The 56279-nt window shown below is 62.8% G+C and carries 53 protein-coding genes, 1 pseudogene and 1 riboswitch (2 of these 55 only partly in view); of the genes and pseudogenes, 27 read left to right on the top strand and 27 right to left on the bottom strand.

Annotated features, from left to right (window positions below; all coding sequences use genetic code 11):
- A protein-coding gene (gene betT / locus RYH70_RS19510) for a choline BCCT transporter BetT (RefSeq protein WP_022995133.1) crosses the window boundary here: on the top strand, nucleotides 1-1420 show its 3' portion. 647 nt of this gene lie to the left of the window's left edge; only the last 1420 of its 2067 coding nucleotides appear in the window; its start codon lies beyond the left edge, outside the window; it ends in the stop codon at nucleotides 1418-1420.
- A gap of 23 nt (nucleotides 1421-1443) precedes the next feature.
- Nucleotides 1444-3153 (top strand): choline dehydrogenase, encoded by a 1710-nt coding sequence (betA, locus tag RYH70_RS19505; protein ID WP_317009548.1) that lies wholly within the window; start codon nucleotides 1444-1446, stop codon nucleotides 3151-3153.
- Here betA and betB read toward each other — a convergent pair.
- The gene (betB, locus tag RYH70_RS19500; protein ID WP_026948300.1) at nucleotides 3147-4610 is read right to left on the bottom strand and encodes a betaine-aldehyde dehydrogenase; all 1464 of its coding nucleotides are present in this window, start codon (nucleotides 4608-4610) and stop codon (nucleotides 3147-3149) included. The two genes, betA and betB, sit on opposite strands and share 7 nt — an antisense overlap.
- Before the next feature lie 59 nt (nucleotides 4611-4669).
- Nucleotides 4670-5314, bottom strand: a complete 645-nt coding sequence (locus tag RYH70_RS19495; protein ID WP_031228278.1) for a DUF523 domain-containing protein — start codon at nucleotides 5312-5314, stop codon at nucleotides 4670-4672.
- Nucleotides 5315-5350: 36 nt separating this feature from the next.
- On the opposite strand from RYH70_RS19495, the gene RYH70_RS19490 reads away from it, so the two are divergent.
- Together RYH70_RS19490 and RYH70_RS19485 are read left to right on the top strand one after the other, a co-directional pair.
- Nucleotides 5351-6319 (top strand): D-2-hydroxyacid dehydrogenase, encoded by a 969-nt coding sequence (locus RYH70_RS19490; RefSeq protein WP_063141122.1) that lies wholly within the window; start codon nucleotides 5351-5353, stop codon nucleotides 6317-6319.
- 3 nt (nucleotides 6320-6322) lie between these two features.
- A complete protein-coding gene (locus RYH70_RS19485; RefSeq protein ID WP_284455390.1) occupies nucleotides 6323-6748 on the top strand; it encodes a secondary thiamine-phosphate synthase enzyme YjbQ in 426 nt (141 codons plus the stop codon).
- A 125-nt stretch (nucleotides 6749-6873) separates the two neighbouring features.
- Here the strand turns inward: RYH70_RS19485 and RYH70_RS19480 are convergent, their stop codons facing one another.
- The 3 genes from RYH70_RS19480 to RYH70_RS19470 form a co-directional block, all read right to left on the bottom strand.
- The gene (locus RYH70_RS19480; RefSeq protein WP_317009547.1) at nucleotides 6874-7593 is read right to left on the bottom strand and encodes a DUF2057 domain-containing protein; all 720 of its coding nucleotides are present in this window, start codon (nucleotides 7591-7593) and stop codon (nucleotides 6874-6876) included.
- A gap of 104 nt (nucleotides 7594-7697) precedes the next feature.
- The gene (locus RYH70_RS19475) at nucleotides 7698-8033 is read right to left on the bottom strand and encodes a DUF4870 family protein (RefSeq protein WP_014996473.1); all 336 of its coding nucleotides are present in this window, start codon (nucleotides 8031-8033) and stop codon (nucleotides 7698-7700) included.
- Between the two features lie 70 nt (nucleotides 8034-8103).
- The gene (locus RYH70_RS19470; protein ID WP_022994788.1) at nucleotides 8104-8745 is read right to left on the bottom strand and encodes an MBL fold metallo-hydrolase; all 642 of its coding nucleotides are present in this window, start codon (nucleotides 8743-8745) and stop codon (nucleotides 8104-8106) included.
- A 60-nt stretch (nucleotides 8746-8805) separates the two neighbouring features.
- On the opposite strand from RYH70_RS19470, the gene RYH70_RS19465 reads away from it, so the two are divergent.
- Nucleotides 8806-9561 carry an SDR family oxidoreductase gene (locus RYH70_RS19465; RefSeq protein WP_317009546.1) on the top strand — a complete coding sequence of 252 codons (756 nt, stop codon included), beginning with the start codon at nucleotides 8806-8808 and terminating at the stop codon, nucleotides 9559-9561.
- 2 nt (nucleotides 9562-9563) lie between these two features.
- Here RYH70_RS19465 and RYH70_RS19460 read toward each other — a convergent pair whose 3' ends face one another.
- Nucleotides 9564-10751, bottom strand: coding sequence for a CaiB/BaiF CoA transferase family protein (locus RYH70_RS19460; RefSeq protein WP_317009545.1), 1188 nt, complete (start codon nucleotides 10749-10751; stop codon nucleotides 9564-9566).
- 86 nt (nucleotides 10752-10837) lie between these two features.
- Here RYH70_RS19460 and RYH70_RS19455 point away from each other — a divergent pair, with 86 nt between their 5' ends.
- The 4 genes from RYH70_RS19455 to RYH70_RS19440 all read left to right on the top strand — a co-directional run bounded on the left by RYH70_RS19455 (nucleotide 10838) and on the right by RYH70_RS19440 (nucleotide 13698).
- Nucleotides 10838-11485, top strand: a complete 648-nt coding sequence (locus RYH70_RS19455; protein ID WP_022994791.1) for a TetR/AcrR family transcriptional regulator — start codon at nucleotides 10838-10840, stop codon at nucleotides 11483-11485.
- 144 nt (nucleotides 11486-11629) lie between these two features.
- A complete protein-coding gene (locus RYH70_RS19450; RefSeq protein ID WP_022994792.1) occupies nucleotides 11630-12625 on the top strand; it encodes an NAD(P)H-dependent flavin oxidoreductase in 996 nt (331 codons plus the stop codon).
- 5 nt (nucleotides 12626-12630) lie between these two features.
- Complete coding sequence (cobU, locus tag RYH70_RS19445; RefSeq protein WP_317009544.1) at nucleotides 12631-13149, top strand: bifunctional adenosylcobinamide kinase/adenosylcobinamide-phosphate guanylyltransferase; 519 nt, start codon at nucleotides 12631-12633, stop codon at nucleotides 13147-13149.
- Nucleotides 13150-13347: 198 nt separating this feature from the next.
- Nucleotides 13348-13698, top strand: a complete 351-nt coding sequence (locus tag RYH70_RS19440; protein WP_022994794.1) for a c-type cytochrome — start codon at nucleotides 13348-13350, stop codon at nucleotides 13696-13698.
- A 415-nt stretch (nucleotides 13699-14113) separates the two neighbouring features.
- Here the strand turns inward: RYH70_RS19440 and RYH70_RS19435 are convergent, their stop codons facing one another.
- Complete coding sequence (locus tag RYH70_RS19435; protein ID WP_317009543.1) at nucleotides 14114-16246, bottom strand: metallophosphoesterase; 2133 nt, start codon at nucleotides 16244-16246, stop codon at nucleotides 14114-14116.
- A complete protein-coding gene (locus RYH70_RS19430) occupies nucleotides 16243-17997 on the bottom strand; it encodes an alkaline phosphatase D family protein (RefSeq protein ID WP_317009542.1) in 1755 nt (584 codons plus the stop codon). The genes RYH70_RS19435 and RYH70_RS19430 overlap by 4 nt, the downstream gene beginning before the upstream one ends.
- Before the next feature lie 277 nt (nucleotides 17998-18274).
- Here RYH70_RS19430 and RYH70_RS19425 point away from each other — a divergent pair, with 277 nt between their 5' ends.
- The 4 genes from RYH70_RS19425 to RYH70_RS19410 all read left to right on the top strand — a co-directional run bounded on the left by RYH70_RS19425 (nucleotide 18275) and on the right by RYH70_RS19410 (nucleotide 21793).
- On the top strand, nucleotides 18275-18955 hold the full coding sequence (locus RYH70_RS19425; RefSeq protein WP_022994797.1) for a response regulator transcription factor: 681 nt from the start codon (nucleotides 18275-18277) through the stop codon (nucleotides 18953-18955).
- Nucleotides 18948-20225, top strand: coding sequence for a sensor histidine kinase (locus tag RYH70_RS19420; protein ID WP_317009541.1), 1278 nt, complete (start codon nucleotides 18948-18950; stop codon nucleotides 20223-20225). Before RYH70_RS19425 ends, RYH70_RS19420 begins: the two co-directional genes overlap by 8 nt.
- Before the next feature lie 105 nt (nucleotides 20226-20330).
- The gene (locus RYH70_RS19415; RefSeq protein WP_317009540.1) at nucleotides 20331-21059 is read left to right on the top strand and encodes a class I SAM-dependent methyltransferase; all 729 of its coding nucleotides are present in this window, start codon (nucleotides 20331-20333) and stop codon (nucleotides 21057-21059) included.
- Nucleotides 21056-21793 carry a lipopolysaccharide kinase InaA family protein gene (locus tag RYH70_RS19410; protein ID WP_284455396.1) on the top strand — a complete coding sequence of 246 codons (738 nt, stop codon included), beginning with the start codon at nucleotides 21056-21058 and terminating at the stop codon, nucleotides 21791-21793. Before RYH70_RS19415 ends, RYH70_RS19410 begins: the two co-directional genes overlap by 4 nt.
- Here the strand turns inward: RYH70_RS19410 and RYH70_RS19405 are convergent.
- The 4 genes from RYH70_RS19405 to RYH70_RS19390 all read right to left on the bottom strand — a co-directional run bounded on the left by RYH70_RS19405 (nucleotide 21700) and on the right by RYH70_RS19390 (nucleotide 25245).
- The gene (locus RYH70_RS19405; protein WP_026948289.1) at nucleotides 21700-22446 is read right to left on the bottom strand and encodes an adenosylcobinamide-GDP ribazoletransferase; all 747 of its coding nucleotides are present in this window, start codon (nucleotides 22444-22446) and stop codon (nucleotides 21700-21702) included. The two genes, RYH70_RS19410 and RYH70_RS19405, sit on opposite strands and share 94 nt — an antisense overlap.
- Nucleotides 22443-23057, bottom strand: a complete 615-nt coding sequence (locus tag RYH70_RS19400) for a histidine phosphatase family protein (RefSeq protein ID WP_026948288.1) — start codon at nucleotides 23055-23057, stop codon at nucleotides 22443-22445. Before RYH70_RS19400 ends, RYH70_RS19405 begins: the two co-directional genes overlap by 4 nt.
- Before the next feature lie 2 nt (nucleotides 23058-23059).
- A complete protein-coding gene (gene cobT / locus RYH70_RS19395) occupies nucleotides 23060-24121 on the bottom strand; it encodes a nicotinate-nucleotide--dimethylbenzimidazole phosphoribosyltransferase (RefSeq protein ID WP_317009539.1) in 1062 nt (353 codons plus the stop codon).
- A gap of 179 nt (nucleotides 24122-24300) precedes the next feature.
- Nucleotides 24301-25245: a transposase gene (locus RYH70_RS19390; protein ID WP_317009538.1), complete on the bottom strand. Its 945-nt coding sequence runs from the start codon at nucleotides 25243-25245 to the stop codon at nucleotides 24301-24303.
- A gap of 350 nt (nucleotides 25246-25595) precedes the next feature.
- On the opposite strand from RYH70_RS19390, the gene cbiB reads away from it, so the two are divergent.
- The 12 genes and pseudogenes from cbiB (at nucleotide 25596) to RYH70_RS19330 (ending at nucleotide 40101) form a co-directional block, all read left to right on the top strand.
- Entirely contained in the window at nucleotides 25596-26519 is a 924-nt protein-coding gene (gene cbiB / locus RYH70_RS19385) for an adenosylcobinamide-phosphate synthase CbiB (RefSeq protein WP_317009537.1), read from the top strand.
- Entirely contained in the window at nucleotides 26516-27553 is a 1038-nt protein-coding gene (cobD, locus tag RYH70_RS19380) for a threonine-phosphate decarboxylase CobD (protein ID WP_317009536.1), read from the top strand. The genes cbiB and cobD overlap by 4 nt, the downstream gene beginning before the upstream one ends.
- A riboswitch (cobalamin riboswitch) is annotated at nucleotides 27554-28015 on the top strand.
- Between the two features lie 158 nt (nucleotides 28016-28173).
- Nucleotides 28174-30051: a TonB-dependent receptor domain-containing protein gene (locus RYH70_RS19375; protein WP_317009535.1), complete on the top strand. Its 1878-nt coding sequence runs from the start codon at nucleotides 28174-28176 to the stop codon at nucleotides 30049-30051.
- 42 nt (nucleotides 30052-30093) lie between these two features.
- Entirely contained in the window at nucleotides 30094-30963 is an 870-nt protein-coding gene (locus tag RYH70_RS19370) for a cobalamin-binding protein (protein ID WP_026948283.1), read from the top strand.
- On the top strand, nucleotides 30950-31942 hold the full coding sequence (locus RYH70_RS19365; RefSeq protein WP_022994808.1) for a FecCD family ABC transporter permease: 993 nt from the start codon (nucleotides 30950-30952) through the stop codon (nucleotides 31940-31942). The genes RYH70_RS19370 and RYH70_RS19365 overlap by 14 nt, the downstream gene beginning before the upstream one ends.
- Nucleotides 31939-32454 (top strand): annotated as a pseudogene (locus tag RYH70_RS19360) (ABC transporter ATP-binding protein); the annotation flags it as partial. The gene RYH70_RS19365 and the pseudogene RYH70_RS19360, both read left to right, overlap by 4 nt.
- A 277-nt stretch (nucleotides 32455-32731) precedes the next feature.
- Nucleotides 32732-34054, top strand: coding sequence for a cobyrinate a,c-diamide synthase (locus RYH70_RS19355; protein WP_055100435.1), 1323 nt, complete (start codon nucleotides 32732-32734; stop codon nucleotides 34052-34054).
- Nucleotides 34047-34658 (top strand): cob(I)yrinic acid a,c-diamide adenosyltransferase, encoded by a 612-nt coding sequence (gene cobO / locus RYH70_RS19350; RefSeq protein WP_022994811.1) that lies wholly within the window; start codon nucleotides 34047-34049, stop codon nucleotides 34656-34658. Before RYH70_RS19355 ends, cobO begins: the two co-directional genes overlap by 8 nt.
- A 76-nt stretch (nucleotides 34659-34734) precedes the next feature.
- Nucleotides 34735-36171, top strand: coding sequence for a cobyric acid synthase (locus RYH70_RS19345; RefSeq protein WP_116027909.1), 1437 nt, complete (start codon nucleotides 34735-34737; stop codon nucleotides 36169-36171).
- 255 nt (nucleotides 36172-36426) lie between these two features.
- Complete coding sequence (locus tag RYH70_RS19340; RefSeq protein WP_022994813.1) at nucleotides 36427-38553, top strand: TonB-dependent receptor; 2127 nt, start codon at nucleotides 36427-36429, stop codon at nucleotides 38551-38553.
- Nucleotides 38554-38724: 171 nt separating this feature from the next.
- Complete coding sequence (locus RYH70_RS19335; RefSeq protein ID WP_031228234.1) at nucleotides 38725-39174, top strand: Rrf2 family transcriptional regulator; 450 nt, start codon at nucleotides 38725-38727, stop codon at nucleotides 39172-39174.
- A gap of 27 nt (nucleotides 39175-39201) precedes the next feature.
- Complete coding sequence (locus tag RYH70_RS19330; RefSeq protein ID WP_284455398.1) at nucleotides 39202-40101, top strand: NAD(P)/FAD-dependent oxidoreductase; 900 nt, start codon at nucleotides 39202-39204, stop codon at nucleotides 40099-40101.
- Nucleotides 40102-40215: 114 nt separating this feature from the next.
- Here the strand turns inward: RYH70_RS19330 and RYH70_RS19325 are convergent, their stop codons facing one another.
- From RYH70_RS19325 to RYH70_RS19280, 10 genes are all read right to left on the bottom strand, one after another.
- A complete protein-coding gene (locus RYH70_RS19325; protein WP_284455399.1) occupies nucleotides 40216-40989 on the bottom strand; it encodes a ferredoxin--NADP reductase in 774 nt (257 codons plus the stop codon).
- A 100-nt stretch (nucleotides 40990-41089) separates the two neighbouring features.
- Complete coding sequence (locus RYH70_RS19320) at nucleotides 41090-41425, bottom strand: DUF971 domain-containing protein (RefSeq protein WP_317009534.1); 336 nt, start codon at nucleotides 41423-41425, stop codon at nucleotides 41090-41092.
- A 64-nt stretch (nucleotides 41426-41489) separates the two neighbouring features.
- Nucleotides 41490-41813 (bottom strand): ferredoxin FdxA, encoded by a 324-nt coding sequence (gene fdxA / locus RYH70_RS19315; protein WP_317009533.1) that lies wholly within the window; start codon nucleotides 41811-41813, stop codon nucleotides 41490-41492.
- Between the two features lie 30 nt (nucleotides 41814-41843).
- On the bottom strand, nucleotides 41844-42800 hold the full coding sequence (locus RYH70_RS19310; protein ID WP_317009532.1) for a HEAT repeat domain-containing protein: 957 nt from the start codon (nucleotides 42798-42800) through the stop codon (nucleotides 41844-41846).
- Between the two features lie 7 nt (nucleotides 42801-42807).
- A complete protein-coding gene (locus RYH70_RS19305) occupies nucleotides 42808-43041 on the bottom strand; it encodes a 4Fe-4S dicluster domain-containing protein (RefSeq protein WP_014996441.1) in 234 nt (77 codons plus the stop codon).
- A 19-nt stretch (nucleotides 43042-43060) separates the two neighbouring features.
- Nucleotides 43061-44794: a fumarate reductase/succinate dehydrogenase flavoprotein subunit gene (locus tag RYH70_RS19300; protein ID WP_317009531.1), complete on the bottom strand. Its 1734-nt coding sequence runs from the start codon at nucleotides 44792-44794 to the stop codon at nucleotides 43061-43063.
- Between the two features lie 8 nt (nucleotides 44795-44802).
- Nucleotides 44803-45549: a GntR family transcriptional regulator gene (locus RYH70_RS19295; protein WP_014996439.1), complete on the bottom strand. Its 747-nt coding sequence runs from the start codon at nucleotides 45547-45549 to the stop codon at nucleotides 44803-44805.
- A gap of 69 nt (nucleotides 45550-45618) precedes the next feature.
- Nucleotides 45619-46560, bottom strand: coding sequence for an ABC transporter ATP-binding protein (locus tag RYH70_RS19290; protein ID WP_233917354.1), 942 nt, complete (start codon nucleotides 46558-46560; stop codon nucleotides 45619-45621).
- Nucleotides 46557-47447: an ABC transporter permease gene (locus RYH70_RS19285; RefSeq protein ID WP_233917356.1), complete on the bottom strand. Its 891-nt coding sequence runs from the start codon at nucleotides 47445-47447 to the stop codon at nucleotides 46557-46559. The genes RYH70_RS19290 and RYH70_RS19285 overlap by 4 nt, the downstream gene beginning before the upstream one ends.
- Before the next feature lie 24 nt (nucleotides 47448-47471).
- The gene (locus RYH70_RS19280; RefSeq protein ID WP_163122106.1) at nucleotides 47472-48854 is read right to left on the bottom strand and encodes an ABC transporter substrate-binding protein; all 1383 of its coding nucleotides are present in this window, start codon (nucleotides 48852-48854) and stop codon (nucleotides 47472-47474) included.
- Between the two features lie 466 nt (nucleotides 48855-49320).
- Between RYH70_RS19280 and apbC the strand changes: the two genes are divergently transcribed.
- Nucleotides 49321-50412 carry an iron-sulfur cluster carrier protein ApbC gene (gene apbC, locus RYH70_RS19275; RefSeq protein ID WP_163122103.1) on the top strand — a complete coding sequence of 364 codons (1092 nt, stop codon included), beginning with the start codon at nucleotides 49321-49323 and terminating at the stop codon, nucleotides 50410-50412.
- A gap of 109 nt (nucleotides 50413-50521) precedes the next feature.
- Here apbC and RYH70_RS19270 read toward each other — a convergent pair whose 3' ends face one another.
- From RYH70_RS19270 to RYH70_RS19250, 5 genes are all read right to left on the bottom strand, one after another.
- Nucleotides 50522-51697 carry a YbfB/YjiJ family MFS transporter gene (locus RYH70_RS19270; protein WP_055100438.1) on the bottom strand — a complete coding sequence of 392 codons (1176 nt, stop codon included), beginning with the start codon at nucleotides 51695-51697 and terminating at the stop codon, nucleotides 50522-50524.
- A gap of 114 nt (nucleotides 51698-51811) precedes the next feature.
- Nucleotides 51812-52450, bottom strand: coding sequence for a response regulator transcription factor (locus RYH70_RS19265; protein ID WP_022994817.1), 639 nt, complete (start codon nucleotides 52448-52450; stop codon nucleotides 51812-51814).
- A gap of 11 nt (nucleotides 52451-52461) precedes the next feature.
- Nucleotides 52462-54033, bottom strand: coding sequence for an ATP-binding protein (locus tag RYH70_RS19260; protein WP_233917359.1), 1572 nt, complete (start codon nucleotides 54031-54033; stop codon nucleotides 52462-52464).
- A 59-nt stretch (nucleotides 54034-54092) separates the two neighbouring features.
- Complete coding sequence (locus tag RYH70_RS19255) at nucleotides 54093-54641, bottom strand: hydrolase (RefSeq protein ID WP_014996431.1); 549 nt, start codon at nucleotides 54639-54641, stop codon at nucleotides 54093-54095.
- A gap of 30 nt (nucleotides 54642-54671) precedes the next feature.
- On the bottom strand, nucleotides 54672-55106 hold the full coding sequence (locus RYH70_RS19250; RefSeq protein WP_014996430.1) for a MaoC family dehydratase: 435 nt from the start codon (nucleotides 55104-55106) through the stop codon (nucleotides 54672-54674).
- 211 nt (nucleotides 55107-55317) lie between these two features.
- On the opposite strand from RYH70_RS19250, the gene RYH70_RS19245 reads away from it, so the two are divergent.
- A protein-coding gene (locus RYH70_RS19245; protein ID WP_097057626.1) for a malonyl-CoA decarboxylase crosses the window boundary here: on the top strand, nucleotides 55318-56279 show its 5' portion. It continues 412 nt past the right edge of the window; 962 of the gene's 1374 nt are visible here — the first part of the coding sequence; its start codon is at nucleotides 55318-55320; the stop codon falls past the right edge of the window.

Genomic DNA, 56279 nt, shown 5'->3' with positions numbered 1-56279 from the left:
GGGGATCGGCATCATTCAGCTTAACTACGGGCTGAATCACATGTTCGGTATACCGGAAGGGGTCGCCACTCAGGCGGCGCTGGCGGTGGTGATTGTCTTGTTCGCCGCCATTTCCGCGGCCTCGGGGGTGGAAAAAGGCATTCGCCGTTTGTCCGAGTTCAACATGTTGCTGGCGGTATTGCTGATGATCTTTGTGCTGGTCACCGGCAAGACCATGTTTTTGCTGAACGCCATGGTAACCAATGTCGGTGATTACTTCGCCAATTTCGTCGCCATGTCTTTCGATACCTACGCCTTCGATCAGCCGGTGGACTGGCTCAACACCTGGACCCTGTTCTTCTGGGCCTGGTGGATCGCCTGGGGACCGTTCGTGGGGTTGTTCCTGGCGCGCATTTCCCGTGGCCGCACCATCCGGACCTTTGTCGCGGGCACTCTGATCCTGCCGTTGACGTTCATGATGGCGTGGATGTCGATCATGGGGAACAGTGCCATAGATATGGTCATGAACGGCGCCAATGACTTCGCGCAATCCGCGGTAAGCAACCCGGGTTCCGCAATTTATTTGTTCCTGCAGAACCTGCCCTGGCAGCAGATCACCACGGTGGTGATGACAATGCTGGCCATCGTCTTTTTCATCACCTCCGGCGACTCCGGCTCTCTGGTGCTTTCCAATTTGACCTGTTACATCCGTGACCCCAACGATGATGCGCCGGCCTGGATGCGTATCGTCTGGGCGGCGGTGATTGGAGTGATTACCTTGGCCCTGCTGGTGACCGGTGGCCTGGGAGCGCTGCAAAGCGCGGTGGTGGTAATGGGACTGCCGTTCGCCTTCGTGCTGTTTCTGATGATGATCGGTCTGTATAAAGCACTGAAACTGGAAAGCGTGAAATCCGCCAGTATGCGCGACGCCCTGGCCGGTCATCTTTCCGCGCGGATCGGTTCACGCACCGGGCACAGCACCTGGAGCCACCGACTGGCCCGGGCCATCAGTTTCCCCAGTCAAAAACAGGTGGACCAGTTCCTGGAACGCACCGTGCGCCCAGCGTTCGAGGCAGTGGAAAGCGAATTGGCCGAAAAGGGCTATCCGGTGGCCGTGGTGACCAGCGACGAGGCGCCTCGTCATATGGAGCTCAACGTGGATCTGGGTGGCGAACAGAACTTCACCTATCAGTTGTGGCCGCGACGTTGCGCCATGCCGTCATTCACTATTCGCGCGCAGCCATCCCGATCGGTTTACTACCGGTTGGAAGTCCATTTGCGTGAAGGCGGCGTTGGGTACGACGTCATGGGGTATACCCGTGAGCAACTGATCGAGGACATTGTCGATCATTTCGAAAGCCATCTGCAATTTCTGCACCTCAGTCGTGAAATGGGCGCCAATACGTTGCCGGAACCCGGCACCGATGGCGGTTCTCAATGACTCGCTGATACCGGGAGGTAGCCATGAACGAGGTAACGTTTGATCGCGAAGCGGATTATGTGATCGTCGGCGCCGGGTCCGCCGGCGCGGTGCTGGCCAACCGTCTCAGCGAGGACAGCCGGCATCAGGTGCTGGTGCTGGAATTCGGTGGCAAGGACAATTCCATCTTCATCCGCATGCCCACCGCCTTTTCCATCCCGATGAACATGAAACGCTACGACTGGGGGTTCCATTCGGAGCCGGAGCCGGGGTTGAAAGGGCGGCGTATTCATCAGGCCCGTGGCAAGGTGCTGGGCGGCTCGTCGTCCATCAATGGTCTGGTGTATGTGCGTGGCTGCGCCGGCGATTTCGAGGAATGGTCGGACCTGGGCGCGGAAGGCTGGGACTATCAAAACGTTCTGCCCTATTTCCGGCGGGCGGAAGGGTGTGTCTATGGCGCCGATGAGTACCGCGGCGACGAGGGGCCCCTGACCACCTGCAACGGCAACAACATGAAGAACCCGCTGTATCGGGCTTTCATCGAAGCGGGCAGGCAGGCTGGATACGGCTATACCGAAGACTATAACGGGTATCGCCAGGAAGGCTTCGGCCGCATGGACATGACGGTGCGTGACGGTATTCGCTGTTCCACCGCGGTGGCTTATCTCAAGCCGGCCATGGCGCGAGCCAATCTGGATGTGGAAACCCATGCGCTGACCACCAGGGTGATTCTGGAAGGGCGTAAGGCCATTGGCGTGGAGTACCGGCAGGGTGGCACCACCCGCCGGGTGAGGGCTCGCAAGGAAGTAATTCTCTCCGCCAGCAGTTTCAACTCGCCGAAGCTGCTGATGCTGTCCGGTATCGGCCCGGCGGCGCAGTTGCAGGCGCAGGGGATTCCGGTGGTGCATGATCTGCCCGGTGTTGGACAGAATTTGCAGGATCATCTGGAAGTCTGGGTGCAGCAGGAGTGCACGAAAAAAATTACCCTCAACGCCTGGCTCAATCCGTTGGCCAAGGCCTGGATTGGCGCCAACTGGCTGTTCCTGCGGCGTGGTCTTGGCACTTCCAATCAGTTTGAGTCCAACGGCTACATTCGCAGCCGTGCCGGTCTGCAATATCCGGATATTCAGTATCATTTTCTCGCCGGTGCCATCGCCTACGACGGTTCAAGCGCGGTGAAAGGACATGGCTTCCAGGTGCATTTGGGGGCCAATAAGCCGAAAAGCCGGGGCGAAGTCACTTTGATGTCGGCGGATCCGGAAGCGCCGCCGCGCATTCAATTCAACTATTTCGCCGAGGAAGAAGACAAGGCAGCGTTTCGAGCCGGCTTGCATTTTACCCGTGAAATTTTCAATCAGCCGGCCTTTGATCCTTATCGTGGCCGCGAATTGATGCCAGGACCGGATGTAAACAGCGACGATGAAATCGACGACTGGCTGGCGCAAAGCGCGGAGACCGCCTATCACCCGGCGGGTTCGTGCCGCATGGGCACCGATCCCATGGCCGTGGTCGATCCGCGGTGCCGGGTGCATGGTATGGAGAATCTGCGGGTGGTGGATTCGTCGATCATGCCCACGGTCACCAACGGCAATCTCAACGCGCCCACCATCATGATTGGTGAAAAAGCGGCGGATCTTATCCTGGGGCGCAGCCTTCCCACCGCCAGGGTGCCGGTGTATTTCGATGAGGATTGGCGGGATCGACAGCGCGCCGGCATGGCCGAGCGCCCCGGCGAGGCCGGCGGCGATCAGTAAGGCGAGTCCACCGGAGCCTGGGCCACGAACACGGTTTTCAACCGGGTGTAGTGATCGAAGGCCCGGCGGCTGTTTTCCTTGCCGATGCCGGATTGTTTGATGCCACCGAACGGCATTTCGATGGGGGTCACGTTGTAGTGATTGATCCAGACGATCCCGGCCTGCAGTGCATCGGCCATGCGATGGCCACGGCTCAAATCGGCGGTGAACACACCACCGGCCAGACCGAAAACGGTGTCGTTGGCGCGCCGGATCACCTCGTCCTCGTCATCGAAGGTCAGCAGTGACATCACCGGGCCGAAAATTTCCTCGCGTACGATGGTCATACTGTCGTCGAGGCCGTCGAAAATGGTGGGCTCAACGAAATGGCCGTTTTCCAGACCGGGCACGGTGACCCGGCCTCCGCCGATCAGCAGCTGCCCCCCTTCGCGCTTACCGGTCTCGATATACTCGAGCACCGTCCGCATGTGGGCTTCGCTGATCAGCGGGCCGACATGGGTGTCGACGTCCAGTGGATCGCCGACTTTCAAGGCACGGGTGCGCGCCAGCAGTTTTTCCACGAAGGCGTCTTTCACCGAGCGGTGCACGAACACCCGGGTACCGTTGGTGCAGATCTGGCCCTGGGTGTAGAAGTTGCCGAGCAGGGCGCCGGAGACCGCGTTGTCCAGGTCGGCGTCCTCGAACACGATTAGCGGTGATTTGCCGCCCAGCTCCAGAGTAACGGCTTTCAGCGTGCCGGCGGCATCGCGCATCACCGCCTTGCCGGTGCCCACTTCTCCGGTGAGCGAGATTTTTGCGATATCGGGGTGCCGGCTCAGTGCCTGGCCGGTTTCGGCCAAGCCTTGCACCACATTGAACACGCCATCGGGCAGGCCCGCTTCCTTGAACAGCTCCGCCAGTCGCAGCGCCGACAGCGGCGTCAGCTCCGCTGGTTTGAAGATCATGGCGTTCCCGGCGGCCAGGGCTGGTGCCGATTTCCAGGCGGCGATCTGTAACGGGTAGTTCCAGGCGCCAATACCCGCGCAAATACCCAGTGGTTCCGGGCGGGTGTAGAAGAAGCCGCCTTCCACCTGCTGATACTCCCCCTGCAGGGAGGATGCCTGGCCGGCGAAGTACTCCAGGCAATCGGCGGCGGAATCCACATCCGCTTCCGGCGTTTCCGCCAGCGGCTTGCCGGCGTCCAGGGATTCCAGACGCGCCAGTTCGTCGCGGTGTTCGCGCAGCAGAGCGGCGGCGCGGTGCAGCACGCGGCCACGGGCGGCGCCGCTCTGGCTGCGCCATTGCTCAAGGCCGGCCTTGGCGGCGTCCACGGCGTCATCCACATCGTCCGCGCCGGCCAGAGCCACGCGACAGATTATTTCGCCGGTGGCGGGATTGTGGGTGTCGAAGAATTCCCCGCTGCGGGCCGGCCGATAGGCGCCGTTGATCCAGAGTTGTCGGTCGCTGTGCTGTGTCATGGGGAGGCCTCGCTTGACGAAAGGGGATCTTGAAAGAGTGGCGGCGCTGGCCGCCGATCTCAAGAAAAACGCTGTAAATACCGTTGTAGCGGCTGTCGCAGGTCCCGGGCAAGGTGTTGTGTCCGCTGTCGCAGATCGGCGAGAGACCTTCCCTGGCGCCAGTGATGATGGCAGTGGACCTGCAGCAGGAAACTGGCGAGCGCGCCCTCGCCATCCAAATCGCTGTCGTTGCACAGCGGCAAGGCCGGCAGGCGGGCATGAAGCCGGGCGGCGAAAGCGCCGCTGGTGACACCGACTTCCGCGCCGCTCTCGTTGTGCAGTGGTGTGGTGCCAAAGCCACAACTGGGCGAGCGCGACTTCAGCACCATGCCATCCAGTGCCGGCGCCAGACTGTCGGCGTACTCCGCCAGCGCATCACTGAAATCATCGTTCGGCGTGGCCAGGCCGCGCACGCGCTGCGCCTCGCCCACAAGTACCACCTGGATCGGAGGGCGGGGCACCGGTAGGCCGATGGCGGTTTCCGGACACAGCGGCACCAGGGTAACCCGGGCCGCCAGGGTGTTGGCCACGCCGGCATGGTATTTGTGGCCGCCGTCGTAGCGCACCGGCTGGCCCAGCAGGCAGGCGCTGGCCGCCACCCGTGGCCGCTCCGGGCGTCCCGGGGAAGGCTCGAAGCCCATTTCTCTGAGCAATTCCGTTAGCATAGTGGGCCCGTCCGGTTTCACAACGAAGGATCTCCCATGCAAGGCGTATTTCTCGACATCGAAACCATCAAGCCCTCCGAACTGGATTTGTCGGCGCTGCGGGCCGCGCTGTCCGGCTGGACCTTCCATGACCGCACCGCCCCGGAGCAGGTGGCCGAACGTCTCGCCGGCGCCGCCGTGGCGGTGACCAACAAGGTGGTCATCGACCGGGCCACCATGGACGCGTGTCCGGACCTCAAGTTTATCGGTATCTCCGCCACCGGCACCAATAACGTGGATCTGGGCGCCGCGCGGGAAAAAGGCATCGTGGTCAGCAATGTGGTGGGCTACTCCACCGCCACCGTGGCACAGCATGCGGTGGCGCTGATGCTGGGCCTCGCCACGCAATGGCATCGATACGACCGGGATGCCCAACAGGGCCGCTGGAGCGAATCCACCATGTTCTGTCGCATGGACTACCCGGTGGTGGACCTGGCAGGCCGTACCCTCGGCATTATCGGCTACGGCGCTTTGGGACGGCAGGTGGCGGCCATCGCCCGGGCAATGGGAATGGACGTGCTGGTGGCCGCGTCACTGCGCCCCGGCGCGGGCCCGGCGCCGGACCGGGTGCCGCTGCCGGAGTTTCTCCGTCGCGCCGACGTTATCAGTCTGCATTGTCCACTCACCGAAGACACCCAGGGACTGGTTAATGATGATTTCCTGGCCGCCATGCGCCCCGGCGCTTTCCTGATCAATACCGCCCGTGGGCCATTGGTGGACGAAGCGGCACTGGAGCGGTCATTGCGGGCCGGGCATCTGGGCGGTGCCGCCCTCGACGTGCTCAGCCAGGAGCCGCCACCGGCGGATCACCCTCTGCTCGGTGGCGATGTGCCGAATCTGATCGTCACCCCTCACAGCGCCTGGGTCAGCACCGAATGCCGTCAGCGTATGGTCGACCAGGTCGTGGAGAACATCCATGCCTGGCGGAACGGACAGCCGGTCAATGTCGTCAACCAGGAAGGATGAGCCATGTGGTACCAGCAGACGATCACCCTGAAGCCCCGTGCCCGGGGCTTTCACCTGATCACCCGTGAAGTGGTCGAGGCACTGCCGGAGTTGGGGCGTTACCGGGTGGGGCTGCTGCATTTGTTCATCCAGCACACCTCCGCGTCCCTGGCCGTCAACGAAAACGCGGACCCGGATGTGCGCGGAGATCTGGAGCGCCATTTCAATGTGATGGTGCCGCAGGACGCGCCGCACTACGAGCACACCCTGGAAGGGCCGGACGACATGCCCGCGCACATCAAGAGCGTGCTGATCGGGCCGTCCCTGTCATTGCCGCTCCATGATGGGACCCTGGCCCTGGGAACCTGGCAGGGGATTTATCTGTGCGAGCACCGTGATCACGGCGGCGCGCGCAGAATAGTGGCGACCTTGCAGGGCGAAGCGGGATAGGGGAAGACGTTGCTAATACGCCGCCCGGGCCACTTCCACAGCAACTTCGAAGAACACTGTGGGAGCGGCCCTGGCCGCGAATCAGCGCCAGCGCCGCGTGAGTGCGGGCTGCCGGCGGTTAAAGCTTACTTGGAAATCCACTGCAGGAACTCGCGACGCTCTTCCGGCGTGGCCTGGTTCCATTGGGCTTTCAAGGTGTCCACGTAGCTGCCGGCCGGTGCCGCCGCTGGTGCCGCGGAGGAAGACGGCGCGGGAGCCGGCGCGGAGGCCGCTTCCTTGGGCGCAATCACGGCGGCGGGCTTGGGCGCTACCGCTTCGCTGGTGGAGGATTCCACCTCGGTGCCGGTGAGGGGCGCCAGAATGCTGCGCTTGAGCACCAGGCCGCTGGGTTGGGTCGGGGTCTTTTCACCGGTGGCGGTGTTTTCCACCCAGCCGGAGAAGTTGTCCGCCAGTTCCCGGGCCTCGCGGGCGTTTTCCGGTTGGTCATAGTTCATGGCGTAGTACTGGCCGGCCTTGCCGTTGACCGGAAACACCACCGGATCGGATTTCATCACTTCGTGGCTTTCCGAGTTCAGGTCCCACAGTTCCTTGTAGTAGGCCACAATTTCATAGGTGCCGGGGGCCAGCTTCAGATCCTTGTGGGAAGTGTTGAAGAAGGTGTTGGCACCTTTTACTTCCTGGCCATTGATGGTGACGACTTCCATCTGGGTCGGGACCCGCACCGTCAATACCTGGGTGTCCGGCTTTTTCGGGCCATCATAAAGCTGCACCACCGGATTGCGGGCACAAGCGGTGAGTGCCAGGGTGGCGAAGATCAGGATCAGAAGGGAACGCGGAGAAGGCATGGTGAACTCCCGATAAAACAGGCCCGACAGTGTGCCGATGGCCGGTGAAGGTTTTATGACAATATTCATGGCAGTGTGTGCCACGACGGCAACAGCGGGGCGGGTCAAAAGCCCCAGGTTTCCAGATTGGCCGGTGGCTGGCCGCGGTTCAGCTTGTCCAGGCCGCGCAGACCTCGTATTACCCACCACACCACCGTGATGGTCAACAATACCCAGCCGATCAGCGCCAGCGTGGTCAGCCCGGAGATGAAGTAATACAACAGGCCGATCCAGAATGTCCGGTACTGGAAGCGGAAATGGGCGCGAACCGGATCGTCGGTCTGCGGCGCATACAGGTGCGCGATCACCACCGCCACCAGCGCGGTAAGGCCGCCGGTAAGAATGCCGAGAAGAAGCAAAACATAGGCCAGTTTACACAGCTGGGTATGATTATCCGGCATTGAGGGTCTCCTGAGCGGCCGGGCGGGAACCGAACAGCACCTTACCCCGGCCTCCGCTGCAAATGAAGCATTAGCCGCGATGATCGGCAACGAAAGGATTGTGCTGGCGCTCGTGGCCGATGGTGGACATTGGTCCGTGCCCGGGGATGAACGCCACGTCGTCGCCCAGGGTGAACAGCTTGGTCTGGATGGCGTCGATCAGGGTCTGGTAGTCGCCCCGGGGGAAGTCGGTGCGCCCGATGGAGCCGTTGAACAGCACGTCGCCGACCACCGCCAGTCCGGCTTCCGGCTGGAAGAACACTACGTGCCCGGGAGTATGGCCGGGGCAGTGCAATACCTTGAGTTCCGTCGCGCCGACAGTGACGGTATCGCCGTGTTCCAGCCAGCGGGCGGGAGTGAAGGGGCGAGCGGGTGGAAAACCCATCATCTGTGACTGTTGCGGCAGCATGTCGATCCAGAACTGGTCATCACGGTGGGGCCCTTCGATCGGTACGCCCAGTTCCTCCGCCAGGTCCGCGACACCGCCCACATGGTCCAGATGAGCGTGGGTCACCAGGATCTTTTCCACCTCGCCGCCGAGCTGCTCGAGAGCCTGGTGAATGCGGGGCAGATCGCCGCCGGGGTCGACGATGGCGACCTTGCCGGTGTCCTCGCAAACCAGGAAAGAACAGTTCTGTTCATAGGGGGTAACGGGCAGAATGGCGTATTTCATGGCGGATCGGCTTTGAAAAACGGGGCCGACAGTATAACCCGAACAGAAAGGAGAGCAGTGATGAGTTCATCTCCCGTAGCCATTGTGACCGGAGCTGGTACCGGCATCGGACGCGCGGTGATGCTGGCGCTGGTGAGCGCCGGATATCGCGTGGGTGCCGCCGGCCGTAATGGCGAGCGTCTGCGACAGGTGCTGGCGGACGCCGGGCTGGGACCGGATCAGGCGCTGGCCATCGCCACCGATATCACCGACCCGGATTCGGTGAAGGCCTTGTTCACCGAGGTGAAGGAACGTTACGGCCGGCTCGATTTGTTGTTCAACAACGCTGGTATCGGCGCTCCGCCGGTGCCGCTGGAAGAGCTGCCGGTGAAGCACTGGCGGGCGGTGGTGGACACCAATCTGACCGGGGCTTTCCTGTGCACTCAGGAAGCGTTCCGCATCATGAAGGAGCAGGACCCGCGGGGCGGGCGCATCATCAATAACGGCTCGATCTCCGCCACCTCGCCGCGACCGCGTTCGGCCCCCTACACCGCCACCAAGCACGCCATGACCGGGCTGACCAAATCCACCTCGCTGGATGGCCGCGCTTACAACATCGCCTGTGGTCAGATCGACATCGGCAACGCCGCCACCGAAATGACCGAGCCGATGCGGCGCGGCATCCCCCAGGCCAACGGCGACACCCTGGTGGAGCCGATGATGGACGTGTCCCATGTGGCTGATGCGGTGGTGCACATGGCGCGACTGCCGCTGGACGCCAATGTGCAGTTCATGACCATCATGGCCACCAAAATGCCGTTTATCGGGCGGGGTTGACCCTAGCCGGCCTGTTCCGCCCGCTCCAGTTCGGCGAGGATTTCCTCGTTGTGCTCGCCGAGACGCGGCGGCGGCCGGCGCAGGCTGCCCGGGGTGCGCGACAGATTCACCGGAGCCGCCGCCAGTAACGCGTCCTTGTCCAGTCCGGGAATGGTCATGGGCTGCAGCATGCCGGTGGCCTGGACCTGGGGATGGGCCAGGGATTGCGCCGGGGACAGCACCGGCGCCGAGGGGATGCGCGCCTCCGCCAGCGCGTCCAGCGCCTCGTCGAGGGTGCGTTCCGCGCACCAGGCCGCGATACGCTCACACAGTTCCTCGCCGTGGGCGCCGCGCCCCTCATCGTCCTGGAAGCGGGGATCTTCCAGCCATTGCGGCTCATCGATCAATGTCGCCAGCCGGCGGAACAGGGGATTGCCCACCGCCTGCAACACCAGCCAGCCGTCACGGGTCTCGAACAGATCGCCGGGGTTGGTGAAGATACCCCGGTTGCCCGCCGGTTGGCGGTTGCTGGCAACCAGATGCTGTTCCACCAGGGGCTGGGCGTGGGCGGACAGCGCGGTATTCAGCAGGGCCCCTGTGACCTCCTGGCCGCGTCCGCTGAGATTGCGTTCCATCAGTGCCAGCAGGGTGCCGAAAGCCGCATGGGTGGCGGTGGCGTGGTCCACCCAGTTCACCTGGGTGCGGCGGGGTTTGCCGTCCTCGCCGCTCAGGTACACGCCGCCGCACATTACCTGGCCGATACTGTCGAAGCCGGGGCGGGTGCTCCAGGGGCCTTCCTGCCCATAAGCGCTGAGATTGACCAGAATAATGTCCGGTTTGATGGCGCTGAGCGTGGCGTAATCCAGGCCCATCTTGCGCAGGGTGGTGGGGGGCAGATTGGCCACCACCACATCGGTGTTGGCCAGCAGCCGGCGCACGATGGCGCGGCCCTCATCGCTGGTTACGTCCAGGGCCAGCGAGCGTTTATTGCGGTTCATCTGCAGGTACAAGGCACCGGTGCCGTCGTCGGTCACCGGCATCAGGAAACGGTCTTCCGCGCCCTCCGGGCGTTCCACCCGGATCACATCGGCGCCGAACTCCGCCAACAGTGCCGCGCAAAACGGGCCGGCGATGAAACGGCCGAAATCCAGAACACGGACACCGGTCAGCGGTCCCGCGTTGCCGCCAGCGGGCGGTGTTGTTGTACTCATGATCTCTCCCGATGTCTGTCTTTGTTATGATTTACACTATAAATCCATAAACGATCATCGCGCCATGGCGGCGACGGGAGCAATGGGTGCCGAAGAAACCGAAGACCAATCAGGAAGTGGCGGTGTTTCGCAAGCGGGTATGCGATGTCGCTACCCGTTTGTTCATCGAGCATGGGCCGGAGAACGTGACCATGCGGCAGATCGCCGCCGAACTGGGCGTCAGTGCGATGACCCCGTACCGCTACTTCCGGGACAAGGATGAAATTCTTGCCGCCGTGCGTGCCGCCGCCTACAACAAGTTCGCCTCGTCCCTTTCACGGGCGGTGAACCGGGCCCCGGATGTCCGTGCCAAGGCCCGCGCCGTGGGCGACGCCTATGTCCGTTTCGCCAAGCGCTATCCCGCCGCGTACCAGATGATGTTCGACTTCTCCATGCAGGACGAGGAGCGCTATCCGGAACTGGTCAAAGCCAATGCCCGTGCCCATGAAACCATGATCGGCTATGTGCAATTAATGATTGATGCCGGCCTGCTGCAAGGGGACGCGGATCTGATCGGGTATATGTTCTGGGCCACCATGCACGGCATCGTGGTGCTGGAGATGGCCGGCCGTCTGGACCGGGAAATCGACGCCGATACCCTGCGTGAGAAGTGCATGCGTACACTGTACGCGGGCATGCTGGCATCGCCGCCCTCACTGGAGCCGGGGCCTCCGGCGCACGAAGATCAGGCTTGATCTTTAAAGATATACGGTGTAAATCTTATCGCCATCCCGGAGCGATGCGCTTCCGAGCAGACCATTGAATTTACAATGTAAATAAATTTTCAATGTCAATATGAGACCGGCCGCCGACGGGCGCCGGAATGAAGAGGATTTCCCATGGCACTTCCCGCTTCCATCGCCGACCGGCTGCGTTTGCCGGTACTGTGTTCGCCGCTGTTCATCATCTCCAACCCGGATCTGGTTATCGCCCAGTGCAAATCCGGCGTGATCGGTTCCTTCCCCTCCCTGAACGCCCGTCCGCTGTCACAGCTGGACGAGTGGCTGCACCGGATCACCGAGGAACTGGCGGCCTGGGATCGTGATCATCCGGATCAGCCCGCCGCGCCCTTCGCGGTCAACCAGATCGTGCACAAGACCAATGATCGTCTGGAGCAGGACCTGGAGCTGTGCGAGAAGTACAAGGTGCCGCTGGTGATTACTTCCCTGGGCGCCCGCGAGGACCTTAATCAGCACGTGCACAGCTGGGGCGGCATCACCCTGCACGACGTCATCAATGATCGCTTCGGCCGCAAGGCCATCGAGAAGGGCGCGGACGGCCTCATCGCGGTGGCCGCCGGTGCCGGCGGTCACGCCGGCAAGTTGTCGCCGTTCGCTCTGGTTCAGGAATTACGCCAGTGGTTCGATGGTCCGATCGGGCTGTCCGGCTCCATCGCCAATGGCCGTTCCATTCTCGCCGCCCAGGCCATGGGCGCGGACCTGGCCTACATCGGCTCCATGTTCATCGCCAGCGAGGAAGCCAACGCGGCGGAAGGCTACAAGCAGATGATCGTCGACAGCTCCGCCAACGATATCGTCTACAGCAACCTGTTCACCGGCGTGCATGGCAACTACCTGGCGCCGTCGATCCGCAATGCCGGCCTTGATCCGGAGGACCTGCCGGAAAGCGATCCGTCGAAAATGAACTTCGGTTCCGGCGGCAACAGCAAGGCCAAGGCCTGGAAAGATATCTGGGGCTGCGGCCAGGGCATCGGCACGGTGGACAAGGTGACCTCCGCGGCCGAACACGTGGACCGTCTGGCGCGGGAATACGAAGCCGCCAAGGCCGAGCTCAACGGCAAGGTCGCCTCTCCGGCGCTGCGCGCCGCGAGCTGATCCCGATGACGCATACCCTGATCCTCGGCGGTATCCGTTCCGGCAAAAGCGCGGAAGCGGAGCGGGCGGCGGCGAACAGCGGCCGCCCGGTGACCTACGTGGCCACCGCCACCGCCGGGGACGGGGAAATGCGGGATCGTATCGAACGGCATCGCCACCGCCGCCCGGACCATTGGGGGCTGGTGGAAGAACCGCTGGCGCTGGGCCGGGTGCTGCGCGAGCAGGCGCCGGTATCGCCGTGTCTGCTGATCGACTGCATGAGCCTTTGGCTGAGCAACCTGCTGCACGCCGGCGAGGAACGCTACCAGAAGGAGCGCGACGATTTCCTTGAGACCCTGGTCGAGTATCCTGGCCCGGTGGTGATCGTCAGCAATGAAGTGGGGCTCGGCATTATTGGCATGGACCCGCTCACCCGCCGCTTCGGCGATGAACTCGGCTGGCTCAATCAGGCCCTGGCGCAACGTTGCCAGAATGTACGGCTGGTGGTGGCCGGACTGTCCCTGGACCTGAAATCCGCCACCTGAAATCCGCTACCCGATCCGGCTGATCCGGAACGCCTCTCCCCCTTTGACCCAAGCGTCGCCCGGCGCTCATCCGGTTGTCATGTTTGTGCCGGACAGCAACGCTATACTTATCGCTACGCGACCCAGGCGTTACTTAAAAAAGCCATAATCCTTTCCCCGTCTGGGGCGAGTCCGGGAACATACCGCCAAGAGTTGATCATGTTGATGCGATCCTTTTATATCATGACATTGCCGTTGGTGCTGGCGGCGTGCACGGATGCCGACAGTACTTCTTCCGACGTAAAAAAAGCAGTTCGCGACGGCGCATCCATCTATCAACAATACTGTGTGGTTTGTCATTCCAGCGGGGCCGGCGGAGCGCCGATAGTGGCCAAGAAAAACCGCTTGCACTGGTCCCACGAAGTGGAAGAGGAAGGCTTTGACGCTATCGTGCGCGAGGCCATCAACGGCGTTAACGCGATGCCGCCACGGGGCGGGTGCGTGGATTGCAGCGACGAGGAAATTCGCGCCACCGTGATTCATATGTTGCAGTTGAGCGGCGCCAAATAAGATTCATTGCGGAATAGCGAGAGAGTCTCGATCGGGGGCACGGGTCTGTACGGAGGTCTTCCGGGATCGCCGTGAATACGTCCCTGTAGGCTCCCTGTTTGACGTCCCTGTCAAACAGGGTCCCGGAAGACCTCCGTACAGACCCGCTTCGAGTGAACCGCAGCGTTCCGGGCCCGAACTACGAGGAACCTTTCAGCACAGAGAAGATTGCTCCCCATTCTTTCATGGTGGTTTGGTGGTGGTCGGAAGAACTTCTTCGCTTGCCGGTTACCTCGAAGCGGGGCCGTGTTATACCTTTGCGGGACCCTGTCGAACAGGGACGTTCGACCGGGAGCCTACATGGACGTATTCACGGCGTTTCCGCAAAGGTATAACACGGCTCCGCTGTCCTTACTGTGGAACAGAAAAGCTTTCCCTAACCAAACAAACCGGACAACAGATCCCGCAATAATCCGGTGATCGGCGACAGCAGGTTGCGGAGAAAATCCAAAGGCCCTTCCAGCACCGTATCCAGTATCGTGGTGATCTCCCGCACCAGGGTGGACAGTACCGAGGAAAGGAAATCCCCGGGCAGGGCGGGATAGTCTTCGGCTCCGGGAATCTTGTTGAGCCATAGCACATCGTTGACCAGGTGCTCCAGGGTTTGCTGGACCGTTCCCACCAGTTCGTCACCGCCGGCACTGACGTCCAGGGCCACCAGCTGTTCCAGAGTGTTGGCCAGTCCCAGGGTGACCGTGGACAGCACCGAAGTGAGACCGGCGAACACCGGAACCTCTTCGGGCATGACTTCTTCAATGCCGTCGAGGATGTTATGCAGGTTGCGGGACAGCTCCACCAGAGGACCGGCGATGAAGGCGATGTCGTCCACCGTGCTGCCTTCTCCCGGCTCGGTTTCGCCGCTGCCGATCCCCGCGGCCAGGGCCTGGAAGGCACCGCCCAGTTGATCGAACGGCGCCGGCAGGCTGCTGGTGTCGATGGCTTGCAGTTGCTCGGCCGCGGCCAGCACCGCCTCCACCGACTGGGTGATTTCACTGCTGTCACCGTTGACGATGGCGGCGGTGGCCGCATCCAGGGCGTTCAACAGAATGTCCATACCGGCGATCAGTTGATCCAGTGTTTGCCGCATGTTCGGTGGCAAGTCCGCGCCGGCTTCGGTGAAACCCGACACCAGGGCCTCGCGCAACTCTTTCAGCGGGCCGGTGAAGGTGGCGTCGAAGTCCTCCGGTAGAGGCAATGGCAAGGCGCCGTCACCGATGGGCTGACCGGTAAAGTCATTGCCGGGAGTAAGGCCGGTTTTCGCTTGCTTGTCATAGCAGTGCGTGAACGCCGGGGTCAGCTCATCGCTGCCGTCGATGACGCCAAGCCCTTCCGCGTCTTTATCCACCACATAGACTTCCAGGCACAAAGATGCCGGAGTCTGGTTTTCCTCATCCGCCTCGGTGGCCTGCAGCCACATGAAACCGTATTCGTCGCCTTGCTGGAACAGTGCTTCGTTGCGTTGCGGATCATCAATGGAGCGATGTTTGCCGGCGGCGCCGCTGACCATGAATTCGGTTCGGCCGCAGGAGGACGGCACGCCTGACAGGACCTGTAGATCATGATCGTGACCGGCCAGGAAAAAGTCGGCCTGATCGCACACCGCCTCTTCCATGAACGCCTTCCAGCGGGTCCCGGCCAGCACTGGCAAAATTTGATGCGGCACGCCGTCGTAATTACCGGCATTGCCATGGGAACCATTGGAAAGATAAGGGTGATGCGCCATGGCGATCTTGAATACCGCATTGGAACCGGCCAGTGCGTTCACCGCCCAGTTGCGCTGGTCCACGCCATAGGTGTGGTAAGCGTAGGCGATGTCCGGGTCAGCGAAGCCGCCGGCGATGGGGTTGGAATCCAGGGCGAAGAAATCCACCAGCGGGCGGCCGTCACGGGTGGTTGGAGCCGGCGTGTGCCGGTAGTACCGATCCGGCATTTTCCAACGGTTGGACAGCCGGCCATCGAAGTAATGGTAGTCGACCTGGAATTCGCCGCGGGCATTGCCGGCACCATCACCGCCGACATAACCGGTGTTGTCGTGGTTGCCCAGTACCATGTAGAACGGCAACTGGATCGGCTCGAAGGGTTTTTCGAATTTTTCCTCGAACTGGGGGTCGTCGACGCTGGTGACTCCGGATTCATAGATGTTGTCGCCCAGCCCCAGGGCGAGATGGCAGCCGGCGGCCGGGGAAGCTTCGTCCATGCCGCCTTTATGATCGCAGACGGCGGCAATGGCTTCCCCCACCGCATACTGGCCCGATGAGCCGCTACCGGAATCGCCGATCACGATGAAGCGCAGCGCCGCCAGGGGCTCGGGATCCGGTTCGGGATCCGGCCCCCCATTGCCGCCATCGCCGTCGCCGCCGTCACCACCATTGCCGCCATCGCCATCACCCGGCACGTTGGGATCGGGGTTGGCGCCGTCGCCGGAATCACTGCCGGAAGAGCCTCCTCCTCCGCAGGCGGTCAGAGTCAGAGCCGCCAGCAGGGGCAGCAGTGTCCATAGGGGCTTCATGATAGTACCTCTTCCTGGTTGTGCTCGACGGGAGGATGGAACAGGGCGGTGCGCAACGTTCGGGGGCGGGATAGCGGCAGGTCTTCCTTGATGCGGCTGCTGCCGCTTTCCACCGCCACGACCTTGGTCAGCCGATCATTGATCTGACCGCGCAGGTCATAGGCCTCGATGCTGTTGACATAATGGAACTCGGCCTGGGCGCGGCTGCGGGTCACATCCACCAGGATAAAGCCGTGGGTTTTCAACTCGGTGTAGCGAATGTGCGGATTGACCACCGGAAGCGCGACAGAGGCCAGCTCCGCCAGGCCGTCGGGGAAGCCGGGGCTGGTTACCGACGGCGCCACGAATTCCGCCGCCAGTGGGCGGGCAAACAGATCCCCCACCAGCACGGCGGGATTGCGGTACAACTCGTTGGCCCAGGAGGTGTGAATGTCCCCGGTGAGCACGACCACGTTATCGATCCGGTTGTCCTCGATATGTTTGAGAATGGTGTCGCGGTCGGCGGTATAGCCATCCCACTGATCCATGTTGACGGCCAGCAGCTGGCCCTTCATGTCCGGGGTCAGGCCGGGGATTTCGAGAATATTGAGTTGCGCGAACATGACCTGCTGGCCGATGAAACGCCAGTGTCCCCGTGCGTTGTCGAGCCCGGCGAGCAGGAAGTCCATTTGCGCCTCGCTGATCAGGCGGCGATCCGGGTCATTGCGGTTCGGATCCAGTGAGCCGGCCACCGCCGGCAAGGGTTCGTCACGGCTTTCCAGCCGGGTATCCAGCAGGGTCAGATCGAGCAAATCGCCGAAGTGGAAGCGGCGATAGATGATGTCCGTGTTACCGGGCTCGCGGGGACGGATCGGCATCCATTCGAAATACACTTCACGGGCGGCACTTTTGCGCTGCTGCCAGACACCTTCGGTGAGAGGGTCGTGGTTCTCGGCGCCACCGTGCCAGCTGTCGTTGGCGGACTCATGGTCGTCCCAGATCGCGATCATGGGGAACTGTTGGTGCAGCGCCTGCAGGTCCTCATCGGTTTTGTACTGGGCATGGCGGCGCCGGTAATCCTCCCGGGTGACGATTTCATGAGGCGGATCGGGGACGCGCTCGGGAAAGTCGCCGTACTCGCCGGCGCCGTATTCGTAGATGTAATCCCCCAGATGCAACACGAAATCCAGGTCGCCCAGGTCCGCCACCGCTTTGTAGACCGAGAAATAGCCATTGGGGAAGTTGGAGCAGGACACCACCGCGAAGCGGGCCCGATCAGTAGCCTTCCAGGACTCCGGGAAGGTGCGGGTGCGGCCGATCGGGGAGCGCTGCTGCCCCACCTCGAACTGGTAGTAATACCAGCGGCCGGGCAGCAGTCCGGTGGCATCCACCTTGACGCAATAGTCGCCATCGGCGCTGGCCACGGCCTGGTATTGAGCCACCACCGCGGTCATGGCGGGATCCGTGGCGACGGTGGCGGTGACCGTTACCACGGCGTCTTCCTCGGGAGTGACCCGGGTCCACAGGATCACTTGCGTGGAGAGCGGGTCGCCGGATGCCACGCCATGCAGAAAACGGACGTTGGGCGGCACCGGGGGTTCTGGCTCCGGTGATGGGGGCGTCGGTGTGTCGGGGTCCGTGGGCTGATTGGGTGTGCCGGGATTGCCGGCGGGCACGCCACCGTCACCACCGCTGCCACCGCCACAGCCGGCCAATGCCAAAGTGCTGCCTGCCCCGAGCGCTCGTACCAGAGCGCGACGCCTGTGATCCATGCTGATCCCCGCTGAAAGACGGTCAATAAACGCCCCAAGAGTAAGCAGGGAATTGCACCGGCGCCGTGGCTCTTGCGTTTAGTACCGTAGTGCCATGTATCGGTTTGTAAGGGCCCAGTTAAAGGTGACGAGGGGATGAAAAATGGATGAAGAATCGCGGACACGGAGCGGGTCCGGTGGAACGTAATCGGGGGCCGGAAGGTCTTCTTTCTGAGTGTTTGCCACTCAGGCCGCCGTTCGCGCGGCGTCAGTGTGCCCCGAAGTGTCGGAGAGAGATGTGCGTATTCTGGTCATCGAGGATAACCCGGATATTCTGGCCAACGTCATGGATTACCTTCAATTGAAGGGGTTTACGGTGGATTGTGCCCGGGACGGGGTCAGCGGATTGCACCTGGCGGTAACCCAGTCGTTCGATCTGATTCTGTTGGATATCATGCTGCCCGGCATGGACGGCTATCAGCTGTGCGAACGGCTGCGTCAGGACGCTTGCGTGACCACGCCGATCATCATGCTGACGGCGCGCGACGCCCTGGATGATCGTGTCCGGGGGTTGCGTACCGGCGCGGACGATTATCTGATCAAACCGTTCGCGCTGTCGGAACTGGTGGCCCGTATCGAAGCGGTGTTGCGCCGCTGTCATGGTGAGCTGAAGCGGCACCTGCAAGTGGCGGACCTGCATTACGATCTGGATACCCTGGAAGTCACCCGCGCCGATCAGACTTTACGTCTGAACCCGTTGGCGTTGAAGCTGCTCGCGATCCTGATGCGGAAAAGCCCGGCGGTGGTGCGCCGGGAAGCGCTGGAGGAAGCGTTGTGGGGGGAGGATCCTCCGGACAGCGATAGCTTGCGCAGCCATATCCATCAATTGCGTCAGGCCGTGGACAAACCCTTCGAGCGGGCGCTTCTTCATACCGTTCATGGTATCGGCTATCGACTCTCGGACCGCGCCGATGTCTAGCCGGCAGCCGTTCGTCCGGCGTTTGGTGATTGCTTTTACGTTGATGACACTGGTGGTCAGCGGACTGTTCTCCTTCGGCATTTTCTTCTCCGTTCATTTTGTCGAGCAGCATCTGATGTCGGAGGAAATGGATCGCAAAATGGATTCGATTCTTTCCGATGACGCGCCGGCACACTCTTCGTCGCGGCTGGACGTGAAGACCCGTTTCTACAGTGATGCCGGCGCGGGTCTGCCGGTGGCGCCCTGGATGATGACGCTGACTGCCGGCTTTCACGAGTTGGAGCGCGGCGGTGAAGCCTATTACGCCTATGTGCGTGATGAAGGTGGGCAGCGTTATTTGCTGTTGCAGGAGCAGCAGGAGTTCGAAGCCCGTGAGCAGGCATTATTCCAGGTGGTCGCGGTTGGCTTCATGCTCAGCGTGGTGGCCGCCTGCCTGCTTGGTTGGTTGCTGGCAAGAAAAGTGATGGCCCCTTTGGTGCGGCTGGCCTGGCAGGTGCGGCAGGAAGACCGCTTGCTTTCCCATTCGCCGCCCCTGGCGCTGCATTACGCGGACGATGAAATCGGACATCTGGCGGCGGCCTTTGACGCCACGCTGCGGCGCTTGCATGAATCCCTTGAGCGCGAGCGTCTGTTCACCGGGGATGTCAGTCACGAACTGCGCACGCCGCTGATGGTGATCGCCGGCAGCTGTGAATTGCTGGCGGCCCGGCCACTGGCGGAGCGGGAACGGGAACAGGTGGAACGTATCGCCCGTTCGGTGAAGGAAATGCATGGTCTGGTGGACACCTTCCTGATGCTGGCGCGTAATGATCCAAAGGACTCGGCCTTCGCCGCCGACGCCACTCTTGAGCAGGTGGTGGAAGAACAATGTGCCCGCTGGGCGCCTCAGATGCGTGCCAAGGGTCTGGATTTTCAAGTGCGATACCCGCATGGCGGGGGCTGCACCTCCAAGGCCTATAACCAGACTTTACTGGGAGCGGTTCTGGGCAACCTGCTGCGCAATGCCTGCCACTACACCGAAAACGGCGGCGTCATACTGACGCTGTCGGCGCATGGCTTCAAAGTGGAGGATAGCGGGTCCGGTATTCCCGAAGCGGAGCAGGTGACGGTTTTTCAGCCGTTCGTGCGGGGAAGCAGCGCCCGGGGTGAAGGCATGGGGCTCGGTCTTTCGCTGGTGAAACGCATCTGTGCCAGTCAGGGTTGGCGTATCTCGGTCGCCTCCCTGCCAGCGGGCGGCTGTTGTTTTCATGTGTCGTTGTCGTCGCCCTGATTTTTTCGAAAAATGCCTACTTAACGAAATTTTGACATCTCTTTGACGAGTGTTTCAGGCGGGCTTTTCTACTGTTATGGCTGATATTCCCAATGGAGTAGAGCCATGTCGGATTCCCGGCCGGTGGAACTGGAATTTTCCAGGAAGTACGACCTGCAACACGCCGAACACTATCTGAAAAAACACCAGGATGGCTGGTCTCGCCGGCTGTCCAACTGGCGCGATCAACAGCTCGCGCGGCGCGCTCTGAAACAGGCCGGCGGGCCCAGGTTGGTGCTGGACCTGCCCTGCGGCGCGGGTCGTTTCTGGGCGACTCTGGCCGAGCATCCGGGCCGGGAGATCCTGGCTGCTGACTACTCCGCCGACATGCTGGATGTGGCCCGCCGCTATCAGGGCAGTGAAAGCCAGGGAAGGGTGCGGACCTTGCAAACGTCGGCGTTCTCCATCGACCTCGATGACGCCAGTGTGGATTGCGTGTTCTGCATGCGCTTGCTCCATCATGTCGCCGACGTGGAAAACCGAACGACGATATTGCGCGAGTTTCACCGGGTCAGCCGCGATACGGTGATCCTGTCATTGTGGGTGGATGGCAACTACAAAGCGTGGCGCCGCCGCCGTCTGGAACAACGTCGCGAGCAGGGTCGCAACTACGATCGCAACTACAGCCGCAGCCATGGCCGCAACCGTTTCATCATCGCCCGGGAGCAAGTGGAGCGGGAATTCCATGACGCCGGCTTCGCCATAGTCGGTCACCAGGACTTTCTGCCGGGTTACGCCATGTGGCGAGTCTACACTCTGCGCAAGAGCGATATCGGCGGCCGGGGGCGGAGATGAGTGAATCAACCTTCCGCTACTGGTGGCAATGCCATGGGCCCTGGGTGGAGCCCGCCAACCAGCGCCGGGGTGGCGAAAGCGGTGTTCAGTACCTGCACGTCGAGGGTGATGGCGCGCCCGGCCTGTATTGCAAACGGCAAACCGGCCATTTGTATCGCTCGCTGCGGTATCCGCTGGGGCGCCCCACGGTGATCCGTGAGGCGGAGGCCTACCGGGCCTGGCAGGCTCTGGGCATTCCCTTGCCGGTGCTTCGCTACGCCGGCGCCCGGCGCGAACAGGGACAATGGCGCGCGCTATTGGTCACCGAAGCGCTGACCGGCTTCATCAGCCTGGATCAATGGTATGAGCAGGCGCCGCGCGCGGAACCGGAGCGGCATGCCATGCTCCATGATCTGGCCACTATTCTGGCGCGACTGCACACCGCCGGTTGGCAACACGGCTGCCTTTACGCCAAGCATGTGTTCGTCAATGTGGGGCATGGCCGGCCGCGGGTGGCGCTGATCGATCTGGAAAAGAGCCGCCGCCGGTTCCGGCGGGCCACCGCGTCATGGCGTGATCTGGATCAGTTCGGCCGTCACCGTGGCGCCATGCCGGAGCGGGACTGGGCCTGGTTTCTCGAGCAGTACCAGCGGGCCTGGGATTACAGCACCAAGGCGGCGGCCAGTAGAACAAGGGTTTCCACCACTTCGATCAAGGCGCCGGCGGTGTCCCCGGTGAAGCCGCCCAGCCGCTGACGGAGCAAGCGCACGGCGGCCCAGGTTATGAGCGCGCTGATCAGCACCCAGGCGGCACCGGCCAGTCCACCGAGCAGTACGGCAAGCAGGGCGGTCAGCGCCAGGGCCACGGTGACCTTGTCCCGGGGCAGGTGGTCCGCGCCGGCGCGGCCAAGGCCCTCCGGGCGGGCGTAGGGCAACAGCAGGAACAGTGAGGCGCCGGCCGCGCGGGCCAGCACCGGTGCCAACAGCAACGCCAGCGACCAGCCCAGATCCAGCAGTGTCCATAACGCCAGAGTCTTGCCCAGCAGCACCAGCACCACGGCGCATACCCCGGCGGGGCCGCTGGCCGGATCCTTCATGATGCGCAGGGTGCGCTCACGATCGCCGTAGCCGCCGAGCCAGGCGTCGGCGCTGTCCGCCAGACCGTCCAGATGCAAGGCGCCGGTGATCAGCACCCAGGCCGCCACCAACAGGATGGCCAGGGGGGCGCTTTGCCAATGCAGCCAGCCGCCGGCGGCGGCGCCGAGCCACAACAGCAGTCCGACGATCAGCCCCACAAGCGGATAACAGGCCACCGCCAGGCCCTGATCGCGGTCGTTGGGGGGGTGCTTCAACCCGCTGGGCAGGCGGGTCATCAACGCCAGGGCGGTGCGCAGCGGCGTGCTTATCATGGCGTCAGTCCGTGGCTGAGCAGGCAGCCGAGACGGCCGTGTTCGGTATCGTCCAGCCGTACCCGGCTGCGGCCAGCGTAGGGGATATAGAGGCGTGCCATGGCCCGCGCCGGGGCCAGATCCAGTACCGAAGCCAATATCATCCGGATCATGCCGCTATGGCCGACCAGCAGCACGCGCTGTCCCGATAACCGGTCAGTCCAGTGCTGCCAGGCGCCGGATACGCGGGCGTGAAATTCGGTCAGAGACTCGCCGTTGGGGGGCGGGTGGCGCTCGCCATCGGCCCAGAACGCCGCCAGCCGCTCGCCGTCACGTTGTGCCAGTTCAGTCGGGGTGAAGCCTTCCCAGTCACCGAAGTGGATTTCCTTCAGTTGCGGTTCCACGTGCAAAGGCAGGCCCTGTTCCCGCGCCACCTCCTCGGCGAAGGCGCGGCAACGCAGCAAGGGTGAGCAGAGTACCGCGTCCCAGCGCTCTTCGGCGCCGAGGGCGGCACGCATCTGCGCCCAGCCGGTGGCACTGAGCGGATCGTCCCGGTGTCCGCGATAGCGGCGTCCGCCTTCCGGTTCACCGTGGCGGATCAGGTCCACCCAGGTGGTCGTTTCCGTGTCCATCGCTACTGTCCTTTGCTGATGCCCGCGTCCTGGAACGACGCCATCTGGTTATGCAGGGCGCAGGCCTGGCGCAGCAGAGGGACCGCCGCCGCCGCGCCGCTGCCTTCGCCAAGCCGCATATTCAGTCGCAGCAGCGGATCGGCGTCCAGTGCGGCCAGGACCCGGGCGTGGCCGGGTTCGGCGGACTGATGGGCAAAGTGCAGCCATTCCGCCAGGCCTGGTTGCAGGCGCGTTGCCGCCAGCGCCGCCACCGAGGCGATGAAACCGTCCACCAGCACCGGGATCCGGGTCTGGGCGGCGGCCAGGAAGGCGCCGGCCAGGGCCGCCACCTCAAAGCCGCCGAGGGAGGCGAGCACCGGCAGTGGCTGATCCGCCTCGGCAACGGTATCGCGATGACGTTGCAAAGCCCGGTGCAGTACCGCCACCTTGTGGCGAAGGCCGTCGGCGTCGAGTCCGGTGCCGGGGCCGGCCAGTACCTCCGGCGCCAGGTCCAGCAGGGCACAGGCCACCGCGGCTGCGGCGGTGGTGTTGCCGATGCCCATCTCGCCGCCAATGAACAGCTCGGCGCCGGCCGCCCGTTGCACCGCGTCCCGCCCGGCACTCAAGGCGGCCTGCAGCTGTTCTTCGCTCATCGCCGCCGCCGTTGCCAGGTTGGCGGTGCCGGGGGCGATTTCCGCCATCACGACTCCGTCACGGGCGGGTAGCGGGTGGGCGGTTCCAAGATTGACCACTTCCAGCTCCGCGCCCAAATGGCGGGCCAGCACGCTGATGGCGGCACCGCCATTGACGAAGTTGGCGATCATCTGACCGGTCACTTCCTGGGGGAAGGCGGACACGCCTTCGGCGCAAACGCCATGATCGGCGGCGAACACCACGATGCGCACGCGGTCCACCGCCGGGCGGGGGCGTTGCTGTTGCGCGCTCAGGGTAATGGCAAGCTGTTCCAGCCGTCCCAGGGAGCCGGCGGGTTTGGTCAGGCTGGCCTGATGCTGACGGCCCTGCCGCAGAAAATCCGGGTTCAGGGAGGGGGGCGATTGTCGCCAGAAAGGGGAAGAAACGGACACGGGGTCATCCAGTGGCAAAGAGCAAAATGGTCGGCACGGCTGGGGAGGCTGTCAAGGGAAGAAGCGAATTGGGGTCCGTGGACCACTGGTGTTCCACAAAATCATGGTCTCACCCGGAAACAGGGGTACGGGAGTAACGACGCCGCCGCTGTGGGAGATTCTATGGTGCCCTGCAATGCTTAGAAGAGCTTTGCGGGGCAATATTCTTGTTGCTGCTTCATCAGGGCGAAGGCGGTGCGAGCGATCTTCCGGGCCAGGATCACCAAGGCTTGCGTGGTGTGCAGTCCCCGGTCCCGATAGCGCTGATAGAAGGCGCGCCAGACCGGGTGTCGAGACGCACTCATGGCGGCACAGTGCAGCAGTCGCCTGACCTCCGTATCTCCTTGTTTGGTCAGCTTACGCTTGCCGGTGAGTTTGCCGGAGTCACGGACCCGGACATCCAACCCCAGGAAGGCAACGAAGGCATCGCTATTGGTGAAGTCTCCTCTCAGGAAGGCCATGACCAAGGCGGTGGCGGTGATCTCGCCGACCCCGTCGATCGCGTCGCAGCGTTGGACCTGAGTCTGTAAGCCGGCGGCGCTCACCGCGCTCTTGAGCCGTTTCTGGATCAGAGAGTCAATCCGGTCCATTTTGGCGATCAGGGCACGCAGAGGGGCCTTGAGCTCCGGTTCTCCGCTCAGGCTCTGACGTAATGCCGTGCGGGCCTTAACCAAGGCGGCCCGGCGACGCAGCAGGCTCTGCAGCATCCGGTACGCCTTTGGGGGCGGGCTCCACGGGCGTAACTCGTCTTTCTCCTTGTGCAGATGGCGGGCCAGCAACTGGGCATCGGCCAGATCCGTCTTGGCCCGCCCTCCAACGCCTTTGCGGTAGTGACTGAGGCGGTAGCCGTCCACCACATAGACCCGATGCCCCTTGGCGTGCGCGCGCTCGGTGAGGTCCATGTGATAGGTGCTGGTCGCCTCAATGGCGATATCGCAGCCCTCAGGGAGGGTGGCCAGCCATTGGCGGATGGCTTGGGGCGTATTGTCGATGGTGAGGGTTTGGTTCAGGTCCTGATGGTGGATCACCAGGTTGTCTTTCGCAGCGTCGATCCCGATCTCCGGGCGGCTTGCCGGCATTGCCATGGGGCTCCCCTGTCAGCTAGGTTAAATGGGCTTGTCGGGGCGCACCGTCACGCTGGCTTGCAGAGTATCGTCGGTCTGAGTGCGCGCTCAGCCGATGGATTCCTTATCGGCGTTTGAAGGTGCGGGGTGGGGCCATATCTCCCACAGTCTGTACCCTAGGGTCAGAAGCTTGCCTGGTCCCTCCACCCCGACAAGTCTTCTCCTTCTAAGACTTGCCGGGAAACCATACAAGCTTGCTTGCAAGCGAATGTTGCAAACGTCTGAGCGCCCCCATGCGCCGCAAGTGTTGTGCCCCCCGCCTCCCACGCTAGACTTGGCGCCTCTTTTTATTGCGATGGTCTCCACAATCCATGAGCGCCTGGCTGTGCGTACTGGCTGTTTTACTGGACACCGCTTTGGGGGAACCCCGGCGCGGGCATCCGTTGGTGGTGTTCGGCGGCTGGGCCACGGCCCTGGAGCGGCGCTGGAACCGGCGGCCCGACCGGAGCGTGGGAGCCGGCTTCAAGGCGACGCTGTTGCTGGTGGGCGGGCCGGTGCTGGTGGCCGTGTTCTGCCAGTGGTGGTTGCCGCCGTTGCTGTTATGGCCGCTGCAGGTGTTGGTGCTGTGGTTGGCGATGGCGCCGCGCAGTCTGCATGAGCACGCTCTGGCGGTGGCGCGGCCACTGTCCGCCGGTGATCTGCCCGCCGCCCGTGCCGCCGTGGGACAATTGGTGAGCCGCGACACCGCCGCCCTGGATGAAACCGGCGTCGCCACCGCCGCCACCGAGTCGGTGCTGGAAAACGGTGCCGACGCCGTGTTCGCCAGCCTGTTCTGGTTTCTGCTGGCGGGTCTGCCTGGCGTGGTGGCCCATCGCGCCGCCAACACCCTGGACGCCATGTGGGGGTATCGCACCGAACGTTACGAGTATTTCGGCAAAGCCGCGGCCCGTCTGGACGACGTGCTCAACTGGGTGCCGGCGCGACTCACCGCGTTGAGCTACGCGCTGTGTGGACGCACGCGGTTGGCGCTGTCCTGTTGGCGCCGGCAAGCCGGGCAGTGGTCGAGTCCCAATGCCGGCCCGGTGATGGCCGCTGGCGCTGGGGCGCTGGGCGTATCGCTTGGCGGCGGCGCGCCCTATCACGGCCAATGGCGGCAACGGCCCGTGCTGGGTGCCGGCCCGGCGGCGGAGGCGGCGACCATCAAGGCGTCGCTGCGGTTGCTGCGCAGAGCTCTTGGGCTGTGGTTGCTGGTGGCGGTGACCGGAAGTGTGTTGCTGTCGGTGGGGAGCCCATGAGCCGGGACTGGGAACGCGATCACGGCGGCCGCCGCCGGGCGGCGGCCCGGCTTTGGCGGCGCCCGGAGGCGGACTGGCTGGATCTGTCCACCGGCATTAATCCGAACGGTTGGCCAGTGCCGCCGCTGCCGCCGGAGGTGTGGCAACGGTTACCTGAGCCGGCACCGGAACTGGCGGATCTGGCCCGCCAATGGGTGGGCGCGCCGTCGACGGCGACCTGTCTGGCGGTGCCGGGCAGCCAGGCGGCGATTCAGCAACTGCCGTTGTTGCGCGCGCCTGGCCGGGTCGGCGTGCCGGTGCCGGGTTATGGCGAGCATGCCTTGTGCTGGCGGCGGGCCGGTCATCAGGTGCGCGGTCTCGGCAGCGGGCAGGTAGAGGCGGCGCTGGACCAGTTGGATGTGCTGGTCTGGATCAATCCCAATAACCCCAGCGGTGAGCGGTTGCCGCCGGAGCGGCTGCTGGCCTGGTGCCGGCGGCTGGCCGATCGCGGTGGCTGGCTGGTGGTGGATGAAGCCTTTCTGGATGAGCCGGCGCTGAGCGTCGCCACCGACACCGGGACGCCGGGACTGGTGGTGCTGCGCTCTCTGGGCAAGGTGTTCGGGCTGGCGGGCGTCCGTGCCGGTTGGGTTTTCGCCGAAGCAGCGTTGCTGGAACGGCTGGCGCGGACGCTGGGCCCCTGGAGCCTGAGCGGCCCGGCCCAGGCGGTGATGGCGGGCGCCCTGGCGGACCACGCTTGGCAACGCGAAAACCGGACAGAGCGGCGGCGGGCGGCGCGGCGCTTGGCCACGCTGCTGGAACGGGCGGGGCTTGCCGTGGCCGGCGGCACGGATCTGTTCCTTTACTGCCCCCATTCACGCGCCACGGTACTGGCCGATGCGCTGGCCCGGCAAGGCATTCTGGTGCGGGACTTCGTTGAACCGCCGGCCCTGCGCATCGGCCTGCCACCGGACGAGGCCGGCGCCTGGAAACGGCTGGAGCAGGCTCTGGCCGCGCCGGCGGTGCGGGAAATCATTGACCCGGCGCGGCCGGATTGATAGTTTCGCGCCACTTTCGGGTGCCCGGGAGCCTGCCAGGCTACGGGTTAAACGGGAAGTCGGTGAATCTTGGGTTGCGAGCAGCCCCCAACGGTGAATCCGGCACTGCCCCCGCAACGGTGATTGAGTACACCGCGATCCGCGACCGGTCCGGCGCCGGCCGCCACCACTGTGCTTAGGGAGCCTCTGAATAAGTATTACGACGCCTCTGGCCTTCAGGACGGGCCGCCCTGAAGGCCCCGAAGGGCAAGGCCTGGAAGGCACGCTGGCGGCGTTGGGCCGCTTGCCAAGGACGACGGCCATTGGCGGCGCGACCCGTCTTGCCAACGCGCCTTCCAGGCCTTGCAGAGACGCAGTAATACTTATTCAGAGGCTCCTTGGCATGGGAAGGTGATCGCGGCGGAAGGATGTTCCACCTTCCACCTCATCAGTCCGGATACCGGCCCGAAGGGGAGAGGCTTGCCTCTCCGCCAGGCGTCGCGGTGGGCGGCCGCCGGGTGATGCGAGGGCGTTTCCCGCGCCTGCTTTCGTGGCTTGCCTCCGCCGCCTCTCCCGGATGTCCCGCCGTGACACGACACCATTCGCCGTGCGGGTGAGCACGGCCAGGGGAAATTCGTGCCATGTCCAGATTCAAACTGACTCCGGTGGCCGCCGCCGTTATCGGCCTGTGCGCCACCGCCTCCCACGCCGGGGAAAACCCAACCGATCCCATACTGCTGGCGCAACTGTCGTTGCCGGATGTGAAGCCCCATGAGAATCGGCTCGATCCGGTGGTGGTGACGCCCAGCATGACCACGCAAACCGCCCGCGCCAGTCTCACGCCGGTAGCGGTGATCGACGAACAAACGCTGCGTGAGCAGCAACCGCTGGAAATGGCGGACATTCTGCGCGCTCAGCCCGGTTTGGATATCATCGGCAACGGCGCTTTCGGCAAGAACACCAGCGTCTACATGCGTGGCACCGGCGGCAGCTCCACCTTGCTGTTGCTCGACGGTGTGCGCATCCGCCCCGCCACGGGCGGCACCCCATCCTGGCAGTTCCTGCCGCCATCAATGATCGACCGGGTGGAAGTCGTGCGCGGTCCGCGGGGCAGTCTCTACGGTTCCGACGCGGTGGGCGGCGTGGTTCAGGTATTCACCCCGGACGGGCATGGTGAGCCCGGTGCCTGGCTGGAGCTGGGCGGCGGCAGCTTCAATAGCCGTTCCATCGGTGGCGGTGCCGCCGGCGAGAAGGACGGTACCCGCTACAGCATGGCGGTGAACCGCTTCGATACCGACGGCACCCGTCTGCGCCGGCATGGTGATGATCGCGGTTACGACAATACCTCCGGCATCGTCAAACTGAGCCATCGGTTCGGCGAGCGGGCGGAAATCGGCGTGCTGGGATTCCGCGCCGAGGGTAACACCGAGTTCGAGCCCGGCACGGCCGCCAACCGGGAAGACACGGATTATCTGATTCAGGTGGGCGCCCTGCGTGGTGAATTGCTGGTGTCCGACGATTGGCTGATGCAGTTGCAGGTCAGTGAGGCGCGGGATGAAAACGAGAATTTCACCGACGGTGATCTGACCAGTACCTTCAACACCAAGACCCAGGCCGTCAATCTGAAGAACCACTTCGCGGTGAACGATTACGTGGAACTGATCGTCGGTGGCGAGTACTTGCGCGACGATATCGAAAGCACCACGCAATACAGTCTGGACAATCGTGAGAACAAGGCAGCCTTCGCCCAACTGATGACCACCTTTGGTGATCTCGATGCGCAGGCCAGCGTGCGCTATGACGATAACGAAGCCTTTGGCCACAAGAGCACGGGCGGTGTGGCCCTCGGTTACGCGCTGAACCCGCATCATCGCCTTCGTGTCAGTTACGGAACCGCCTTCCGGGCGCCGACCTTCAACGAACTGTACTACCCCGGTTTCGGTAATCCGGACCTGTCGCCGGAAAAATCCGAAAACAAGGAGGTCGGCATTCGCGGGCAGTACGGCCGTGGCTTCTGGGACCTGTCGGTATTCCAGAATGATGTGGAGGATCTGATCGCTTCGGAACTTCGGGACGGTAAGTATTTGCCCTACAACGTCAATGAAGCGCGCATTCGCGGCGCCGAACTGCAAACCGGTCTGGATTTGGACCAATGGCGCCTGGCCATGGCGGTAACGGTGCTGGATCCCAAGGATGAGGAAACCGATGAGCTGTTGCAGCGTCGAAACCGCAAGAGCGTGCGTTTCGATGTGGACCGGGATTTCGGCTCCGTGTCACTGGGCGGCAGCGCGGTGTTCCAGGATCACCGTTACAACGATGCCGCCGCCACCCAGCGCTTGCCGGGCTATGGCTTGCTGGACCTGCGCGCCAGCTGGCGCTTCGCTCCGGACTGGACCACCCGGGTCTCGGTGAAGAACGTGTTCGATAAGGAATACGCCACGGCGCGGAATTACTCCGGCTGGCATTATCTCAACGCCGGGCGCACCGTGTTCGTCAGCGTGCGCTACGATATCCGTTGATCGCAATGGGAGAATGTTATGGTGGCCAGAATGGGGCAATGGATGGTATCGACGGTACTGATCGCGTTGTTGCCCCTGGCCGCCATGGCGGCACCCCGTTGTGTCGAGGATGACGCCGGCCGTGAAGTCTGCCTGGAACAGCCCGCGCAACGTATCGTGGCGCTGTCGCCGGGCGCGGTGGAGCTGCTGTTTTCCGCCGGTGCCGGTGAGCAGGTGGTGGGCGCGGTGAGCTTCAGCGACGAGCCGCCGGCGGCGCGCAAAGTGCCCCGGGTGGGCAGCTATAAACGGCTGGACCTGGAAGCGATCCTGGCGCTCAAGCCGGATCTGGTGATCGCCTGGCGCAGCGGTAATCCGGCCGCTCAGATCGAACAGCTGGAACGGCTCGGCCTCACTGTCTATTACAGCGAACCAGTCCGCTTCGAAATGATCGGCGGCACTCTGGAACGGTTCGCCAGACTGGCCGGTACCGAGCCGGTGGGTAAGCCGGTGGCGGAACAGTTCCGCGCTGGTATCAAGGCGCTGCGCCAACGCCACGGCGACGCCAAGCCGGTCACCGTGTTCTATCAGGTATGGGAAGAACCGTTGATGACGGTGAACGACCGGCACCTGATCAGCGAAGCCATCCGTCTGTGCGGCGGCGTCAATGTGTTCGGCGGGTTGCCGGCGTTGACGCCGCGCATCGGCCGTGAAGCGGTGCTGGGCGCGGACCCGGAGGTGATCATCGCCGGCGGCATGGGCGAGGATAACCCGGCCTGGCTCGATCCCTGGCGCGAGTTCGGTTCGCTCACCGCGGTGCGTCGCGACAACCTGTTCTTCGTTCCGCCTTCCACCTTGCAAAGGCCCACGCCGCGCATGCTGGAAGGCACCCGCCGACTGTGCAAGCACCTGGAGCAGGCCCGTGCCCGGCGTTGACGCGCCGGCGCGTGCTTACCCCTGGACCGCGCTGTGGGTTCTGGTGCTGGCGGGTGTGCTGGCCATGGCCCTGGCGGTGGCGGTGGGCAGCGTGCCGCTGGGCGCCGCCGATCTGTGGGCGGTATTCACCGGCGGCGGCAACGAACTGCAGCGGGATCTGATCTGGTCGCTGCGTGCTCCCCGGGCGTTGGCGGCGTTCGCCACCGGTGGTTTGCTGGCTCTGGCCGGCGCTCTGATGCAGGTGCTGTTGCGCAATCCGCTGGCTGATCCTTACGTGCTCGGATTGTCCGGTGGCGCCGCCGTCGGCGCGCTTGGCGCCATGCTGCTGGGCGCGGGAGCGGTGCTGGTATCCGGTTCCGCTTTCGCCGGAGCCCTGCTCTCCACGTTGCTGGTATTCGGCCTGGCCCGGGGCGGTGGCAGTTGGACTCCGACCCGGTTGCTGCTTACCGGCGTGGTGGTGGCGGCGGGGTGGAGCGCGGTGATCAGCTTTCTGCTTACCATGAGCCCGGCGGAGCGTTTGCCCGGCATGCTGTATTGGCTGATGGGGGATCTCTCTCACGCCGGCGCCCCGGGTTGGGCCTGGTTGGTACTGGTGGTCGCGGTGGCGGCCATGTTGCCGTTGGGGCGCCCTCTCAATGTGCTGGCGCGCGGGCCGCTGCAAGCGGCGGCTCTGGGCGTCGCGGTGCGGCCGCTGGAGACCTCCGTGTACGTGCTGGCCAGCCTGGTCACCGCGGTGGCGGTGACCACCGCCGGCAGCGTCGGCTTCGTCGGCCTGATCGTGCCTCATTTACTGCGTTTGGTGCTGGGTAATGATCAGCGCCTGATTCTGCCCGCCAGCGCCCTGGCCGGCGGCATCTTACTGACGCTGGCGGATACCCTGGCCCGTATCCTGTTGGCGCCGCAACAGTTGCCCGTGGGTGTGATCACGGCGCTGCTGGGGGTGCCGGTGTTCCTGTTCCTGCTGTACCGGAGCCGATGATGAGCGCGCTGGAAACTCGCGAGTTGATCATCGATGTGCCCGGGCGGGTATCCGGACGGGCGCTGAGTCTGCGTATCGAACCAGGGCAGCGCTGGGGCATTCTCGGCCCCAATGGCGCCGGCAAGACTACTTTGCTGCATACCCTGGCGGGCTTGCGCGCGCCGCGCTCCGGGCAGGTGCTGCTGGATGGCAAACCACTGTCTCAATGGCGCCGCCGTCAGGTCGCGCAGCGGCTGGCGGTGGTGTTTCAGGAACGGCAGGACGGTTTCCCCGCCACCGTTCTGGAGACCGCGCTGATCGGCCGACATCCGTTCCTGCCGCCGTGGCGCATGGAAACCGCGGCGGATCTGGAACGGGCCCGGGACGCTTTGCGGCAACTGGATTTGAGCCACCTGGAGCCACGGCTGGTCAGTACCCTGTCTGGCGGCGAGCGTCAGCGTCTGGCCCTGGCCACGGCCCTGGCCCAACAGCCGGCCCTATGGCTGGCGGACGAACCCACCAATCACCTCGACCTGCATCATCAGGTGGCGGTGATGCGGTTGTTGGAACAGCAATCGCAACAGGGCGCGGGCCTGTGTCTGTGCCTGCATGATCTGAACCTGGCCGCGCGCTGGTGTGACCGGGTCCTGCTGCTCTATCCCGACGGTGAGCTGTGCCATGGGCCCGCCGATGCCATGCTGATACCGGAGGCGTTGGAGAAGCTCTACCGGCAACGGCTTATGGTTACCGAAATAAACGGCACCCGGGTATTCCTGCCGGGGTGACTCTCTTACATAAGGACCGCCTTTCATGACACAAGCGGTTTCCCGAGTGGAGGGCTGCGCGCCCGCCGCTCTGATCAGCGCACCCGGATCGGGGCAGGGCAAGTCCCTGATCACCGCCGGCCTGGCGCGCCTGCACCGCAACGCCGGCCGCCGTGTGCGGGTATTCAAGTTTGGCCCGGATTATCTCGATCCGATGATCCTGGCCCGCGCCAGCGGCGCACCGGTGTATCAATTGCAGCCGTGGATGACTGGCGAAGCGGAGTGCCGCTGGCGCCTCGCCGAGGCCGCCCGTGACGCGGACCTGGTGCTGGTGGAGGGGGCCATGGGCCTGTTCGATGGCTCGCCCTCCAGTGCTGATCTGGCAGTGCTGTGTGGCTTGCCAGTAATTCCGGTAATCGATGCGTCGGGCATGGCGCAGACCTTTGCCGCACTCGCCCAGGGCTTGTCGGATTACCGGCCGGAACTGCGAGTTCGGCAACTGATCGCCAACCGCGTGGGCAGCCCGCGCCACGGTGAGATGCTGGCCGAAGCGTTGCCGCCGTCGTTGTCGCTGCTGGGCGCGGTGCCTCGCCACCCGGACCTGGCGTTGCCGGAGCGGCATCTGGGGCTGGTGCAGGCGGAGGAATTGATCGACCTGGACCGGCGCCTGGATGCGGTGGCGGCGGTGCTGGCGGAGGCGGGCCTGGACCGGTTGCCGGAGGCGGTGACGTTGAGCGCGAATTGTCCGGCGCCGCCGCCGGCGCTGTTGGCCGGCCGTCGCATCGCGGTGGCCAGGGACGCCGCCTTCGGCTTTCTCTATCAGGCCAACCTGGATCTGCTCACCGCCATGGGCGCCGAGCTGTGTTTTTTCTCACCGTTGAATGACCGGACGTTGCCGGAGGCGGAAGCGCTCTGGTTGCCCGGCGGCTACCCGGAGCAGCATGGCGGCGCGTTATCGTCGAATCTGGCCATGCGGGCGTCGATCCGCGACCACCATCGACAAGGCAAGCCGATCCTGGCGGAATGCGGCGGGCTGATGTATTGCATGGAGACATTGGTGGACAACAAGGGCCGGCGCCACGCCATGCTTGGCCTGCTGCCCGGCGCGGCGCGGATGATGGAACGCCTGCAGGGGCTTGGCATGCACGCCTTGTCATTGCCACGGGGGCAGCTGCGTGGGCATACCTTCCACTACTCCAGGTTGGAAACGCCACGCGTGCCGGATCAGCATAGTGAAAAACAAAGCGGCACCGGCGGTGAGCCGGTGTTCCATCAAGGCAATCTGACCGCCAGTTACTTTCACGGCTATTTTCCGTCGGCGCCGGAAGCGGTGGCGGCGTTGTTTGTTGGAGATAAAGACCATGCGTGAAGACGCCAAAACCCCGCAACGCCATGCCGAGCGCATGGCGAAAAAACAGAAAATCATGCAGGAACGGATCGCCCGTGCGCGGAACAGCCAAGGCGTGCTGTTGGTGCTGACCGGTCCCGGCAAAGGCAAAAGCAGTTCCGCTTTCGGTATGGCGGCGCGTGCTCTGGGCCATGACATGAAAGTCGGCGTGGTGCAGTTCATCAAGGGAGCGTTCAAAACCGGCGAGGAGCGCTTTTTCCGCGCGCAGCCGTTGGTGGATTACCACGTCATGGGTGAAGGCTACACCTGGGATACCCAGGACCGCGAACGTGATGTGGCCGCCGCCGAAGCCGCCTGGGCCGAGGCGCGCCGTATGCTGCGCGACCCGGACTACAAACTGGTGGTGCTGGACGAATTGAACATCGCCCTGCGCTACGAGTATCTGGATCTGGACGCGGTGCTGGATGACCTGCAGGACCGCCCGGAAATGCAACACGTGGTGGTCACCGGCCGTTACGCACCGAAGCCATTGATCGAACTGGCCGACACCGTCACCGAGATGAAAGTGGTGAAGCACGCGTTCAAGGATCTGGGGGTGAAGGCGCAGAAAGGAATAGAGCTTTAAAGGCAGTGAATAGTTAACAGTGAACAGTGAAAATCAGAGCGCGCCTTTCCGTGTGACCGGCGGCTCGGTGACATTAATGGTGCAGGGCACGACGTCGGATGCCGGAAAAAGTACGGTGGTGGCGGCGTTGTGCCGGTGGCTGGCGCGGCAGGGTGTGGCGGTGGCGCCGTTCAAGCCGCAGAACATGGCGCTGAACAGCGCGGTGACCGACGATGGTGGCGAGATCGGGCGCTCCACGGCGTTACAGGCGCTGGCCTGTGGCCTCGCGCCGCACAGTGACATGAACCCGGTATTGCTCAAACCGCAGACCGACCGTGGTGCCCAGGTGATCGTGCGCGGGCAGGTGCTCGGCAACATGGACGCCATTGCCTATCACGATTACAAAAACACCGCCCGCGAGGCGGTGCTGGCGGCGTGGCGTGATCTGTCCGCGCGTTACCCGGTGATTATCGCCGAAGGCGCCGGCAGTCCGGCGGAGATCAATCTGCGTGAGAACGATATCGCCAATATGGGCTTTGCCGAAGCGGTGGATTGCCCGGTGATTCTGGTGGCGGACATTGACCGGGGCGGTGTCTTCGCGCAGTTGGTGGGTACGTTGGAGCTGCTCTGTGAAAGTGAACGCAACCGGGTAGTGGGTTTCGTCATCAATCGCTTTCGCGGCGATCCGGCTCTCCTGCAAAGCGGCCTGGACTGGCTGGAGCAACGCACTGGCAAACCGGTGCTCGGCGTGCTGCCTTATCTGCATGGCCTGTTGTTGGACGCGGAAGACGCGGTGGCCGATGCCGGTGAGCATGACGGTGAGGCGCTGAACGTGGTGGTGCCGGTCTTTCCTCGCATCAGCAATCACAATGATCTGGATCCGCTGCGCCTGCATCCTGGTATTGCCTTGCACCTGATCGGACCGGGACAAACGCCGCCGCCGGCTGACTGGGTGATCCTGCCTGGCAGCAAACACACCCGCGCCGATCTTCAATGGTTGCGGGAGCAAGGCTGGGAGCCTTATTTACAGCGTCATTTACGTTACGGCGGGCGACTGCTGGGCATCTGCGGCGGCTTCCAGATGCTGGGCAGGGCGATACACGATCCGGACGGTATTGAGGGACAGCCCGGCAGCAGTGATGGACTGGGGCTGCTGGATATGGAAACCACTCTGGTGGCTGGCAAGCAGCTGCGGCAGGTGGTGGCGCGTTTGCTGCCCGGTGGTGAAGCCGTTACCGGCTATGAGATTCACAATGGCGTCACCCGCGGGCCGGCGCTGCAACGGCCGCTGTTCGATGTGGGCGGACGCCTGGACGGTGCGGTCAGTGACGACGGCCAGGTGATGGGCGGCTACCTGCATGGCCTGTTTGATCGGGCCGGGGCCTGTGATGCCCTGTTGAAACCCTCCCAAGCCGCGGCGGTGGACTACCAGCAACATCGTCAGACCGATCTGGATCGTCTGGCCGACAGTGTTGAACAGCACTTGGACCTCACTTCGTTACGGCATTATTTGCAGGATTTTGTGCCGACTTAATGGACCATGGTACGGATAAGTGGCGCTTTGGTTGTTTGGGCGTCGGAATGTTTGCTCACAAGAATAGTTCTCATTACCATCGCATGGTGCAAAAGGCGGTGACCCGCCACGGCATAACAACACCATGCCAAAGGGGAAGGGCATGATCCGAGGGGCTCCTGGAGGCCTTAAACAGGCTCTTGTTGGGGTCCGATGAATCGAGGAACCGGGAATTCGGTTCGTCGGTTTGCGATCTGTTATCGGGAACGATTTTTCATGACGAACAAAACAATCCTGCCGGTGCTGGTGTCGGTCTTGGCGCCGTTGTCCGGATGGGCGGAAGAGACCGGCGCGAACGAACTGGACCAGGTTGTGGTCAGCGCCACTCGCCAGAGTATGGCGGCCAGCGAACTGGCCCATGCGGTGACTGTTATTGAGCGTGAGGAGCTGGAAACCCAGTGGCGCACCGCCGCTAACCTTGGCGAAGTGCTGGCGAAAACGGTGCCGGGCATGGCCCCGGCCAGCCAGACGCTGACCAATTTCAACCAGACCTTGCGGGGCAGAAACCTGCTGGTTCTGATCGACGGCATTCCACAGAACACCAGCCGGAACATCAGCCGTGATCTGATGAACATCGATCCCGCCAACATTGAGCGAATTGAGGTGCTGCGAGGCGGCAGTGCTGTGTATGGCAGCGGCGCCGCCGGTGGCGTGGTCAACATCATCACCCGCCGCAACCGTTCCCAAGCGGTCACCAAACTGGAATTGCAAAGTGCCTTGTCCAAGGTCACCGGGGATGGTCTGGGGTACCGGGGAGAGCAATCCGTCGGGGGCGCCCGGGGCGATCTGGACTATGGCGCTAACCTGGCGTGGGAAGAGCAAGGCGCTTTCTATGACGGGAACGGGCGCCGCATCGCGCCCGAGCCGAGCCAGGGGGACATGTCGGACACCGGAACCTGGAGTCTGGGTGGCAAGCTCAATTGGCATCTGCCGACGGGCACGCTGACATTGTCGGGCAGTCACCTGGACGCGAAGCAGGATACCGATTACGCCTCCGACCCGGCGGTCGATGATGTCCCCCCCGGCGAGGCCCGTGCAAAAGCAATATCCGGGCTGCACCTGAATGAACAGAACCGGACCCGCAACAGCCTGTTGAATCTGGCCTGGCACGCGGGCGACACCCGTGTTGGCGCGGTGGATGCCCAGCTCTACTATCGCGACTATCATGCCCGTTTCACGCCGTTCGACGCGCGCGGAATTCCCTCTTGGGGCGCCTTGGTCCAAACCTATCTGGACAGTGAAAGTTATGGCGGTCGCCTCACCGTCAACACCGATTTGAGCGAGACCGCTTTACTCCGCTGGGGGCTGGATAGCGGGCGGGAAAAAACCGAAATGCCGGTGACCACCTACGACGGTAGCGCTTACGACAATAGTGGCGGGTTGGTCTATATCGATACCGGTGATCGTCTTTTCATGCCGCCGGTGACCCAGGACACCGTCGCCGTGTTTGCCCAACTGGAACATAACTTCAGTGATCAACTGCGTGGCGAAGCCGGTGTCCGGTACGAGTACGCGGAGGCGTCCTTCAATGACTTCACCACTCTGGGAGAGGGGAATCAGATCGAGGGCGGGGAAGTGGATTTTGATGACGTCCTGTTCAACGCCGGTCTCATCTATGCACTGAACGACACGGTGGATGTCTACGCCAATTATTCCCAAGGCTTCGAATTGCCTGATCTGGGCTTGCAGTTACGCATCGCGCCGTCCGATTTCGATGTTGGCGATTCCCAGCTGGAACCGATCAAGACGGATAACTATGAAGTGGGCGCGCGAGGCTATTGGGGTGCCACCCAGGCCAGTCTGGCACTGTTCTACAACACATCGGATCTTGGTCCGGTAGTGATTCAGGACTTTGCCTTTGCCCAGCGCCGCGCCAAGGAACGGATCCACGGCGTTGAAGCCACGATGGACCATCAACTGAACGCGCAATGGCGGCTGGGTGGCCTGTTGAGCTGGATGGAAGGGGAAAGCTATGACAGGGCCGACAGAAAATGGAAGGCACTGAACGGGTATCGTATTCCTCCCTTGCAGTTGAACGTCTACGTTGAATACGCTTCCGGACGTCATTGGTCTCACCGGCTGCAGGCGAACTACAGCGGCTCCCGGGATGATGCCTTCGACGATGAAGTGGGCTTTGGCAGTCGTAAAGTGGACAGCTACTCCACCGTCGATTACAGCACCCGTTACCAGCAGGGACGGCACAGCGTGGATCTCGGCGTGGAAAATCTGTTCAACGAAGATTACTACCACGTTTATGGTCAGTTGCTGCGTAACGGCAGAAACACCAGCCATATTCCCGCCCGGGGCATCACCGCCAAGATCGGATACCAGTATCAATGGTGAGGCGGCCGGCGCGGCAAGCCCGCGCCGTCGTCAACTTCCTGCTTTCGTAAACCGGGACAGGGCGGCTCTTCCCCAGCGCCGCTATCCCCGGTTTTTCTCACACTGTATCGGCAAGCCGGGCATCGGCTGCCTAGCTTGTCTTTTCTCTTTTCATGTAATATTGTTTGTTGCATGAAGAGAGACAGCAGATTATCAGGTGTGCTCCACGTGCTTCTGCACATGGCGGAAATGGAAGGGCCGGTTACCTCCGAGGCCCTGGCCGGGATCATGCAGACCAATCCGGTTGTGATCCGTCGCACTCTTGCCGGGCTGCGCGAGCAGGGGCTGGTGACCTCGGTCAAAGGGCACGGGGGCGGTTGGCGTCTGTGCTGCGATTTCGACACCGTCACTCTGCATGACATCTATGTGGCACTGGGCGAGCCGGCGGTGTTCGCCATGGGCAACCGTACCGAATCGCCTGGCTGCCTGGTGGAAAAAGCGGTCAACGCTCACATGAACGACGCGTTCCAACAGGCCGAAGCGGTACTGATGGCGCGCCTGCGTGATGTGACCCTGGCGGATCTGAGCCGGGATTTTCATCGTGGCCTGCAACGGCGGGACCACTCTCACTGTTCCTCCTGACCGCGGCTACGTTCGCCGGAGGCTGTTATGTTTGACGTCATTATTATCGGCGGCAGCTATGCCGGCATGTCCGCGGCGCTGCCGCTGGTGCGTGCTCGCCGCAAGGTGCTGGTGATCGACAGCGGATTGCGGCGTAACCGCTTCGCCGATGCTGCCCACGGCGTTCTGGCCCAGGATGGGCGCCCGCCGGGGGAGATCGCCGCTGAAGGGAAGCGGCAGTTAATGCTCTATCCGGATCTCACCTGGCGTGATGGCGAAGCTGTATCGGCAAGCCGGCTTGATGACGGGTTTGCCGTGGGCACCGCCGATGGCGACCGGTTCTCCGGCCGCTTCCTGATCCTCGCCACCGGCGTTTCCGACACCTTGCCCGACGTTCCGGGATTGAAGGAACGTTGGGGACGTTCGGTGTTTCACTGCCCTTACTGCCACGGCTACGAATTGAACCGGGGTGCGCTCGGGGTGCTAGCCAGTGGGCCTATATCGCTGCATCAGGCGCAATTGATTCCGCAGTGGGGGCCCACCACGTTTTTCACCAATGGCGTGTTGACCCTGGACCAGGAGCAGCAACAGGATCTGGCGAAGCGGGGCGTTACCGTGGAAGCCAAACCGGTGATCTCGGTGTCCGGTGAGCGGGCCACGGTAGAGCTGGCCGATGGGCGGGCGATCGAGCTGGCGGGCCTGTTCGTGGCCTCCGAGGTGGCGCCGGCCGGTTCGCTGGCGGAACAACTGGGATGCAAACTGGACGAAACGCCCATTGGGACCGTCGTCGATACCGACGACTTCAAGGCGACGTCGATCCCCGGCATCTTCGCCTGTGGCGACACGGCCCGCGCCGCCGGCAACGTTACCCTGGCGATGGCGGACGGCACCATGGCGGCCATGGGGGCGCACCGGGCTTTGCTATTCGGTTTGCCGGCAAGCGGCTGACACCACCGTGGTAGGCAGCCGTGCTGGCGAATCCTTTGCTCTGGAGCCGATTCGCCAGCGGGGCTGGTTCTTGCGGCGGCTAGGTCGTCTGGTTTGCGGGACGCGGCCGGCTCACTACTCCACGAAAGCACGTTCGATCACATAGTCACCGGGTTGTCCCTGATGGGGAGACGCCTGAAAACCACGGGCGTCCAGCATCCTGGTCAGTTCATCCAGCATTGCCGGGCTGCCGCACAGCATGACGCGGTCGGTTTCCGGATTCAGCGCCGGCAGGCCGAGGTCCTCGGTGAGTTTGCCGCTTTCGATCAGGGTGGTGATCCGCCCCCGGTTGCGGAACGGCTCCCGGGTCACGGTAGGATAATAGGCCAGTTTTTCACGAATGCACTCGCCAAGAAATTCGTGTGCGGGTAGCGCCTGGTGAATGTAATCGTGATAAGCCAGTTCGCTCACATAACGGACCCCGTGGACCAGGATGATGTTGTCGAAACGGTCATAAATCTCAGGATCCTTGATGATGCTCATGAAGGGCGCCAGACCGGTACCGGTGCCGAGCAGGAACAGATTCTTACCCGGATTCAGGTCGTGTACCACCAGGGTGCCGACGGGTTTGCGGCTGACGATCAGCGCGTCTCCTTCCTTCAAATGCTGAAGCCGTGAGGTCAACGGACCATCTGGTACCTTGATGCTGAGAAACTCCAGATGTTCTTCATGGTTGGCGCTGGCGATGCTATAGGCGCGCATCAGTGGCTTGCCGTCCAGCTCCAGGCCGATCATGACGAAGTGGCCATTCTCGAAGCGCAGGGCCTGATCGCGAGTGGTGCGAAAGCTGAACAGGGTGTCGTTCCAATGGTGCACACTCAGCACGTTCTCTTTACCAATGGCAGCCATGTCTATCCTCCAATAACAGGCAAAGTTGAATTCGACCCTCTTTGGGGAAGGTTAAAAGCGTGCGCGCCGTAATGTCGGCGACGGCGTTCGCTGGTTGGTGTCACGCTGGCGCCTCCACGTTGTTTCCGAGGCGGTGAAGATCGTCGAGACGGTAAAGATAGTTCCAGGGAAAACGGCCGCGGTCGTGGCCGTCGGAGAAGGTCAATTGCAGGGCGCCGAGGTCGGCCATGGCCACGTTTCGGATCGTAATGTCGCCGTCGACCCGGTCAGTGCCGCGCCGCCGGGCCGCCTCGCAGTGGGCGCAGCGACAGGCTCGGCGCAGAGAGGTGCTGGCGAGGCGGGAAATCCCGCCATTTTCCCAGATCAGCTCCAGAGTGCGCCCGCCATTGCGGAGGTGGATTTCCTCCGGGGCGTTGAGATCGGTGTGGTGTGTCATTATCGTTTCTGGCTCCGGGTTGGTTTTTGCCTGGGATAACCTGTCATGACAAGTTGTCGCGCACTCAGCGTTGCAGGTACTGAAGCTTGTTGCCCTTGCCCTCCCAGGCTTCGGCGTCGGGCAGGGGCTCCGACGCTTCGGCCAGTACCGGCCAGACCTTGGCCAGCTCCGCATTCAGTGCCACGAACATCTCCTGCCCTTCGGGCAGCTCGTTGTCCGCATAGATGGCGCCGGCGGGACATTCCGGTACACACAGCGCGCAATCGATACAGACCTGCGGATCGATTACCAGGAAGTTTTCTCCTTCGTGGAAGCAGTCCACCGGGCACACTTCCACGCAGTCGGTGTATTTGCAGCGTATGCAGTTCTCGGTCACCACGAATGTCATCGTCGTCTCCTTGCAGGCGATGGCCGTTGGTCAGGCGGCGCTCAACTTCGACTGCGCCCAACGGGCCAGCTTGCGAACGTCCGGGTCCGGGTCATCCAGAGCGGTTTGAATATAGGGTCGGCATTGTTCGTGAGCGATGGCGCCGAGCGCGCCGATGGCGGCCTTGCGCAGATTGCTCATGGCATCGCGGCTGCACTCGCCCAGTGCCGGAATGCCTTCTACCCGGCCCAGCTTGCCGATGGCGTCGGCGGCCTTTTCACGCACCTGCCAGGTGTTATCCCGGGTGGCTTCGATGAGCAGAGACAGACTGTCCTGATGATTGAGTTTGCCAATGCTGTTCATCGCTTCGGCACGCACCTGCCAGTGCGGATCGCCAACCACGTATTGGAGCGCTTCGGCCACCGAGGTCGGCTCGGCATAAACCAGCGCGCCGACGGCGGCACGGCGTACCTCGGCATCATCGTCGTCGCGGGCACGATTGATCAGTGCCGGGAGATTGCGTTCCTCCTTGAGCCAGCCGAGTAACCCCACGGCTTCACGGCGGACAGCGGGATCGGCGGCATTCAGACGAGCCAATGCCGGCTCGCGGGCGGCAGGTTCACGCAACGGCTTCAGCGCTCGCAGAATACCCGCCACCACGAACGGGTCGCGGCTTTCTTCCAGGGCGGCCATCAGCGGTTTGGCCGCGGCCGGGTCCTTGAGATCCGAGAGCGCATGGGCGGCGGCGTTGCGCACCACCTCGTCGCTGTCGTTGAGCGCGGCGATCAGTGCGTCGGCCATATCCTCGGATTCAAATTCATCGACTACCTTGGCGGCCTCCTGCCGCACTTGCGGGTCGGGGTCCCGGAGTGCCTGGATCAGCAGCGTCACCGCCTCTGGCTCCGGGCAGTCAACCAGGTCCAACACCGCCACGCGGCGCAGGCCGGGATCCGGCGAGGCCAGGCGTTCGGCCAGTTCCTGCAGTTCGGGATCGTCAAACGCGTTCATGGGCACCTCAGCGCAGCAAGTAGGGGATGTTCACGGTGACCGCGTCGGTCGGGCAGTCCGCTTCGCAAGGCATGCAGTACCAGCACTCGTCGTACTTCATGTGGGCCTTGCCGGTGCTCTCGTCGATCCAGAGCACATCCAGAGGGCAGACGTCGATGCACACGGTGCAGCCTTTATCGGCGATGCATTTATCCGCATCGACGGTAACGGGCACGGCGCTATGATGATGGGCGATAGGCATGGGAATCTCCTCGTCGGAATCAAGCGTTGGCGGCTTTCTTCACGCGCAACTGGTTGTAGGCGTCCTTGTCGTCGCCGAGTGAAACGATGTACGGGGCGATCGGACGGGTTCCACTGGCCATGGCGCCGGAATCGTCCTTGTACAGACGGCTGTGACAGAACCACTGTTGCTCGTCGGTTTCGGGGAAGTCCACGCGATAGTGGTACAGGCCCCAGCGCGACTCGGTGCGGTAGAGTGAGGCGCGGGCGGCCATCTCGGCGCAATCGACGATGGAGTGCACTTCCATGGCGCGCATCAGCTCGTGGGCGTCGCCGGCCTTGAGCAAAGGCAGGTCGGCACGGACCGATAGAATTCGTTCCAAACCGATCTCCATGCGGCGGCTGACCTTCGGCGGTTGCAGGTAGTCGTTGACCAGACGCCGGACTTTGTACTCCATCTGTTCCGGAGGGATGCCGTCGGCTCGCTCCAATGGCGCACGAAGGCGGATCAGCTCCTCCTCGATCAGCGTTTTGTCCAGTTCAAATTCGCTACGCCGCTGTGCGAAGTCCGCGGCGCTTTCTCCGCAGATCTGGCCATACACAAAAGCACCCAGCATGTAGTTGTGCGGCACCGATGCCATGTCGCCGGCGGCGTACAGCCCTGGCACGGTGGTGGCGCCGGTCTCATCCACCCAGACGCCGGAGGCGGAGTGGCCGCTGCAGAAGCCGATCTCGGAAATGTGCATCTCGACCATGCGTTTGCGGTAGTCGACATGACGGCCGTCATGGAAGCGGCCGCGGCTGGGACGCTCATTGGTGTGCAGGACCGTTTCGATTTCCTGGATTGTTTCCTCGGCGAGGTGATCGAGTTTCAGAAACACCGGTCCCTTGCCGGATTCCAGTTCCTTGAAGAACTCCAGCATCATCTGCCCGGACCAGTAGTCGCATTCAATGAAACGTTCGCCGAAGGCATTGGAGGTGAAGCCGCCGAGCGGTCCGGTGACATAGGCGCAGGCCGGCCCGTTATAGTCCTTCAGCAACGGGTTGACCTGATAGCATTCGAGATTGGCCAAGTCGGCGCCGGCGTGATAGGCCATGGCGTGGCCGTCGCCAGAGTTGGCCGGGTTTTCATAGGTGCCGAACAGGTAGCCGGAATGTGGCAACCCAATGCGACCGGCCGCGCCGGTGGCCATCACCACGGCCTTGGCGCGGATGATGATGGGCTCGGCGGTGCGGGTATTGATGCCGATCATGCCGGAAACATTGCCCGAGGTGTCCTTGAGCAACCGGGTGGCCTGATAGCGGTTTTCCACTTTGACCCGGTGGCGGCGCAAGCGCCGGTAGAGAATTTTCTTGACGTTGTGGCCTTCCGGCATTGGCAGGACATAGGTGCCGAGGTGATGCACCTTTTTCATGTCGTAGTCACCGGTTTCGTCTTTCTGGAAATGAACGCCCCAGGAATCTAGCTTTTCGATCATCGGGTAGGACCGCTGGGCATACGCCATCAGCGCCGGCTGGTGGACGATGCCGTCGTTGGCGATGGTGATCTCCCGGACATACTGTTCCGGAGTGGCGTGACCGGGGACTATGGCGTTGTTCAAACCGTCCATGCCCATGGAGATGGCACCGGAGCGTTTTACGTTGGCTTTCTCCAGCAAGGTCACGTCGAGGTCTGGGTAACGTTCCTTGGCCGTCACCGCGGCCATTGGACCGGCGGTGCCGCCGCCGATCACCAGCACATCGGTATCGATGATGGCTACGTCGTCGAAGTTCATGTTTCCTCCTATTTCCGATCCACACGGAAGTGATATTTGAAAGAGTCGCCACGGAAGCTCAGATATTCGAAGTCGATGGGGCGTCCCCGGCGGTCATGGGTAAGGCGTTCCACCCGCAGTACCGGTTCGCCGGGTTGCAGGTTCAGATGAGTGCGGGTGTCCTGATCGGAGAGCGCCGCTTCGATGCGGATGCTTGCTTCACCCAGGGGGATGGCAAAGAGGTTTTCCAACATTGGAAAAATGTCGCCGCTCAGATCCATGCCGAACAGGCGTCGGCCAATATCCAGCGGGAAGTAGCTGCGCTCCAGGGATAACGCCTCACGGTTGAGGAAACGTACCCGGGTCACTTCCACGACATCGTCGCCGCCGCCGAGCCGCAACGCGGCAACCACCGCCTTTGGTGCCTTCAACTGCTGGATGCTGATCAAACGGGCGGAGGCTTCGTATCCTTGCGCGGCCATGGCTTCACCAAAGCCCTGCAGGTGCTCCACGCTCTGCACCGCCTTGGGTTTGCTGACGAAGGTGCCTTTGCCCTGGGCGCTGAATACCAGGCCCTCGTTATGCAGATCGCGCAACGCCTGCCGAATAGTGATGCGACTGACGCCGAAGGCGCCCATCAACTCGCTTTCCGATGGCAGTTTTTCGTGGGGGCGATAGTCGCCTTCGAGAATGCGGCGCCGAAGCTGATCTTTGATCTGTAGGTACAGAGGCTGCGGCGACCGGTTCGATAGCGGCCGGGTCAGGGTTTTGCTCACGGTACTGTCCTCTTGTTATGACAGGTCATGGCATTCATGGGCGTAAACGGGGGCGGCATGAAAACCATCTCAGCCAGCAGCCTGTCCGTTCTGTTGTTCGAACGCGCGCAGGGTTTCACGGCGGATCAGATCCAGGCACTCACGCTTCAGTGCCATGAATTCGGGCCGGGTCAACAGGTCCTGAATGCGTGGACGTGGCAGATCCACGGAAATGTCAGCGATGATGCGGCCAGGGCTGGCACTCATGATCAGAATGCGGTCGGACAGAAACACGGCTTCGTCGATGTCATGGGTGACGAACAAAACGGTGTTGCCGAACTCGCTCCAGATATCCAGCAGGCTCTCCTGCATCATGGTGCGGGTCTGGGCGTCAAGAGCGCCGAACGGCTCATCCATCAGCAACACGCTGGGGTAGTTGGCGAGCGCGCGGGCAATCCCCACACGTTGCTGCATGCCGCCGGACAAGGTGGCAGGAAAGGCATTGGCGTGGGCGGACAAGCCGACCAGGCCTAAAAAGGTGCGCGCCAGACTCATGGCCTCGTTGCGGCCAAGCCCTGACATCAAAGGGCCGAATGCCACGTTGTCGCGCACGGTTTTCCAAGGAAAAAGGGAATGCTGTTGGAACACCATGCCGCGATCCGGCCCAGGGGCCGTGACCGGAGCGCCGTCCACCAGAAGTTCGCCCCGGGTGGGGGTGACGAATCCGGCTACCGCATTCAGTAACGTGGACTTGCCGCAGCCGGAGGGGCCGAGCAGACAGACAAACTCACCGGGTCGGATATCCACCTGAGCGCGATGTACCGCGGTAGCCCAATCGCCACTGCGTTCGAACTCCACCGAGACGTCGCGAATCTCGATATGGCCGCGTTCTCCGCCGGGAGTTTTTGCGCTGCGTTCCGGTGGTTGAGGCAGCCTCTGGATCATATCGATGGCGGACGTCATGGTGTTCTCCTGGGAACGGGTCTGCTCTTGTAAGGCGCTTTCCGGGGTCGATTTGGTGGCTGGTTTCATCGATCGTTCTCCCCTACCTGCCAGCGCAGCAGCGGCCGGCAAAGCAACTTGATCAGGAGTGTGCAGAGCGTGCCGAGACCGCCGATCATCAACATGCCGATGATGATTTGCGGGTACTGGATCAGGGTGTAAGCGGACCAGGTGAAGTAACCGATGCCGTACTGGCCGCTGATGATTTCGCCGGCCAGAAGGGAGAACCAGGCGACACCCATGCCAATGGCGAGACCGGCGACAATGCTCGGCAGTGCACCGGGCAGTACCACATGCCGAAGGATGGCTGCGTTGCTGGCGCCGAGACTGCGTGCCGCCCGTACCAGCACTTTCGGCGTCTGCTCGACGCCGTGCACGGTGTTGATGACGATTGGAAACAGAGCGCCCAGAAAGGTAATGAAGATAATGCTGGATTCTTCGCTGGGCATCATCAGGATGGCCAATGGGATCCAGGCCACCGCCGGTATCGGTCTGAGCAATTCGATGTACGGGGTGATGATGTCTTCGGCGAGACGCGAGCGCCCCATCAGGATGCCCAGCCCGACACCGAGCACCACGGCCACCGCATAAGCGACGGCGATGCGTCGCAAACTGTGCAGAATGTGCAGGTAGAAGTCAGCGCTGGACAGCGCTTCGATCAGCGCCTGGCCCACCACCAGCGGACCGGGCACATTCTCGAAATTGATGAACCAATTGAAGCCACTGCTGGACGCCCAATGCCATATCAGAAGAGCGGCCAGAAGGGCCAGGCCTCGGACCAGATAACGGCGCATGGTTTCCGGCAAGCGTACCGACGCCTGGCGTACCATGGTGGTGGCGTCGGCGGCTGGGGTATCGACCTGGTCGATCACCGGGCTGCCGGTCTCGCCGCCGATGTCGCTATTGTTAAAACTCATTATGCGCTCCTCCCTGACTCGCGATCACCGTTCGGCCAGCGCGTTGTCATTGGGGCTTTGGAGAATTTGCCGGTAGCTGAAAACTCTGCCATCGGTGGCGAAGGCTTCGGCCTCCGGGCGACGCATGAACGCGGCCAGTTGCTCGCCGTTGCGGGCATAGAAGGCGCTTTTACCGAAAAGCTTCAGACCACTGTTCTTGTCGTAGACGTAGGTGGCGTTGATATCGGCGCCGGTCTCATCCGCCTGCCGTTCAGCGACCAGCATGGCATCGATGGAGGGGTAGCCTTTGATGCCGTTGTCGGCGTACCAGATTTCCGCCGGCTGCAATGCTGGATTATCCGGAATCGGGGTGACCATGGTGGCGATCGCCTCGTCGTAGTCGAGGCCGGCGGCGGCGTAGGCGCTACGCAGGTAGCTGTCGTCCACCCAGGCGTCGAAGTTGAGATCCGGAACCTGTTTCTCGTTTTGCAGAAGCTCATGGTCGTACTTCATGGCCGCCACCCAGTCGGGTTTGACACTGGCGTCCATGGTGGTGATGCCACCGTCACTGAAGTACAGATAAAGCACTTCTTTTTCCACACCAGTCCACTTGGAGACCTGTTCGGCGGCACGTACTGGATCGTCCCGGATCCATTGTTGCGCTTCGAGCGTGGCTTCCAGAACCGCCTGCACTACCTCGGGATAGTTCCGGGCGTAGGATTCGCGCACCACGATGCCGTGGAAGGTGGGGATGCCGGCCTGGCGACCGTCGTAAATTTTCCGGCCGGTACCGCGGAATTCCATGATCTCGGACCAGGGGCAGAAATCGGCATGGGCGTCGATTTTACCTGCGGCAATATTGGCGGCGCCCACCGGCGGTGACTGATTGACGATGGTGACCTCGTCGATCAGCCCTTCGTCCCGCAGCGCCTTCAGGGTCATGCCCCAGGCCGCGCTGCCCACCGGGGTGGAAATGGCCTTGCCGGCAAGGTCGGAGAGGGATTGGGCGGGGGAGTCCACCGGTACCACGATGCCATTACCGGTGCCTTCCTTGTTATAGCCGGTGATGGCGATGAAGCGGGTTTCGGCGCGGCCGCCTTCCTGGAACTTGGCGCCATTGACGATCAACGGGTAATCGCCCATGACACCGAAGTCCAGTTTCCCGGCCAGCATCTGGTTGGTGATCGGTGGCCCGGAGTCGTAGTCCTTGAACACAATATCGTAGTCCGCGTCCTGGTACTTACCGGTCCTGGGTAAGTATTTTTCAATCAGATCCAGTTTTTCCAGAACAACACCGCCCGACACGGTGTTGGTCACCATGCTTTGGTGGCCAATGCCAATGCGAATGCTTTCCGCGAGTACCGGTGTCGAAGCGAGCCCGATGAAAATGCTCAAGCAGGCCGCGACGCCGTAGCGTTTGTGATTCATGTCCGGTTTCCTCATTGAGAGTTCACTTGTACTAACAAGACATCACCACTGCTTATAAAACGCATTAGACGTGCCAGTTTTCGAAGGCCTGTTCGTATCCGTATGTTTTATAAGGGCAATTTTCTTGTTTGGTGTTTGCGACGGAATCCGGGCGCAAGGTGCACTTGCCCCTTGCTGGGGCAGATGCACAGTGATGACGCCAGTTTTCGGGACAAGGCGAGGCGTAACGGTACGACAACTAGAACAAGTTGCTGGCCGCGGCGTGATTCCCGTCGGAGATGTCGGGCCGCCCGCGGACGGGTAGGCGGTATCGTCGAGGTGGACGATGCGGAACAGGGTATGAAAGGGCAGAGGAACAGATCAAAGAATGTTTTTAAATATGGATATCCGTTTTTCCTGTCCACGGCACACCTCGCGGCATGGAAATTGCTGCCTTAAAAGGTATGACCGGTCAGGAGAGCCTCCCATGACAACTCTGGATACCACGCACTTACGCCATCTTCTGCGCCATTGGAAAGAACCAATGCAGGGCCAGGATCTAATCAGCAGCAAAGCGCTCAGGAACATATCGGTGGACGGTGGCATCGCGACTTTGAAAGTGTCCCTGGGATTCCCGGCGGACAATTATAAAGAAGAAAGCGCGGCGGGCCTGATCGACTATCTGCGTGTTCATGCCAATGCAATGCGGATGGTCGTGGATATGGAGTGGCAGGTGCGTCCACATCGTGTCCAGGGTGGTATGGAGCCGTTGCCGGAAGTGCGCAACATTATCGCGGTGGCGTCGGGCAAGGGTGGTGTCGGAAAATCCACCACCACCGCCAATCTGGCGCTGGCCTTGCAGGCGGAAGGCGCGCGGGTCGGTATTCTCGATGCGGACATTTACGGTCCCAGCCAGCCGCGCATGATGGGCGTCGACGAACGGCCGCAAAGCGATGATGGCAAACAGATGACGCCGCTGATCGGCCACGGTGTGCAGATCATGTCGGCGGGCTTCATGGTGGAAGAGGATTCGCCGGTGATCTGGCGTGGCTCCATGGTGACCCGGGCACTGACGCAGTTGCTCAAGAATACTCGTTGGCGGGATCTCGATTATCTGCTGGTGGACCTGCCGCCGGGTACCGGCGACGTGCAACTGACACTGGCCCAGCAGATTCCGGTGGCCGGCGCGGTGGTGGTGACGACGCCCCAGGACATTGCCCTGCTGGACGCGCGCAAAGCGTTGCGTATGTTCGAGAAGGTGGACATTCCGGTGCTTGGCGTGATCGAGAACATGAGCACTCATGTGTGCAGCCACTGCGGACATCAGGAAGCGATTTTCGGCAGCGGCGGTGGTGGTCGCATGGCGGAGGATTACCAGGTGCCGTTGCTCGGCCAACTGCCGCTGGATGTGGGTATTCGTACCCAGGCCGATGCCGGGCTGCCATCGGTGCTGGCGCAACCGGACGGCGCGGTGGCACGGCAATATCGAAACGTGGCCCTGGCCATGGCGGGCCGATTGGCCTGCCGGCAGCTGGACCACAAAGCCCGCTTCCCGCGCATCGTGGTGGAGAATCGTTAGGGAATGGATCGCTTACAGGCAATACGCACACGCAGGTATTCGCTGCCAGGGCAGCTCCCACAGGGGACTACGAAGCGGCTGTGAGAGCGAATACCAGCGTGCTCGTCATTCAGGACACTTCCGTCACCGGTTTGTGCTTGGCGAACAACGGTGTCGCCAGAGTGAGGGTGGCGGCGCATAGCAGGGCGCTGCCGCCGATGATGAAAATCAGCGAGCTGTGTTCGGCGCTGGCGTAAATCGGTGCCATCAGGTAGGCAGCCGCCGCTTGCCCGACAGCGAACAGGGCGGTGGCCCGGCCCCAGGCGGTGGCGTGCACATGGGCGGGCACCAGCTCGCCGATGCGGCCCATGGTGGTGGCGACCATGCCGGGGATCAGCGCGCCCACGGTAAAGGACGAGAGCGATACCACCAGCGTTCCCGGTACCAGCATCGGCAGCAGGACCGCGGTTCCCTTCAACGCCAAAGCGGTGAACAGGGTGCGGTGCCAGCCGGCATGGCGGGCAACGGCGCCAACCAGGAACGGGCCACTGATGGCGCCCAGGGCCACCAATCCCCACTGGATCGCCGCCGCCCAGGTGCTGAAGTCCCTTTGTCGTTCCAGATAATCCACCCAGAACACCGTATGCGGTACGAAGCCCACCGCGTCCAGCAGGTAGGCCAGATAGATGGCGGCCAGCACCAGGCCGACGCGGGCCTGCTGTTGTCCTTGCTGGGGCGCTTGCGGCAGGCCCGGCCAGGGGCGCCACACCAGCGCCACCGGTAACAGGGCGATCAGGCCGAGGCCCAGCCAGGTCAGTTCCGGCCCCTGCTGCATCAGCAAGGGCACCAGGGTGGCGGAGATCAGCACGCCGGTGCCGACGCCGGTAAAGATCCAGGCGGTGCCCCGTTTGCGTTTGGATTCCGGTAGCTGGCTGGCGATCAGGGAAGGCGCCACCACCATCAGCAGGGCTCCGGTGACGCCGGCGACGAAGCGCCACAGGCTGAACCACCACACCGGCCCTTGCCACATGCTGGCCAGGAAGCTGACGGCGATCAGCAAGGTGGACAGCTTGATCACCGGGCCGGGGCCAAGCCGGCGTGCCAGACGGCTGGCAAGTACCGCGCCGACCAGATAGCCGAGCAGATTGGTGGCGCCGACGAAACCGGCGTCACGGGCGCTGAGCCAGCCGGCCTCGATCAGCCCCGGCAGTTGCGCGGCGTAGGCGAAACGGCCCAACCCGATCCCGGCCAGGGTGGTGGCCGCTCCCATCAGTATCAGGCGGGTGGGCGAGACGGTGGTGGTCATGGGCGGCTCCAAAGAGAGAGGCGGTCGTTGGCAGGTGCCCAGTTAAGCAGAGTCCGCCTATCACTAAAAATGATTTATACAGATGCTCGGCATCACTGAACTGAATGGGATGGTTCAGGCGTGGAGAAGAGCGTCCTGCTGGCGCAGGCTGATGGCGATCTGCACCAGTTCGGCCAGGGAATCCGCCGCCATCTTGCTCATCATGTTGGCGCGATGGCCTTCCACTGTTTTGCGGTTGATGCCGAGCTTATCGGCCACTTCCTGATTGGACAGGCCGTTGACCACTTCCTCGAACACCTGCCGTTCCCGTTTGGTCAGGCCTTCGTAGCGTTGCCGGTGTACCGCCAGCGCCTGCAGTTTGCGGCGGTGCTGGCGATCCCGCTCGAGGGCGTTCTGGACATGATCGATCAGCACCTGATCGTCGAACGGTTTCTCGATGAACGTCAGCGCGCCGTCGGTGAGAGCGGTCACCGCCATGTCGATGCTGCCGTGGGCGGAGATCATGATCACCGGCAGGTCGATGCCATATTCGGGGAATTTCTTCTGCGCGTTGATACCGCTGAGTTCGGGCATGCGCACGTCCATCACCACGCAACCGCCAGCGCCGGGCTGGAAACGTTCAAGAAACGCCAGGGCGGTTTCATAACAGCGCACCTGCAGCCCCACGGATTCCAGCAGCCATTGCAGGGAGTCGCGCACATCGGCGTCGTCGTCGATGATATGAATGGTTTGCGTCGGTTCGCTGTTTGCCATTGGGATCCGGGTCAATTCGTTGTGGTCGGCGTTTCGTCGTCCGCCAGTGCCAGGGTGAAACAGAAACAGGCGCCCCCTTCTTCCACGGCGAGGGGCCACAGTTCGCCGCCGAGGGATTCCACCAGGGAACGGCTGATCGCCAGGCCCATGCCCAGCCCGTTCTTCTTGGTGGTGAAAAAGCGCTCAAACAGTTTATCCGAGCTGTGCGGCGGCAGGCCAGGGCCCTGATCGCGCACCCGGATCTCCAGTTGCCTGCCGTGCCGCTGTGCCTCCAGCCAGACCTTGAGCGGTGCTTGACCGGCGGGAGTCTGGCAGGCTTCGATGGCATTGACGATCAGATTGAGCAGGATCTGCTCCAACTGAATGCGGTCCGCCACAACCCGGGCGCCGGTCAGAGTCATGCGGTTTTCCAGCACCACATTGTGGCGTTCGGCGTTGGGCTCGCAGAATTGCAGCAGATCGTCGACCACCGGCAGCAAATCCATGGCCTCGTGCACCGGCGCTCTTTTGCGGGTGAAATCCATCATTCGATGGATAATGCCGCCGGCGCGCAGAGCGGTATCCACGGTTTTCTCCAGCGGCACACGCAGGTCCTGCCAGCGCACCTCGGTCTGATCGCCGAAGCGGCGCTGGATGCCGCGCAGATAATTGACGATGCCGGTGAGTGGCTGATTCAACTCGTGGGCCAGGCTCGAAGCCAACTCGCCCATGGTCACCAGCCGGCTGGCGTGTTCGATATCCGCCTGATAGGCCTTCAATTGCGCTTCCGCCGCCTTGGCCGCGCTCAGATCCCGGGCCACCAGGGAAAAATACTCCATGTCGCCGTGATAGGAGCGGTGCGCCAGCAATTCCAGGGAAACCGGAATGGTCTGGCCGCGGCGGTCACGCATGTCCAGTTCACCGCTCCAGTTGCCGCGTCGCAGGGCGGTGGGGAAGGCGGCTTCGCCAAGCAGGCGATAGCTGGTCTCGGTGAACAGCTCCGACAAATTGGCGGATGGGGTGGCGCTGTCCAGGGCCAGCACCTGGCGAGCGGACTCGTTGAGATGGGTGATGCGATGATCCAGGGAAGTGAAGATCACCAGATCGCTGGTGCTTTCCAGCACTCGCGCCAGCCGCCGGTTGGTCTGCTCCGCCTCGATACGGCCGCTGGCGTCCCGGGATACCACCAGGATTTCACGGATGTCACCGGTGCCCGGGTCGCGCAAGGTGCGGCTGGTGCTTTCCAGCCAGGTGTAATGGCCGTCTTTGCAACGGAACCGGTAGGTGTGAGTGTACAGGCCGCGCTCGTAGCGAACGCTGGGTGCGCGTCGCTGAAAATTCTCCACATCGTCCGGGTGATAAAGGTCATAGGCGGAGACACCGACGATTTCCTCGACGCTGTAGCCGAGCAGATGAGTCACCGCCGGTGAGGCATAGATGAAACGCCAGTCCCCGGGCGTGTGCCGGGAGATCATGTCGGTGGACTGCTCGGCCATCTCCGCCAGCAGGCGGTTGCGCTCGGCATCGTCGGTGAGCGCGGTGAAGCCCTCTTCCGGTGTCGGTGTGTCCATGGCGCCGTGGTTGGGTTGCTGGCTAAGGAACATAGTGTACCTCGTGCGGTGCCCAACCACCGCCGGCGTGGCGCCGGCGGTGTTTCCGGGTATCAGCGCAGGAACTTCTGGCTGAAGGTTTTGAATTGCGGGGCGAGGGAATCGCGAACCCACTCGAAACCCACCATTTCCCGGGTGACCACGCGCACGCCCTCGTCGCGCAGGCGTTGCAGGGCAATCTCGGTGTCCAGCGGGTTACGCGCGGAGATCGCATCGGCCACCACGAATACCTTGTTGCCGGCCTGGTGCAGCCCCAGGGCGGTTTGCATCACACAGACATGGGCTTCCATGCCGCACAGCACGAACGTCTTGCCGCGGGCTTCGGAGAGCAGCGAGGCGCATTCCGGCGCGTCGGCGCAGGAGAATACGGTCTTGGCGATGGCGGGGTTGGCGTCACCGGCCAGCTCCAGCAGTTGGTCGGTGGTGGGGCCGACGCCCTTCGGGTATTGCTCGGTGAAGCGCACCGGCACGTCCATCAGCTGCGCTACTTCGATCAGCCAGCGGCAGTTTTTCACCAGGGTTTCGTGTTCATGTACGCCGGGCAGCAGACGTTCCTGAACGTCGATGACCAGCAGGGTGGAATCTTGGGCTTCGATCAGCATGGTCGGGTCCTTAGAGCCTGTTCATAATCTTTACTGGGAGGGGCGGCGGTCCACCATGTTGGTGGCCACGCCCTGGGCTACGATCTTGTCTTTGACGCGGCAGACGGTTTCCAGCTTCACCCGGCGCCGTCTTTCGTCAATCTCCAGCACGGTGGCGGTGGCCACCACGGTATCGCCGATGTGGACCGGCGCCTTGAACGACAGTTGCTGGTCCACATAGATGGCGCCAGGGCCGGGCAGGCGGGTGCCGAGCACGGCGGAGATCAGGCCGGCGCTGAACATGCCGTGCACGATGCGCTGGCCGAACTGGGTGCCGGCAGCGTAGTCCGCGTTCAGGTGCACCGGATTGTCGTCACCGGTGATGCCGGCGAACAGTACCACGTCGGCCTCGGTAATGGTCTTGGCGTAGCTGGCGCTGAGGCCGACTTTCAGATCTTCCAGGTAGTAACCGTGCAGTTCGTCCATCGGGATTCCTTGTTTTACGTAGTGACTCTTTATGTCGTGGCTTTGGTTTATTCACAAGGCGCGAAGCCATCCAGTTAAAGCCAGTGACTCAAAAGTGTAGTGGTTTACACTTTTAAATCCAAGTAGAAATACTTGGTTTTGTAATCGGGCTTTGCTAGTCTCTTGGCCGTCGGTGCCGCACCAGCGTGGAGCGGCCTGGTGGGAGAGAGCAATGATGCAGGATCAGAATGACGGTCTTTGGGAAAAGGCCATCCGCCGACTGGTACCGCTGGGGCTGGAGGCCTGGAACGAGCGGCGGCTGCTGGACGGCAAGCTGACACTGACCCCGGACCTGAACGGCGGTGACGTGGAGCGCCTGATCAAATGGATAGACGCCTGTCTGGCGGACGATGGCGGGCAGGTGGCGGCCCGTGACCGGGCGGTGACCCTGGCGCGGGAATTCAAGGCTCTGAATCACGACGGCCGTGCCCGTTTCCTGATGTTGCTGGCGGAACAATACGCCGTGGACGAGGCGCGGGTGGAGCAGGCCATGGAGCAATGGCGCGCGGCCGGCAGTGAGGGACGCATGCAGGCCGCCCTGGCTCTGCGTGATGCCCTGGAGCCGCCGCGCATGACCTTGCTGACCCGTTTCAATGGCGTGCCGGAGGGAGTCAAGTTCCTGGTGGATCTGCGTGCGGAACTGTTGTCGTTGCGCAAGGAATATCCCCAACTGGCACCGCTGGAAGCGGATCTCAAGCGGTTGCTCGGTGCCTGGTTCGACGTGGGGCTGCTGCAATTGGAACAGATCAGTTGGCAAAGCAGCGCCGAGTTACTGGAAAAGCTCATCGCCTATGAGGCGGTGCACGCGATCCGTGGCTGGAACGATCTGAAGAACCGTTTGCGCCCGGACCGCCGCTGCTTCGCGTTCTTCCATCCCAACATGCCCAACGAGCCGTTGATTTTTGTCGAGGTGGCGCTGGTGGAGGGCATGGCCGGCAGCATCCAGGCGCTACTGGATGAAGACGCGCCGGTGCTGGATGCCCGGCAAGCGGACACCGCGATTTTCTACTCCATTTCCAATGCCCAGGCCGGTCTGGCCGGAATCAGTTTCGGCAACTTCCTGATCAAACGGGTGGTGAAGCTGCTGCGCCAGGAACTACCGCAACTGAAGCAGTTCGCCACCCTGTCGCCGAT

The organism is Alloalcanivorax xenomutans, assembly GCF_032810065.1.
GTDB classification, from domain to species: domain Bacteria; phylum Pseudomonadota; class Gammaproteobacteria; order Pseudomonadales; family Alcanivoracaceae; genus Alloalcanivorax; species Alloalcanivorax xenomutans.
The sequence above is the reverse complement of the archived record's forward strand: the minus strand, read 5'-3'. Positions and strand labels throughout refer to the sequence as shown.

Bases quoted from the DNA above. Each gene is read 5' to 3' on its own strand.
- betA (WP_317009548.1), top strand. From the start codon at position 1,444: ATGAACGAGGTAACGTTTGATCGCGAAGCGGATTATGTGATCGTCGGC.
- betB (WP_026948300.1), bottom strand. From the start codon at position 4,610: ATGACACAGCACAGCGACCGACAACTCTGGATCAACGGCGCCTATCGG.
- RYH70_RS19495 (WP_031228278.1), bottom strand. From the start codon at position 5,314: ATGCTAACGGAATTGCTCAGAGAAATGGGCTTCGAGCCTTCCCCGGGA.
- RYH70_RS19490 (WP_063141122.1), top strand. From the start codon at position 5,351: ATGCAAGGCGTATTTCTCGACATCGAAACCATCAAGCCCTCCGAACTG.
- RYH70_RS19485 (WP_284455390.1), top strand. From the start codon at position 6,323: ATGTGGTACCAGCAGACGATCACCCTGAAGCCCCGTGCCCGGGGCTTT.
- RYH70_RS19480 (WP_317009547.1), bottom strand. From the start codon at position 7,593: ATGCCTTCTCCGCGTTCCCTTCTGATCCTGATCTTCGCCACCCTGGCA.
- RYH70_RS19475 (WP_014996473.1), bottom strand. From the start codon at position 8,033: ATGCCGGATAATCATACCCAGCTGTGTAAACTGGCCTATGTTTTGCTT.
- RYH70_RS19470 (WP_022994788.1), bottom strand. From the start codon at position 8,745: ATGAAATACGCCATTCTGCCCGTTACCCCCTATGAACAGAACTGTTCT.
- RYH70_RS19465 (WP_317009546.1), top strand. From the start codon at position 8,806: ATGAGTTCATCTCCCGTAGCCATTGTGACCGGAGCTGGTACCGGCATC.
- RYH70_RS19460 (WP_317009545.1), bottom strand. From the start codon at position 10,751: ATGAGTACAACAACACCGCCCGCTGGCGGCAACGCGGGACCGCTGACC.
- RYH70_RS19450 (WP_022994792.1), top strand. From the start codon at position 11,630: ATGGCACTTCCCGCTTCCATCGCCGACCGGCTGCGTTTGCCGGTACTG.
- cobU (WP_317009544.1), top strand. From the start codon at position 12,631: ATGACGCATACCCTGATCCTCGGCGGTATCCGTTCCGGCAAAAGCGCG.
- RYH70_RS19440 (WP_022994794.1), top strand. From the start codon at position 13,348: ATGTTGATGCGATCCTTTTATATCATGACATTGCCGTTGGTGCTGGCG.
- RYH70_RS19435 (WP_317009543.1), bottom strand. From the start codon at position 16,246: ATGAAGCCCCTATGGACACTGCTGCCCCTGCTGGCGGCTCTGACTCTG.
- RYH70_RS19430 (WP_317009542.1), bottom strand. From the start codon at position 17,997: ATGGATCACAGGCGTCGCGCTCTGGTACGAGCGCTCGGGGCAGGCAGC.
- RYH70_RS19420 (WP_317009541.1), top strand. From the start codon at position 18,948: ATGTCTAGCCGGCAGCCGTTCGTCCGGCGTTTGGTGATTGCTTTTACG.
- RYH70_RS19415 (WP_317009540.1), top strand. From the start codon at position 20,331: ATGTCGGATTCCCGGCCGGTGGAACTGGAATTTTCCAGGAAGTACGAC.
- RYH70_RS19410 (WP_284455396.1), top strand. From the start codon at position 21,056: ATGAGTGAATCAACCTTCCGCTACTGGTGGCAATGCCATGGGCCCTGG.
- RYH70_RS19405 (WP_026948289.1), bottom strand. From the start codon at position 22,446: ATGATAAGCACGCCGCTGCGCACCGCCCTGGCGTTGATGACCCGCCTG.
- RYH70_RS19400 (WP_026948288.1), bottom strand. From the start codon at position 23,057: ATGGACACGGAAACGACCACCTGGGTGGACCTGATCCGCCACGGTGAA.
- RYH70_RS19390 (WP_317009538.1), bottom strand. From the start codon at position 25,245: ATGGCAATGCCGGCAAGCCGCCCGGAGATCGGGATCGACGCTGCGAAA.
- cbiB (WP_317009537.1), top strand. From the start codon at position 25,596: ATGAGCGCCTGGCTGTGCGTACTGGCTGTTTTACTGGACACCGCTTTG.
- cobD (WP_317009536.1), top strand. From the start codon at position 26,516: ATGAGCCGGGACTGGGAACGCGATCACGGCGGCCGCCGCCGGGCGGCG.
- RYH70_RS19375 (WP_317009535.1), top strand. From the start codon at position 28,174: ATGTCCAGATTCAAACTGACTCCGGTGGCCGCCGCCGTTATCGGCCTG.
- RYH70_RS19370 (WP_026948283.1), top strand. From the start codon at position 30,094: ATGGTATCGACGGTACTGATCGCGTTGTTGCCCCTGGCCGCCATGGCG.
- RYH70_RS19355 (WP_055100435.1), top strand. From the start codon at position 32,732: ATGACACAAGCGGTTTCCCGAGTGGAGGGCTGCGCGCCCGCCGCTCTG.
- cobO (WP_022994811.1), top strand. From the start codon at position 34,047: ATGCGTGAAGACGCCAAAACCCCGCAACGCCATGCCGAGCGCATGGCG.
- RYH70_RS19345 (WP_116027909.1), top strand. From the start codon at position 34,735: ATGGTGCAGGGCACGACGTCGGATGCCGGAAAAAGTACGGTGGTGGCG.
- RYH70_RS19340 (WP_022994813.1), top strand. From the start codon at position 36,427: ATGACGAACAAAACAATCCTGCCGGTGCTGGTGTCGGTCTTGGCGCCG.
- RYH70_RS19335 (WP_031228234.1), top strand. From the start codon at position 38,725: ATGAAGAGAGACAGCAGATTATCAGGTGTGCTCCACGTGCTTCTGCAC.
- RYH70_RS19330 (WP_284455398.1), top strand. From the start codon at position 39,202: ATGTTTGACGTCATTATTATCGGCGGCAGCTATGCCGGCATGTCCGCG.
- RYH70_RS19325 (WP_284455399.1), bottom strand. From the start codon at position 40,989: ATGGCTGCCATTGGTAAAGAGAACGTGCTGAGTGTGCACCATTGGAAC.
- RYH70_RS19320 (WP_317009534.1), bottom strand. From the start codon at position 41,425: ATGACACACCACACCGATCTCAACGCCCCGGAGGAAATCCACCTCCGC.
- fdxA (WP_317009533.1), bottom strand. From the start codon at position 41,813: ATGACATTCGTGGTGACCGAGAACTGCATACGCTGCAAATACACCGAC.
- RYH70_RS19310 (WP_317009532.1), bottom strand. From the start codon at position 42,800: ATGAACGCGTTTGACGATCCCGAACTGCAGGAACTGGCCGAACGCCTG.
- RYH70_RS19305 (WP_014996441.1), bottom strand. From the start codon at position 43,041: ATGCCTATCGCCCATCATCATAGCGCCGTGCCCGTTACCGTCGATGCG.
- RYH70_RS19300 (WP_317009531.1), bottom strand. From the start codon at position 44,794: ATGAACTTCGACGACGTAGCCATCATCGATACCGATGTGCTGGTGATC.
- RYH70_RS19290 (WP_233917354.1), bottom strand. From the start codon at position 46,560: ATGAAACCAGCCACCAAATCGACCCCGGAAAGCGCCTTACAAGAGCAG.
- RYH70_RS19285 (WP_233917356.1), bottom strand. From the start codon at position 47,447: ATGAGTTTTAACAATAGCGACATCGGCGGCGAGACCGGCAGCCCGGTG.
- RYH70_RS19280 (WP_163122106.1), bottom strand. From the start codon at position 48,854: ATGAATCACAAACGCTACGGCGTCGCGGCCTGCTTGAGCATTTTCATC.
- apbC (WP_163122103.1), top strand. From the start codon at position 49,321: ATGACAACTCTGGATACCACGCACTTACGCCATCTTCTGCGCCATTGG.
- RYH70_RS19270 (WP_055100438.1), bottom strand. From the start codon at position 51,697: ATGACCACCACCGTCTCGCCCACCCGCCTGATACTGATGGGAGCGGCC.
- RYH70_RS19265 (WP_022994817.1), bottom strand. From the start codon at position 52,450: ATGGCAAACAGCGAACCGACGCAAACCATTCATATCATCGACGACGAC.
- RYH70_RS19260 (WP_233917359.1), bottom strand. From the start codon at position 54,033: ATGTTCCTTAGCCAGCAACCCAACCACGGCGCCATGGACACACCGACA.
- RYH70_RS19255 (WP_014996431.1), bottom strand. From the start codon at position 54,641: ATGCTGATCGAAGCCCAAGATTCCACCCTGCTGGTCATCGACGTTCAG.
- RYH70_RS19250 (WP_014996430.1), bottom strand. From the start codon at position 55,106: ATGGACGAACTGCACGGTTACTACCTGGAAGATCTGAAAGTCGGCCTC.